At 59.8% G+C, this 57,671-nt stretch carries 49 protein-coding genes, 2 pseudogenes and 1 riboswitch (1 of these 52 running past the window's edge); of the genes and pseudogenes, 16 read left to right on the top strand and 35 right to left on the bottom strand.

The window, feature by feature from the left end:
- Together C934_RS0120150 and C934_RS0120145 are read left to right on the top strand one after the other, a co-directional pair.
- Positions 1-1,356, top strand: the 3' portion of a protein-coding gene (locus tag C934_RS0120150) for a M81 family metallopeptidase (RefSeq protein ID WP_018858431.1). Its footprint begins 105 nt before the window's first position; the window shows 1,356 of its 1,461 coding nt (coding positions 106-1,461); its start codon lies beyond the left edge, outside the window; its stop codon occupies positions 1,354-1,356.
- A 16-nt stretch (positions 1,357-1,372) separates the two neighbouring features.
- Positions 1,373-2,473, top strand: a complete 1,101-nt coding sequence (locus C934_RS0120145) for a D-TA family PLP-dependent enzyme (RefSeq protein WP_018858430.1) — start codon at positions 1,373-1,375, stop codon at positions 2,471-2,473.
- Positions 2,474-2,803: 330 nt separating this feature from the next.
- On the opposite strand, the gene C934_RS0120140 is transcribed toward C934_RS0120145, so the two are convergent.
- Positions 2,804-3,820 carry a hypothetical protein gene (locus tag C934_RS0120140; RefSeq protein ID WP_018858429.1) on the bottom strand — a complete coding sequence of 339 codons (1,017 nt, stop codon included), beginning with the start codon at positions 3,818-3,820 and terminating at the stop codon, positions 2,804-2,806.
- Positions 3,821-3,922: 102 nt separating this feature from the next.
- Positions 3,923-4,678: a hypothetical protein gene (locus C934_RS0120135; protein WP_018858428.1), complete on the bottom strand. Its 756-nt coding sequence runs from the start codon at positions 4,676-4,678 to the stop codon at positions 3,923-3,925.
- Positions 4,679-5,120: 442 nt separating this feature from the next.
- Between C934_RS0120135 and C934_RS0120130 the strand changes: the two genes are divergently transcribed.
- Positions 5,121-5,417 carry a hypothetical protein gene (locus C934_RS0120130; RefSeq protein WP_026371954.1) on the top strand — a complete coding sequence of 99 codons (297 nt, stop codon included), beginning with the start codon at positions 5,121-5,123 and terminating at the stop codon, positions 5,415-5,417.
- A gap of 27 nt (positions 5,418-5,444) precedes the next feature.
- Here C934_RS0120130 and C934_RS0120125 read toward each other — a convergent pair whose 3' ends face one another.
- The 8 genes from C934_RS0120125 to C934_RS0120090 all read right to left on the bottom strand — a co-directional run bounded on the left by C934_RS0120125 (position 5,445) and on the right by C934_RS0120090 (position 15,353).
- Positions 5,445-6,578 (bottom strand): ABC transporter ATP-binding protein, encoded by a 1,134-nt coding sequence (locus C934_RS0120125; RefSeq protein WP_018858426.1) that lies wholly within the window; start codon positions 6,576-6,578, stop codon positions 5,445-5,447.
- Positions 6,579-6,664: 86 nt separating this feature from the next.
- Positions 6,665-7,867, bottom strand: coding sequence for an extracellular solute-binding protein (locus C934_RS0120120; RefSeq protein WP_442965928.1), 1,203 nt, complete (start codon positions 7,865-7,867; stop codon positions 6,665-6,667).
- Between the two features lie 61 nt (positions 7,868-7,928).
- Positions 7,929-8,789, bottom strand: a complete 861-nt coding sequence (locus C934_RS0120115; protein WP_018858424.1) for a carbohydrate ABC transporter permease — start codon at positions 8,787-8,789, stop codon at positions 7,929-7,931.
- Positions 8,786-9,670, bottom strand: coding sequence for a carbohydrate ABC transporter permease (locus C934_RS0120110; RefSeq protein WP_018858423.1), 885 nt, complete (start codon positions 9,668-9,670; stop codon positions 8,786-8,788). Before C934_RS0120110 ends, C934_RS0120115 begins: the two co-directional genes overlap by 4 nt.
- Positions 9,671-9,683: 13 nt before the next feature.
- Positions 9,684-10,841, bottom strand: a complete 1,158-nt coding sequence (locus C934_RS0120105) for a Gfo/Idh/MocA family protein (RefSeq protein ID WP_018858422.1) — start codon at positions 10,839-10,841, stop codon at positions 9,684-9,686.
- A 250-nt stretch (positions 10,842-11,091) separates the two neighbouring features.
- Complete coding sequence (gene scpA / locus C934_RS0120100) at positions 11,092-13,230, bottom strand: methylmalonyl-CoA mutase (protein WP_018858421.1); 2,139 nt, start codon at positions 13,228-13,230, stop codon at positions 11,092-11,094.
- 115 nt (positions 13,231-13,345) lie between these two features.
- Positions 13,346-14,371, bottom strand: a complete 1,026-nt coding sequence (locus tag C934_RS0120095; RefSeq protein ID WP_018858420.1) for a hydroxyacid dehydrogenase — start codon at positions 14,369-14,371, stop codon at positions 13,346-13,348.
- A gap of 70 nt (positions 14,372-14,441) precedes the next feature.
- Positions 14,442-15,353: a LysR family transcriptional regulator gene (locus tag C934_RS0120090; RefSeq protein WP_018858419.1), complete on the bottom strand. Its 912-nt coding sequence runs from the start codon at positions 15,351-15,353 to the stop codon at positions 14,442-14,444.
- A 127-nt stretch (positions 15,354-15,480) separates the two neighbouring features.
- Between C934_RS0120090 and C934_RS0120085 the strand changes: the two genes are divergently transcribed.
- The 3 genes from C934_RS0120085 (at position 15,481) to C934_RS32225 (ending at position 17,536) form a co-directional block, all read left to right on the top strand.
- The gene (locus C934_RS0120085) at positions 15,481-15,960 is read left to right on the top strand and encodes a carboxymuconolactone decarboxylase family protein (protein ID WP_018858418.1); all 480 of its coding nucleotides are present in this window, start codon (positions 15,481-15,483) and stop codon (positions 15,958-15,960) included.
- 72 nt (positions 15,961-16,032) lie between these two features.
- Positions 16,033-16,452, top strand: coding sequence for a cupin domain-containing protein (locus C934_RS0120080; protein WP_018858417.1), 420 nt, complete (start codon positions 16,033-16,035; stop codon positions 16,450-16,452).
- Positions 16,453-16,525: 73 nt separating this feature from the next.
- The gene (locus tag C934_RS32225) at positions 16,526-17,536 is read left to right on the top strand and encodes a mechanosensitive ion channel family protein (protein WP_037090074.1); all 1,011 of its coding nucleotides are present in this window, start codon (positions 16,526-16,528) and stop codon (positions 17,534-17,536) included.
- Here C934_RS32225 and C934_RS0120070 read toward each other — a convergent pair.
- The 10 genes from C934_RS0120070 to C934_RS0120020 form a co-directional block, all read right to left on the bottom strand.
- Positions 17,519-18,007 carry an RrF2 family transcriptional regulator gene (locus tag C934_RS0120070; protein ID WP_018858415.1) on the bottom strand — a complete coding sequence of 163 codons (489 nt, stop codon included), beginning with the start codon at positions 18,005-18,007 and terminating at the stop codon, positions 17,519-17,521. The two genes, C934_RS32225 and C934_RS0120070, sit on opposite strands and share 18 nt — an antisense overlap.
- A gap of 177 nt (positions 18,008-18,184) precedes the next feature.
- The gene (locus C934_RS0120065) at positions 18,185-19,804 is read right to left on the bottom strand and encodes an FGGY-family carbohydrate kinase (RefSeq protein ID WP_018858414.1); all 1,620 of its coding nucleotides are present in this window, start codon (positions 19,802-19,804) and stop codon (positions 18,185-18,187) included.
- A gap of 2 nt (positions 19,805-19,806) precedes the next feature.
- Positions 19,807-20,535, bottom strand: coding sequence for an SDR family oxidoreductase (locus tag C934_RS0120060; protein WP_018858413.1), 729 nt, complete (start codon positions 20,533-20,535; stop codon positions 19,807-19,809).
- A 55-nt stretch (positions 20,536-20,590) separates the two neighbouring features.
- Entirely contained in the window at positions 20,591-21,850 is a 1,260-nt protein-coding gene (locus C934_RS0120055; protein WP_018858412.1) for a sugar ABC transporter permease, read from the bottom strand.
- On the bottom strand, positions 21,847-22,668 hold the full coding sequence (locus C934_RS0120050) for an ATP-binding cassette domain-containing protein (protein ID WP_018858411.1): 822 nt from the start codon (positions 22,666-22,668) through the stop codon (positions 21,847-21,849). Before C934_RS0120050 ends, C934_RS0120055 begins: the two co-directional genes overlap by 4 nt.
- 84 nt (positions 22,669-22,752) lie before the next feature.
- Entirely contained in the window at positions 22,753-23,838 is a 1,086-nt protein-coding gene (locus C934_RS0120045) for an ABC transporter substrate-binding protein (RefSeq protein WP_018858410.1), read from the bottom strand.
- Between the two features lie 240 nt (positions 23,839-24,078).
- Complete coding sequence (locus C934_RS0120040) at positions 24,079-24,975, bottom strand: helix-turn-helix domain-containing protein (protein WP_018858409.1); 897 nt, start codon at positions 24,973-24,975, stop codon at positions 24,079-24,081.
- Positions 24,976-25,335: 360 nt separating this feature from the next.
- Positions 25,336-26,586 (bottom strand): L-2-hydroxyglutarate oxidase, encoded by a 1,251-nt coding sequence (gene lhgO / locus C934_RS0120035; protein WP_018858408.1) that lies wholly within the window; start codon positions 26,584-26,586, stop codon positions 25,336-25,338.
- 804 nt (positions 26,587-27,390) lie between these two features.
- The gene (locus C934_RS0120025) at positions 27,391-27,843 is read right to left on the bottom strand and encodes an Lrp/AsnC family transcriptional regulator (protein WP_018858406.1); all 453 of its coding nucleotides are present in this window, start codon (positions 27,841-27,843) and stop codon (positions 27,391-27,393) included.
- Positions 27,844-27,880: 37 nt separating this feature from the next.
- Entirely contained in the window at positions 27,881-30,736 is a 2,856-nt protein-coding gene (locus tag C934_RS0120020) for an FAD-binding and (Fe-S)-binding domain-containing protein (protein ID WP_018858405.1), read from the bottom strand.
- Positions 30,737-31,006: 270 nt separating this feature from the next.
- On the opposite strand from C934_RS0120020, the gene C934_RS0120015 reads away from it, so the two are divergent.
- Positions 31,007-31,906 (top strand): LysR family transcriptional regulator, encoded by a 900-nt coding sequence (locus C934_RS0120015; protein ID WP_018858404.1) that lies wholly within the window; start codon positions 31,007-31,009, stop codon positions 31,904-31,906.
- 44 nt (positions 31,907-31,950) lie between these two features.
- On the opposite strand, the gene C934_RS0120010 is transcribed toward C934_RS0120015, so the two are convergent.
- A complete protein-coding gene (locus C934_RS0120010; protein ID WP_018858403.1) occupies positions 31,951-33,357 on the bottom strand; it encodes an adenylate/guanylate cyclase domain-containing protein in 1,407 nt (468 codons plus the stop codon).
- Positions 33,358-33,888: 531 nt separating this feature from the next.
- Between C934_RS0120010 and C934_RS0120005 the strand changes: the two genes are divergently transcribed.
- Entirely contained in the window at positions 33,889-35,142 is a 1,254-nt protein-coding gene (locus C934_RS0120005; protein ID WP_018858402.1) for a D-amino acid dehydrogenase, read from the top strand.
- 83 nt (positions 35,143-35,225) lie between these two features.
- Here C934_RS0120005 and C934_RS0120000 read toward each other — a convergent pair whose 3' ends face one another.
- Genes C934_RS0120000 through C934_RS0119990 form a run of 3 tightly spaced genes read right to left on the bottom strand, consistent with a single transcriptional unit; the run spans position 35,226 to position 38,219 of the window.
- Positions 35,226-35,867 carry a ThuA domain-containing protein gene (locus C934_RS0120000; RefSeq protein WP_018858401.1) on the bottom strand — a complete coding sequence of 214 codons (642 nt, stop codon included), beginning with the start codon at positions 35,865-35,867 and terminating at the stop codon, positions 35,226-35,228.
- A 17-nt stretch (positions 35,868-35,884) separates the two neighbouring features.
- On the bottom strand, positions 35,885-36,985 hold the full coding sequence (locus tag C934_RS0119995; RefSeq protein WP_018858400.1) for a Gfo/Idh/MocA family protein: 1,101 nt from the start codon (positions 36,983-36,985) through the stop codon (positions 35,885-35,887).
- A 34-nt stretch (positions 36,986-37,019) separates the two neighbouring features.
- The gene (locus C934_RS0119990; RefSeq protein WP_026371952.1) at positions 37,020-38,219 is read right to left on the bottom strand and encodes an ROK family transcriptional regulator; all 1,200 of its coding nucleotides are present in this window, start codon (positions 38,217-38,219) and stop codon (positions 37,020-37,022) included.
- 216 nt (positions 38,220-38,435) lie between these two features.
- Here C934_RS0119990 and C934_RS0119985 point away from each other — a divergent pair, with 216 nt between their 5' ends.
- The 3 genes from C934_RS0119985 (at position 38,436) to C934_RS0119975 (ending at position 41,593) form a co-directional block, all read left to right on the top strand.
- A complete protein-coding gene (locus C934_RS0119985; RefSeq protein ID WP_018858398.1) occupies positions 38,436-39,746 on the top strand; it encodes an ABC transporter substrate-binding protein in 1,311 nt (436 codons plus the stop codon).
- Positions 39,747-39,813: 67 nt separating this feature from the next.
- The gene (locus C934_RS0119980) at positions 39,814-40,752 is read left to right on the top strand and encodes a carbohydrate ABC transporter permease (RefSeq protein WP_018858397.1); all 939 of its coding nucleotides are present in this window, start codon (positions 39,814-39,816) and stop codon (positions 40,750-40,752) included.
- A complete protein-coding gene (locus tag C934_RS0119975; RefSeq protein ID WP_018858396.1) occupies positions 40,745-41,593 on the top strand; it encodes a carbohydrate ABC transporter permease in 849 nt (282 codons plus the stop codon). Before C934_RS0119980 ends, C934_RS0119975 begins: the two co-directional genes overlap by 8 nt.
- Positions 41,594-41,605: 12 nt before the next feature.
- Here the strand turns inward: C934_RS0119975 and C934_RS0119970 are convergent, their stop codons facing one another.
- The 4 genes from C934_RS0119970 to thiM are packed head-to-tail and all read right to left on the bottom strand — an operon-like array spanning position 41,606 to position 44,620.
- Positions 41,606-42,370, bottom strand: coding sequence for a 3-oxoacyl-ACP reductase (locus C934_RS0119970; protein WP_018858395.1), 765 nt, complete (start codon positions 42,368-42,370; stop codon positions 41,606-41,608).
- On the bottom strand, positions 42,367-43,188 hold the full coding sequence (gene thiD / locus C934_RS0119965; RefSeq protein WP_018858394.1) for a bifunctional hydroxymethylpyrimidine kinase/phosphomethylpyrimidine kinase: 822 nt from the start codon (positions 43,186-43,188) through the stop codon (positions 42,367-42,369). Before thiD ends, C934_RS0119970 begins: the two co-directional genes overlap by 4 nt.
- Positions 43,185-43,820 carry a thiamine phosphate synthase gene (gene thiE, locus C934_RS0119960; RefSeq protein WP_018858393.1) on the bottom strand — a complete coding sequence of 212 codons (636 nt, stop codon included), beginning with the start codon at positions 43,818-43,820 and terminating at the stop codon, positions 43,185-43,187. The genes thiD and thiE overlap by 4 nt, the downstream gene beginning before the upstream one ends.
- Positions 43,817-44,620, bottom strand: a complete 804-nt coding sequence (gene thiM / locus C934_RS0119955; RefSeq protein ID WP_018858392.1) for a hydroxyethylthiazole kinase — start codon at positions 44,618-44,620, stop codon at positions 43,817-43,819. The genes thiE and thiM overlap by 4 nt, the downstream gene beginning before the upstream one ends.
- A gap of 49 nt (positions 44,621-44,669) precedes the next feature.
- Positions 44,670-44,766, bottom strand: a riboswitch (TPP riboswitch).
- Positions 44,767-45,259: 493 nt separating this feature from the next.
- Between thiM and C934_RS36190 the strand changes: the two genes are divergently transcribed.
- Together C934_RS36190 and C934_RS35725 are read left to right on the top strand one after the other, a co-directional pair.
- Entirely contained in the window at positions 45,260-46,648 is a 1,389-nt protein-coding gene (locus tag C934_RS36190; RefSeq protein ID WP_083929879.1) for a YadA-like family protein, read from the top strand.
- A 50-nt stretch (positions 46,649-46,698) separates the two neighbouring features.
- A complete protein-coding gene (locus C934_RS35725) occupies positions 46,699-47,313 on the top strand; it encodes a hypothetical protein (protein WP_018858389.1) in 615 nt (204 codons plus the stop codon).
- A 319-nt stretch (positions 47,314-47,632) separates the two neighbouring features.
- Here C934_RS35725 and C934_RS0119935 read toward each other — a convergent pair whose 3' ends face one another.
- Positions 47,633-48,046, bottom strand: a complete 414-nt coding sequence (locus tag C934_RS0119935) for a hypothetical protein (RefSeq protein ID WP_156828772.1) — start codon at positions 48,044-48,046, stop codon at positions 47,633-47,635.
- 251 nt (positions 48,047-48,297) lie between these two features.
- Here C934_RS0119935 and C934_RS0119930 point away from each other — a divergent pair, with 251 nt between their 5' ends.
- Positions 48,298-49,437 (top strand): alpha/beta hydrolase, encoded by a 1,140-nt coding sequence (locus tag C934_RS0119930; protein WP_018858387.1) that lies wholly within the window; start codon positions 48,298-48,300, stop codon positions 49,435-49,437.
- A gap of 126 nt (positions 49,438-49,563) precedes the next feature.
- Here C934_RS0119930 and C934_RS32220 read toward each other — a convergent pair whose 3' ends face one another.
- The 6 genes from C934_RS32220 to C934_RS35220 all read right to left on the bottom strand — a co-directional run bounded on the left by C934_RS32220 (position 49,564) and on the right by C934_RS35220 (position 55,584).
- A complete protein-coding gene (locus tag C934_RS32220; protein WP_018858386.1) occupies positions 49,564-51,942 on the bottom strand; it encodes a putative bifunctional diguanylate cyclase/phosphodiesterase in 2,379 nt (792 codons plus the stop codon).
- A gap of 32 nt (positions 51,943-51,974) precedes the next feature.
- A complete protein-coding gene (locus C934_RS0119920; protein WP_018858385.1) occupies positions 51,975-52,232 on the bottom strand; it encodes a PepSY domain-containing protein in 258 nt (85 codons plus the stop codon).
- A 953-nt stretch (positions 52,233-53,185) separates the two neighbouring features.
- On the bottom strand, positions 53,186-53,317 hold the full coding sequence (locus C934_RS36185; protein ID WP_272481250.1) for a hypothetical protein: 132 nt from the start codon (positions 53,315-53,317) through the stop codon (positions 53,186-53,188).
- A 465-nt stretch (positions 53,318-53,782) separates the two neighbouring features.
- The gene (locus tag C934_RS0119910) at positions 53,783-55,078 is read right to left on the bottom strand and encodes a mechanosensitive ion channel family protein (protein ID WP_018858383.1); all 1,296 of its coding nucleotides are present in this window, start codon (positions 55,076-55,078) and stop codon (positions 53,783-53,785) included.
- Between the two features lie 123 nt (positions 55,079-55,201).
- Positions 55,202-55,417 (bottom strand): hypothetical protein, encoded by a 216-nt coding sequence (locus C934_RS0119905; RefSeq protein ID WP_018858382.1) that lies wholly within the window; start codon positions 55,415-55,417, stop codon positions 55,202-55,204.
- Entirely contained in the window at positions 55,417-55,584 is a 168-nt protein-coding gene (locus C934_RS35220) for a hypothetical protein (protein WP_018858381.1), read from the bottom strand. Before C934_RS35220 ends, C934_RS0119905 begins: the two co-directional genes overlap by 1 nt.
- A 118-nt stretch (positions 55,585-55,702) precedes the next feature.
- On the opposite strand from C934_RS35220, the pseudogene ligD reads away from it, so the two are divergent.
- Positions 55,703-56,757: pseudogene (ligD, locus tag C934_RS32210) on the top strand (non-homologous end-joining DNA ligase).
- Between the two features lie 720 nt (positions 56,758-57,477).
- Positions 57,478-57,671 (top strand): annotated as a pseudogene (locus C934_RS32205) (LysR family transcriptional regulator); the annotation flags it as partial.

The following is a 57,671-nucleotide window of genomic DNA, read 5'->3' as shown; positions in this document are numbered from 1 at the left end:
CACCCGGAAACCCCGACCCTCTGCACGGCGCCAATCACCGTAGGGCGGCGTGTTTGCGCCGAGAAGGGATGGGAGCTGATCGAGGGTACGGCGGCGTGGGCGGACCCGGCCGGACTGGTGAACCGCTCGACCTATGAGGGGCTTCGCGATGAGGTGCTGACCCAGCTTGAGGCCGCGATGCCGGTCGACGCCGTTATCCTCGGCCTGCACGGCGCCATGGTCGCAGCCGGCTACGAGGATACGGAGGGCGACATATTGGCGCGTGTACGCGCGATTGTCGGGCCTGATGTCCTTGTCTGCGCCGAACTCGATCCGCACAGTCATCTTACAGCCAAAAGGCTGCAGGCCGCCGACTTCTTTGTCTACTTCAAGGAGTTCCCGCACACCGATTTCGTCGATCGCGCGGAGGATTTATGGCGCATTGCCAGCCAGACGCTGGAGGGTCGATCAAAACCGGTCATGTCCGTCTTCGACTGCCGGATGATCGATGTCTTTCCCACCTCGCGCGATCCGATGCGCTCCTTTGTCGACAAGATCATGCGGCTCGAGAAGGAGGACGCTGATATCCTCTCGATCTCGGTCATTCACGGGTTCATGGCAGGCGACGTGCCGGAAATGGGTACGAAGCTGCTTGTCGTCACCGACGACAAGCCGGAGAAGGGTGAAGCCCTGGCGCGTGAACTCGGCCTCGAGCTGTTTTCGAAGCGTGGTACCTTCATCATGCCGCAGATCGACGAGATCGAGGCCGTAACGCAGGCAGTGGCAGCAACGTCCTGGCCGGTCGTCGTCGCCGACGTCTGGGACAATCCGGGCGGCGGCACCGCCGGCGATGCCACCGTCCTGTTGCAGGAACTCCTTGCAAGGGGTGTGAGAGATGTTGCGATCGGCACGATCTGGGACCCGATGGCAGTGCAGATCTGCATGGCGGCGGGCGAGGGGGCCGAAATTCCCCTGCGCTTTGGTGCCAAATCCGCACCCGGCACCGGCAACCCGGTCGATGGCGTCGTCAAGGTCGTGAGGCTCGTCACGAATGCTGAGATGCGCTTCGGCGAGAGCTTTGCGCCATTCGGCGATGCAGCGCACATCGTACTCGACGGCATCGATATCATTCTGAATTCGACGCGCGCCCAGAGCTTCGACCCAAGCCTTTTCTCGGTCATGGGCATCGATCCGACGTCCAGGAAGATCCTGGTCATCAAATCGACCAATCATTTCTACGCATCCTTCTCCAAAATCGCTGCGGAGATCATTTACTGCTCTGCCGGAACGCCTTATCCCAACAGTCCGGCCAAGACACCCTATCGTCGGGCGCCGAAGAACATCTGGCCGATGGTCGAAGATCCCCACGGCCGCTAGCGCGGAGAGCCGTCACATGCAGCAAAATTCGTTTGCCGTCGTCGCCAAGCCGGGCGACAGGGTCGCCGACCTTTCAACGCCGCGGCCGATCATCGATGAGGAGCGATTGGCGGCAAACATTGCCCGCACGCAGGCCTACATGGACAGGCACGGCCTGAACTTCCGTCCGCACATCAAGACGCACAAGATCCCCGCGCTTGCCACCGAGCAGATCGCGGCAGGTGCCAAGGGCATCAATTGTCAGAAGATCAGCGAGGCGGAAGTGTTCGCCGCGGCCGGCTTCGAAGACATCCTGATCACCTTCAATATCCTTGGCGCGCAAAAGCTCGAGCGCCTTGGCGCGCTCAACGACAGGATCTCGGGTCTGAAGGTCGTTGCCGATAGCGCCGTGACGGTCGACGGCCTGTCCTCTACCTTTCAATCCCGCAAGCCGCTGACCGTTCTTGTCGAATGCGACACTGGTGGCGGGCGCTGCGGTGTCCAGACGCCTGAAGAAGCGAAGAACCTTGCCAAGCGCATTCACGACGCGCCGGGCCTTTCCTTCGGCGGCCTCCTCAACTACCCGAAGCCCGGCTCCGCCGAGGCTGTGCAAGCCTTCCTCGGCAAAGCACTACTGCTCTTGAACGCTGACGGCATTGCCTGTCCGATTGTCAGCAACGGCGGCACGCCAAGCCTCTTTGAGGCTCATCTCGTGAGCGCTGCGACCGAGCACCGCGCGGGCACCTATATCTACAACGATCGCTCCATGGTCCGTGCCGGCCACTGCAGCGAGGCCGACTGCGCCATGCATGTACTGGCAACCGTCGTGTCGCGCCCGACCGCAGATCGCGCTGTCATTGACGCCGGATCGAAGGCCCTGACGTCCGATCTGCTTGGCTTCTCCGACTTCGGAACAGTCGTCGGCTATCCCGAGGCGGTGATTACTGGTCTCTCCGAGGAGCATGGCGTCATCGACCTTTCAAAATGCGGCGGCAAGCGTCCTGAGATCGGCGAGAAGATCCGCATCATTCCCAACCACACCTGCGTTATCTCCAATCTCTTCGACACGATGGTGTTTCATCGTGACGGCGTGGTCACACGTGTCGAAGACGTGGCTGCGCGCGGTCTTGTCTGGTAGGCCCCTGGGGTGCTTTCTTATCCGCCGCGGACGTGTGGAGGTTTGTGCTGGCAACCACCTTGGTGCGCGCAGACAAGTGAGCTCGCGGCCGCGGCAAAGGCTAGATCAATAGCTTTGCGGCTCCAGGTGTCAGATCCTCGGCGTGACCGGTGGTGTCCAGACCGCCAAAAAGCTCTGTGAAAGAGAAAGATGTATGAGGACTAGGGCCGGAGCGAGGAGGCGGCTTGCAGAGTGCATGGGTTACATCCAAGGCATGGCAGATAACATAGCTGTTTCGAGGGCGGATTTGCCGATTGCATGGATGCTAAAGTCGCCCGGCGAAAATCACGGTCAGCAGAACTCTTGAGAGATAGCCTGAATCTCCTTCGAGGGTGTCCCGTAGGTTACAAGCTTCACATCTAGGTCGAACGCCTTCATCAAATAAAGGGCTCGCCGTATCGCGGCGTGGATCCAATTGCTGGGATTGCCGAAGGCGCTGCCGCCGAGAAGCGTCAGGAAGACGACGTTCGAAACGCCGCGTTGCGCGTTCAAAACCGCAGCCCACATAGTGGCCTCATATGCAGCCTCCAGGACTAGCGATCCGAATAACTCCCAAAAAGGGGGCGCTACGCGACAATAAGCAACGGGGAGCGCCGAGCAGAGCGCCTGTGAGACACGCGGCCGTTTCGGCCCCTCCACTTCCGTGGCTTCCACATCTCTGTGCAACCCAATGCGAAGCTTCCCACGCAGAATGTCGATCTCGTCCGGAGCAAGCGATCTAAGATGCCGCGTGATTGCATCGAGTCCCTCCTTGTTGCACAGCGCGTAACCGTTTTTCATCCTCCAAAGATCGCTGATAGGCAGTTTAGTCCTACTGCTCAATGCCGCGCCAAGGTCTGCGAGCCCGTCGAGTTGCCTCCCGGCGGTCTGGCCTTCGCGGCCCTCGAAAGGAACGAAATAATTCCGGTAGATGGTCGCTGCACCCGCTGCAATGGCGCAAGCTGGCCCTTGAGTATGGTCGGTTTGATATCGGGTAACGCCCTGTTCCGGCGTCACCTCTGGCGACACCATCTCGAGCAAGTTGAACTGTGATGCCACTTGGAATAATGCGCCGGCATTTTCGAAGGACCGGTGCATGCTCCGCACGTCACCGGTCACCACATTTGTTCGGATCCGACCGGGCAAACCGACTCCAAGCTTTGCCTTCTCGCGGAGCTTCTCAAGGGAAATCAGTTCAAGGTCGCCTGTCGCATAGCTCGCGCCATTGACCCGCGAGTGCAGTCTCCCGTCAACGACCTTAAGTCGTGCACGGGTTTCCTCGTAGCCGGTCTCCCTGAATCCCGTGAGCTTTTCGAACCAGTCAATCATCCGTTCTATCCCTTGCCACATCCTGGAGTGATTACCCCCAGGGTCTGAACTCCGTGCTTGTTGCTTCCACTGCCTTCGACGGACGGCGGCACCAATCGCGGATCAGCTTGAAATTGTTGGATTGAAATGCTCTTTGAGCCTTTCGCGGTCTTGACGGCTAACGCGGGCACCGCTCAGGTGGACGATACCAGATGTGGGGATACCCCTGAATTCTCCGTTCACAGCAAGGCGATTGCCACGCTGCCCTAGCAAGGCGGTTTCGCCGTTTGTGTTTGTTAGCTGCTTGAAGGTTCGCAGGCCAATCACGACCAAGTGCTGGGGCTGCAACGCTTCAACAACCCTCTGCGCTCGTTCGAGACTAAATTGCTCCAGTTCGTGCTTTAGCTTCGACGGGATACAATCCCAAGCTTTCATATTGGGAGCGCGAAAAAAGACCATGTTGAGCCCAGTGTGCTCCATCGTCTCGATCCCGAATACGGCTCGAAGATGGTTCGCCAGGGGTGACGACGCATTTGCATGCCATGATTGATCCGGCCAACCGTCATGCTGACCTTCATGGCTCTCGTCTTGCCGCCCGCCGGGCTGAAAACCCAGGAACATGTACGGCGCGCGCACCATCGGCGGACCATAGAGAATTCGGAAGCCCAACGCTGCCGATCCGAGAGCCGGCTTGAGTTTGTCGTAACAGGAGCGGGTTTCTTCATAAATCTTTCGACAGACGATCTCGGCATCTGACATGTTGCTCGCCGTTCTTGGCGAGGTTCGCAAACCGTCGTGAACGTCGCGCTCCACCATGCCCTTGGCACCGGCCGCGTATTCGCGATCTATCTTTCCGACATGGCTGTAATGGCTTTTCATGTGATCTCCGTTCGTTGACTAGACGCCTTGGCCCGCCGACCTTGCCGTACCCGGCACTATGTGCTGGGAATTTGAAGAGGTACGTCGTTGTAATTGGAACTGACACGAGCTCTGCATCTCGATCCTCCCTTCATCAGCAGGCGACGACAATCGTGGTCGAAATCGGCAGACTGAGGCCAAGGGATAAGTGGGATGCCTTGCACGCAGCGACTTGCTCGCTGACGCCAATTGTTAGTGGTCAGGTGCCAAGAAGAGCTCGGTGTCCTGACGAATGCCCACCTCGGTCGAGGCACGCTCTCGATTGGCTGAAATTGATAAGCCCCCCGGAACATGACCCGTGATGTCGGACCCCGCGCCTTCCTTTGGTGTCGGACACTTGACCTTACGCGATTGAAAAGCATCTTCTTTTGTGTGGGCGTTAGGCACGCGGGAGGTCACGTCGATGAGAGTCTTAGTTGCATTGGGAATGGCAGCAAGTCTTTTGGCAATATCGGCGGCCGAGCCGCCCTGGCAATGGCAGACCTTTCACGGCGTACGGATGGATTCCGATCCCGTGCTGCTTTCGCGGTTTGAAAGGATCTATCGCTATTGCCTGCCCGAAGCCAACTATCGCGGCTCACCCTATCCGACAAATGCCTGGCACATTACAGCTCTGAGAAGCTGCATGTATCGATTCGGCGTAGTGGACCGGGGGGCTTATTCCTATCCGGCCAACAGGCTCTTCTATCCACTCTTCTGAGGTGGAGCGCCAGCACGGGGTTGGTGATCACGCAGCCGTGGGGTTGAGGAGGTTCATGTCGATACTCGTCAGCTCCACATGGCGCTCGAACGCGATGCCCGCCTCATCGAACAGATGGCAGTCGGCAACGTTGATCCCGGTGACGAGTGGCTGATCCGGGTGAACAGCGGCGCGCCCATGCAGCGTCGCGCAGAAATTCTCGCTTTCGCCGTCGAGCGACGCATAGGCGACCGTCTGGGCGCCAAGGCGCTCGATGACAGACGGCGTAACGGTGAAGGCGATGTCGCCAGACCCGATCTGGATATGCTCCGGACGCACGCCCAAGGTCAGCTGTTTGCCAATAGCGCCGCCTCTTGGCGTGACAGGGATCACCGCCTTCTGTCCTTTGTAGTCGATTTCGATGCCGGCATCGCTGATACCTGTGCAGGTGACGGGCAAGAAGTTCATCTTGGGATTGCCGATGAAGGCGGCAACAAAGATGTTGGCAGGCTTGTGGTAGAGTTCCAGCGGGGCGCCGGTCTGGGCGATCTCGCCGGCGTTCAAAACCACAATCCGGTCCGCCATGGTCATCGCCTCGATCTGGTCGTGCGTGACATAAATCATCGTCGCCTTCAGCTGGCGGTGCAGTTTGGCAAGCTCGATGCGCATGTCGGCGCGCAAGGCAGCGTCGAGGTTGGAGAGTGGTTCGTCAAACAGGAATATCTTCGGTTCACGCACGATCGCGCGGCCGATCGCGACGCGCTGGCGCTGTCCTCCTGAAAGCATCCCCGGCTTCTGTTGCAGGCGCTGATCCAGGTGGAGGATGCGCGCGGCATGCTCGACCTTGGCCTTCAGCTTCTGCTCTTCCATTTTTTCCACGCGCAGTGGGAAGGCAATGTTTTCGAAAACGCTCATGTGGGGGTAGAGCGCGTAGGACTGGAACACCATGGCGATGCCGCGCTTGACCGGCGGCAGGTCGTTGACCCTCAGCCCGTCGATGACGATGTCGCCGCCGGAGGTTGCGTCCAGGCCGGCAATCATGCGCAGCAAGGTGGATTTGCCGCAGCCTGATGGCCCGACGAAAACTACGAACTCGCCGTTCCTCACCTCAAGCTGAACACCCTTGAGAACCTCGAAGTCGCCGTAGAACTTCTGAACCTTGTTGAGAAGAAGCTGTCCCAAAACTTGTCTCCGGTCACCGCCGCTGCGGCACTGTATGCGATAGTCAAAGGGATCGCGGTTGTTGCGCCCGCGATCCCGACAAAGGCTTACTTGAACGCTTCGATCTCGCCAGCAGCCTTCTTGAGAGCATCGGCCGGCTCGGCCTTGCCCGTCACGACAGACTGTACCATTTCGATCATCGAATTCTGGAAGCCCTTGTAGTCGGTGAAGAGCGGCTCAGGACCGCCGAAAGTGATACCGTCGATGAACGGCTTCCACGACGGATCAGCCTTGACGAACTCATCGACCTTCGGCGACGGACGCAGCGGCGTCAGGCCGGCACCACCCTGAAGTTCGTATTCGCCTTGCGGGCCCGGCGAGGTGATGAACTTGGCGAATTCGATCGCCTTGTCTTCCACACCCGTACCCTTGAAGACCGCCAGGCTGTCGGTGATGAGCAGCGTGCCTTCACCCTTGGCCGACGGGCCGAGCGGCAGCGGTGCGACGCCCCAGTTGATCTTGGTGTCCTTCAGGCGGGCAGCAGCACCCGAACCTGCCTGGATCATGCCGACCTTGCCATCGAGGAAGATGGCGCGGATTTCGTTCTGCTCGTAGGCGGTTGCGCCTTCGACGGAGTAGGGCGTGATGTCCTTGTAGGCCTGCAGGGCGGCCAGGACTTCCGGGCTGTCCATGACGATCTTATCGCCGTCGATCACCTTGCCGTTGTTGGTGTAAACCCAATGCATGAACTGATGCATGGTGTTGTCGAAGGTCTTCGCCGGGAGGCCGTAGCCTGCAATGCCGGTCTTTTCCTTGATCTGCTTGGCGGCGGCTATTTCCTCAGCCCAAGTCTTCGGCGGGTTCTCCGGGTCGAGGCCGGCCTGCTTGAAGATGTCCTTGTTCCAGTAGAGTGCCTTGGTCGAGAAGGCGACCGGCACGCCCCACTGGTTGTTGTCGAAGGTGACGGTGTCGACGATGTTCGGGTAGTAGCTCTTCTTCTCGTCGTCGGTCATCGGCACCGGAACGATCAGATCGTTCTGGGCGAATTCCTTCAGCGTACGCGAACCGACATAGGCCATGCCGACCGGAGTGCCGGCAGCAGCCAGCGTCGTGGCCTTGTCCTGGCACTGTTCCCAGCCGACAACCTCAGGCGTGACCTTCCAGCCTGCGTTCTTGCCTTCCCATTCCTTGATGTATTTCTCGTGGATCGGATCGATCTTGTCGCCGCAATAGATCCAGCTGATCTCCTTGTCAGCGGCGTGCGCGGTCATTGCGCCGAGCGCGGTAGAGCCGAGCAGGGCAAGGGCCATCAGCCCGGTCTTGAATTGAATTGTCACGTTGTTAGCTCCCGTTTTTTCTCTGGTGGTTGACTTACTGTTTCACCGCGCCCGCGGTCAGACCGCTGACGAGATACCGTTGAAGGAAGAAAATCACGATCATGGCCGGCGCAATGCCGACGAAACTTGCAGCCATCAGTTCATTCCACACGACTTCCTGGCGGCCGAAATAGGCGAAGAGTCCGACCGGCAAGGGCGCAAATTCACTCTTGGAATTGAAGGTGAGCGCGAAGATGAACTGCTGGGCATAGGAGCCGATGAAGGTGGTGATCGCAACTACCATGATGCCCGGCATGGCGATTGGCAGGATGACCCGGCGCAGGGTATAGAAATGGCTGGCGCCGTCGACGAATGCGGCTTCGTCCAGCTCCCGCGGAATGCGCATCATGTAGGTTCTGAGCAGCCAGATCGCCGAAGGGATCAGGAAGGCAACTCCGGGAACCATGATGGCGAAATAGGTATTCAGCAGGCCGAGCGTTCGCATCAGCCGGAAGAGCGGGATGAGCAGCACCGCGCCCGAAAACATGTTGACGGCCAGGAACGCGCCGAGCAGCAGCCCGGCGCCTTTGAATTCAAACCGCGCGAACGCATAGGAGGCAGGGATGACGAGCACCAGGACAACGGCGGTGACGATGGTCGAGATAAAGAAGGAATTGAAGATGTAGCGCGCAAAGCCCGGCACGCTTACCCACATGGTCCGATAGGCCTCGAACGAACCGTTCTCGGGGATGAACCGGTAAGGCGATGAAAAGAGCTGGCTGAGCGGCTTCAGCGATACCAGGAAGCCCTCGACGAAGGGCGCAAGCACGAAGGTAAGGAACACCAGGATGCCGGCATAGATGCCGATGATCTCATACCATTTGTACCGATGGATCAGCAGATGCGGCTGTTTCATCGCTTGTCTCCGGAAGTAAGGCGGCTGGTCACGCGGAAGTAGCAGACGCAGAAAATCGACAGGAAGATGCAGATCAGCACGGCGCGCGCGGCGCCTTCCCCGTATTTGTTCGAGCCGATCGCGGTTTTATAGGTGTCGATGATCATCGTCGTCGTTTCGCCGCTCGGGCCGCCACGCGTCAGGATCCAGATGATGTCGAATGAGTTGAACGTAGCGATCAGCGACAGCATCGACATGGTGATCATCGACGGGACGATCAGTGGCAGGGTAATGCGCCGGAAGCGATAGAAACGGCCGGCCCCGTCGGTCCAGGCGGCCTCATAGAGATCCTGCGGAATCGCCTGCATGGCCGCGAGCATATAAAGCGTGACCAGCGGAACGCCGATCCAGACATCGGTGATGATCGTCGCCCAGAACGCCGTGGACCCCTGCGCGAGAAATGCGACCGGCGCGTCTACCAGCCCGAAGCGCTGCAGCATGCCGGAAATCATCCCGAACTGGCCGTTGTACATCCAGCCCCACATGAAGATGCCGATCGCCATTGGGACAATCCATGGCGGCATGGTCAGGACGCGGAAGAGCGCCCTGCCGGGAACTGCAGAATTCAGCATCGTTGCGCCGAACACACCGATGATCATCTTGATGGAGACGGAAAAGAACGTCCAGATGAAGGTGCGAATGATGACTTCGGCGAAGGTAGCATTGAAGATCTTGCTATAGTTCACCCAGCCGACCCAGTTCGTCGTCTTCTTCAGCGACGCATCGGTGAAGGAGAGGATGAATGTGTCGACCAGCGGATAGGCGACGATCACTGCGACATAGAGGACTGCCGGAAGGAGAAGTATCCAGGCAAAGATGACTGCGTTGCGTTGGACGCTCATCTTGCCGCCCTCCTCAAGCCGCTCTTGCGTGCAGGGCTTCGTCGAACCTCTCCCAAATCGGGCGCAGATCGATCACCGCCTTTTTCATCCTTGCCTCGTCCATCGATAGGGCAAGGATGCCGGCTTCCAGCGCGTTTAGGGTCGAGACGGGAAGCTCGGTGCCGGTGCGCACGCTGTCGAGGAGGTCGGCTGCCATCTGTTCGTCGGCACCGTAATGCTGCGAAAGCTCGGTCGCCACGTACTTGTTCTCAATCACCTTCTTGCCCGTCAACTGCTCATGGACGTCGAGATAGCCGCGGACGAAATCGCCCTCCGCCATGCCGCGCGATCCCATGATGGCAAAACGGCGGAACTGGTCGGGAACGTTGAGGTTGGTATGGAAATTCATGCCGACGCCATTGGCATATTCGACGATCGCCACCTGATAGTCGATGATGTCGCCGTCACTGTCGAAAACCTTGTCGGACCCCATCCAGCCGCTCGGCTTGCGGTGAAAAAGCTCCAGGTCGTTGATGCCTTCGCGTGCGGGATCGTTGGCCGGAATGAAGCTCTTGCGGCCGCCGAAGCTTGCAACGCGCTCCGGACGAGCGCCGACGACGCCGTTGTAGAGATCAAGGTCGTGGCAGCACTTTTCCAGCATGAAGCTGCCCGAATAACGCTCGTAGCGACGCCAATCGCGCATGAAGAAAGCGCCGTGGTAGGGCTCGATATGCTCCGAGGCCTCGATCGAAACGATCTGTCCAAGCTTGCCTGCGGCCTGAATGGCGCGAAGGTCCTTGTAGAGGGGCGAATAGCGAAGGACGAGACCAACCATCAGGCGCTCATGACCGAACTTCGCCATCAGACGGGCGAGCTCAATGCTCTCGGCGACCGTCGTGACGATCGGCTTTTCGCAGAAGACCTTCAGGCCACTTTCAAGACCCAGCCTGATATGATCGAGATGCATGTGGTTGGGCGAACCGATCATCAGGAGATCGAGCTTTTCCTTGGCGATCAGCTCCTCAGGGGAAGTATAGGCCGTGCCGGCAGAGATGCCTTTTTCGACAAGACCCGGAAGACCTGCCGGATCGGGGTCGACGTAACCCACGATCTCGAAGCTTTCATCAACGGACTTGAAGACGTAGCCAAGGTAGCCGAGCCTGAAACCTAGCCCGATAATTCCCACTTTCATGCTCTTCTCGTTCCCATTCACGTAATTTATTTTCGTCAAGTTGGGACAAAATTTCGAACTCGTCAACACGAATCCCGCGAAAAGTTGCAAGCATGAAATTAATTTTCATAACCGCCCATTTCCCAGCTTCAATCGCCTTCAATCGGGCATGAACGCCCGTTCTCGCCGCGCGCAAACGCCGAAGGATGGCCTGCGAGCTTGCGTGAAGGCCCGGCAACGGCGAAATACGCCGTCGTCGCGCTGCCTGGATCTAGCGGTTTCGCCGTTTGCCCTCGAGCAGATCGAGCACGGAATTTGCGGCATCGAGAACGTTCGTGCCCGGGCCGAAGACCGCCGCAACCCCGTGGTCCATCAGGTACTGGTAATCCTGCCGCGGAACGACCCCTCCCACCACGACGATGACATCGCCGGCGCCCTGTGCCTTGAGTTCGTCAATCAGTTGCGGTGCCAGTGTCTTGTGGCCAGCCGCCAGCGACGACATGCCAACCACGTGTACCTTGCTGGCGACCGCGAGGTCGGCGGCTTCCTTTGGCGTCTGAAAGAGGGGCCCTGCCAGCACATCAAAGCCAATATCGCCAAACGCCGAGGCGATCACCTTGGCGCCGCGGTCATGACCGTCCTGACCAAGCTTGGCAACCATGATTCTCGGCCTGTGACCGAGGACCTTGCCGACTTCGACCATGCGGTCCTTCAGTACTGCCAGCTCAGGCTCGTCGCGATAGGCTTGACCATAGACGTCCCTGATGACCTCTGGCTCGGCTGCATGGTCCCCGAAGGCCCGACGCATGGCATCGGAGATCTCGCCAACCGTTGCCCGCGCGCGCGCCGCTTCGATGGCTGCCGCAAGCAGGTTCCCATTGCCGCTGTTTGCGACCTCCTCGAGCGCCTTGAGGGCCGCTTGTACTGTAACGCCATCGCGGCGGCGTTTCGTGTCTTCGATCCGCGCAATCTGGGCGGTGCGCACGGCTGCATTGTCGATCGCCAGGATCTCGAGCTCTTCTTCCGTGTCGAGACGATATTTGTTGACGCCGACGATGACCTCTTCGCCCTTGTCGACCGCCGCCTGGCGTCGCGTCGCCGCTTCCTCGATGAGCCGCTTGGGCAATCCCTCGTTCACCGCCCTGGTCATGCCACCGAGCGCCTCGACCTCCTCGATCAAGGCCCAGGCCTTGTCGGCAAGCGCCTTTGTCAGGCTTTCGACATAGTAGGAGCCCGCAAGCGGATCAACGACATTGGTCACGCCCGTCTCATGCTGAAGAATGAGCTGCGTGTTGCGGGCAATGCGCGCAGAAAATTCCGTCGGCAAGGCGATTGCCTCGTCGAAGGAATTGGTGTGGAGCGACTGCGTGCCTCCCAGAACCGCCGACATTGCCTCGAAGGCGGTGCGGATGATGTTGTTGTAGGGATCCTGCTCCTGCAGCGAGACGCCGGATGTCTGGCAATGCGTGCGCAGCATGAGGGAGGACGGTTTCCTGGGCTCGAACTCCTCCATGATGCGCGTCCAGAGCAGGCGCGCAGCACGCAGCTTCGCCGCTTCCATGAAGAAGTTCATGCCGATGGCGAAGAAGAAGGAGAGGCGGCCGGCAAAATCATCGACGTTCAATCCCTTGGCGAGCGCGGCACGAACATATTCGCGCCCGTCGGCAAGCGTGAAGGCGAGCTCCTGAACCAGTGTGGCGCCGGCCTCCTGCATATGATAGCCGGAGATCGAAATGGAGTTGAACTTCGGCATCTCCCTTGCCGTGTATTCGATAATATCCGCAACGATCCGCATCGAGGGCTCCGGCGGATATATATAGGTGTTGCGAACCATGAACTCCTTGAGGATGTCGTTCTGTATCGTCCCCGAAAGCTCGGCCCGGGACACACCCTGTTCCTCGCCAGCCACAATGAAGCTCGCAAGTATCGGAATGACGGCGCCGTTCATCGTCATGGAGACCGAGATTTTCTCCAGCGGGATGCCATCGAACAGGATCTTCATGTCCTCGACGCTGTCGATCGCAACTCCTGCCTTGCCGACATCGCCGACGACGCGCGGATGATCGCTGTCATAGCCGCGGTGGGTTGCAAGATCGAAGGCCACGGAAACGCCCTGCTGGCCGGCAGCGAGCGCCTTGCGGTAGAAAGCGTTGGAGGCCTCTGCGGTGGAAAAACCGGCATATTGCCGGATCGTCCAGGGGCGGCCAGCATACATGGTGGCACGCGGCCCCCGGGTAAAGGGTGCAAAGCCCGGGAATGACCCGAGATGCTCGGCACCCTTTATGTCGCCTTCGGTATAGAGCGGCTTGACGTCTATCCCCTCGGGCGTGTGCCAGACGAGCGTCTCGGGCGAGGCCTTCAGCTCTTTTTCGGCAAGAGCCTGCCAGTCGCCAAGCGTTTTCTTCGTCATCCTGTCCTCCGGCATTCTTCTTTTGCCGCAGGCTAGCACTTTAACCGCCTGCGGCGCGATAGAGCCTTAGGATAATTTGTTCGCGAATGTCTTGCCCCTTCGACATCCGAGCTTGTCAGGAAACGCTGACCGGTTTGGAGCGCAACCGACTTGCAGTTGCCGGATCCGCCCTTCTGCAAAGCTGTGGCGGCAAGCCTTTCATGATGAGCTCTGCATCGGCGACAGCCATCGAGCCAAGCGCGTAGAAGGCGTCACGTGTGCCGCCGGTGCGATGTGCCGACAGCAACAGCCCTTCCACCTTGCGAACGGGATCGTCGGGGGCGACAGGCTCGTCGGGGAAGACATCGGTGGCGGCACGGATATGGCCAGAACCCACCGCTTCGAGCATTGCCGGAAAGTCGACGACTGCTGCGCGGCTCATCAGCAGGAAGGCGGAGCCGGGCTGCATGAGCGCAAACTCCCTCCGGCCGATGAACCCTTCGTTCTCGCTTGTCACACTGGCAAAGACGAAGACGACACGGCTTTGGCTGAGTACCTCATCCAGCGATGCCGGCATGCAGTCGAGCCGCTCGATGATCTCGGCCGGCAACCAAGGATCAAAGACGCGCACCGTATTGCGAAACGGCCGGACAAGCTCGCGCAATTGGCGACCGAGATCACCAAAGCCGACCAGGCCGACCGGTGCGCCGGCGAAGCGAAACGTCCCTTCGTTTCCCGCAAGGCCATAGTCTTCGACACCGGCTCGAAACTGCCGATCAGCCATGGTGATACCGCGGGCAAGATCGATCGCCATGCCGAGTGCAGCTTCGGCAACGGGTGAGGCGAAGGCCGATGCAGGGGTGATCACCCAGATGCCCCGCTCGACACAGGCCTGGTAGTCGATGTTCGGCAGGAAGTTCGACTCGACATTGATAATCGCCTTTAGCCTCGGCGCGCGATCCAGCCGCTCCTTCGGCATGTCGGTCTGACCGAAGATCAGCACCGTATCCGGCAACAGGGCTTCCACCTGGTCAGCCGGCATTTGCCGATCTTCGGAGACGACGACATCTCCGAGTTGCTCAAGACGGCGGCGAACATCCGGCGTCATGATGAGATCGAGCGTTCGCGGCAACGGATCGACAAGAATGATATTGCGACTCATGGTTCCTCCCCTTGCCTCCAGAATGAAAATGCGCGCGGCTTTCGCAAGTCCCTTGTGCGCCAGGAAACGCTCAAGGTCCGAGTGAGGATACCATCAAAGGGTCTTCCCTGACCGTCTGTACCAGGAAATCAAGAACTGTGCGGACCCGCAACGGCAGGTTCTTGCGCGATGGGTAGACGATGTTGATCGGCAGGCGTGCCGGAGGAAAATCGGGCATCACGTTTATCAGCCTGCCGGCCTCGATGTCGGGGCAGGCGAGGATGTGCGAGAGCACAGCAAGACCGCCCCCGGCCAGTACCGCGCGATGCACCGCGACCGCATTGTTGGCAATCAGGCGTGGCGCGATGCGCACCGAAGTCTCGTCGGAACCATTGGAAAATGTCCACGACCGCAAATCTCCGGCGCGGCTGTAGCAGATGCAGTCATGGCCGCCGACGTCGTCGGGCGTTTCGGGCATGCTTCGTCGTTCGACATAGCTCGGTGCTGCAACGAGAAAGGCGGTCGTCCATCCAATCCGCCGGCACATCAGATTGCAGTCAGAGACGGGACCGAGGCGCACTTCAAGGTCGATGCCATCGCCGATCAGGTCGGACGGCTCCTCGCGAAAAATCAACTCGACAGAAAGCCCGGCATGGCGGTCGAGCAGACCGGCAAGACGCTCGCTGACATAAAGACCAAGCGGCGCGGGCAGGGTGAGCCGCACCCGACCGGATACCGTGGTGGCCTCGGCACAGGTCGCTTCGTTGAGCGCGTCCACCGCTTCGACCACCTTCAGGGCCATCGCAATCATCTGCTCGCCCTCGACCGTCAGGGCAAGCGCATTCGTACTACGATGCAGCAGGCGAGTGTTGAGATGTCCTTCCAGAGCGGAGACCTGCCGGGAGACCGCCGGCTGTGTCAGGTCAAGGTCGATCGCCGCTGCAGAAAACGAGCCCGTCTCCGCAACCCTTAGAAAGGCTCTCAGCGCAGATACGATGTCCATTCGTCCCCCATACATTTTCGACATAAGCCTTATGCAGCAGTCTAGGTCGGAAGCGCTTTACTGTCCAGCAATTACGGATATCTTATGTCCATAAGGATACGTGATATCCTTAATTAAGGAGACAGACATGTCACAGCGCCTCAACTACGCACAGCATTCCCCCGAACTCTTCAAGAAGATCTCGGATCTCAGCATGAGCTTGAAGGACAGCACCATCGAGCAGAAAATCCGCGATCTCGTGAACATCCGGGCTTCCCAGATCAACGGTTGCGCCTTCTGCCTCGACATGCATGTCAAGGAAGCCAAGATCCACGGCGAAAGCGAACTGCGCCTCTATCATGTCGCGATCTGGCGTGAATCGAACCTCTTCGTTCCGCGCGAGCGGGCAGCTCTTGCCTGGACCGAGGCCGTCACCAAACTTCCGGAAGGCGGAATTCCCGACGAACTCTACGAGCGGGTCCGTGGCCAGCTCTCGGAAAAGGAAGTCTCCGACCTGACCTTCTCGATCATGGTCATCAATGCCTGGAACCGCGCGAGCATCGCCTTCAAGGCAGTACCCGGCTCCGCCGACAAGGCCTATGGCCTCGACAAGGCCGGCCTCAACTAGGCCGGCCTCAACTAGGCCCGCAACCTCAAAGCCATCCGCGCGGAAATAACCGCCCACAAAAGGAATCTTGAAATGATGAAGTCGCTTTTTGTCGCGGCTGCGCTCGCAGCCGCATCATTCAACACAGCCGTTGCCGCCGAGGCAGGCGGCAAGGCTGCCAAGGTCACGCTCGTCTATGAGCATGAACTGCCGAACGCCCCGGGCAAGAGCATCAAGGGTGTTCTGGTCGAGTATGGTCCGGGCGGCTCTTCCGAGGGGCACACGCATCCGAATTCCGCCTTCATCTATGCAACGGTCCTGGAAGGCTCGATCCGCAGCCAGGTCAATGATGGGCCGGTGAAAACCTACAAGGCCGGCGAGAGCTTCTCGGAGATGCCGGGCGACCGTCATGGCGTCAGCGCAAACGGCAGCAAGGCAAAGCCGGCCAAGCTCCTTGCAGTTTTCGTGGTTGACACCGACCAGAAAGAACTGACCTATCCCTTGAAGAAGTAGGCGAGGACGGGGCCGGGTGTCGACCGCGCACTCGGCCCCCTACAGCGCGGCAATTATCGCGATCGGAGCTGCCATGTTCAACGACCCGCTTTCGTTGCCGCTTGTTCTGATCAACCTTCTGGGCGTAGCCGGCATTGTTGTCTGGCATCTCCAGGGCCGTGACCGCCCGACTGCCCGGCTGATCGTCCAGATCCTTTTCTTTGCAGGCATGACCACCGTCCTCGTTTTGGCAGGCATCCTGCCTCATCGCGTTGAGGAGACGCAGCTTGCCGGCGCGATGGCATTCCTGTCCATCTCGGCAAGGGTATTGTGGTGGACACATCTGGCATGGACCCTCATCGGCTTCGTACGGATCTATATCGTTCTGGAAAAGAGGCCGCGTGAAGCGCGGCTGTTGCAGGATCTGATCGTTGCCGTCGTCTATCTCGGTGTCGCGCTGTCCATCCTGGGCTTTGTCTTCAAAGCGCCGATCGGCACCCTGGTGGCAACGTCGGGTGTGGTTGCCATCATCTTCGGCCTGGCGCTGCAAAATACCCTCGGCGACGTGTTCTCGGGGATCGCGCTGACATTGGGGCGGCCCTTTGCCATCGGTGACTGGATCTTGCTTGGCGACGGCACCGAGGGCCGCGTCATCGAGAACAACTGGCGCTCCACCTTTCTGCTCACCGGCGCTCACAATGTCGTCATTCTGCCCAATAGCGCCCTGGCGAAGGTGGGGCTTACCAACCTCAGCCGTCCCGATGAAACGCATCAGATCACGCTGCTTGTCCGGATCGCGGCAAACCATAGCCCGCAGCTGGTCGAGGAGGCGCTGCGAACCGCGTTGCAATCAAGCACGCGCATCGTCCAGGATCCACCGCCGATCGTCGCTCTCAAGGGGATTGATGCTGTCGCAATCGAGGCAGAATTGCAGTTTCGCGTGGCCAGTCCAGCAAACAGGACGCCGGCGCGCAACGAAGTGATCGATCTCGTCCACCGCCACTGCCGGGAAAGCGGGCTCTCGCTCGCAATGCCCCCTCAGAGCTATCTGTACGCATTGCCCGACGCAAGCGAGGTCAAGCTGCGATCAGCCAGCTCGCTCTAAAACCCACTCGGAGCTGTTCTTCCAAAGGTCCGGCGGAATATCCCTCGCCAGGGTCTCGATCAGATCGGAAAAGCTGACGCTGCGCAATTTCTGGCGCCACGCTTCGTCAGCGTCCCACATGACGCGCGCCACCGCGCATGGACTGCTTTCGCAATAACCGTGGGGCCGACAGGGATTGTTGGCTCTGATGTTGTTGCAGACAAAGGTCTGCGCCTTGCCTTCGACGGCCTCGACGATGTCGAGAAAGGTCAGATCGGCGGGTGCTCTTGCCAGTCTGTAGCCGCCAGATGGGCCGAGCGTCGTATGAACGAGACCTGCTTGAGAAAGGCTCTGCAGCGCCTTCGAAAGATATTCCTTGGGAAGTCCGTGGAACTCGGCCAACGCCTTCGTCGACAGGTAACGGCCTTCGGGCAGACCGGCAAGTATGGCGCAACAATGCAGCGCCCATTCGACTTGGCTTTTCAGGATCATCATTTCCGTCCGAAAGGGTACCGAGCGGCACCAATTAAGGACAGAAAATATCCCTATTTCGCGGCAATGTAAACGGGACAAGAAAGCAACAAGCGTCAGCAAGGTCGCCAGCAATCAGCCAGCGACCAGCCCCGGGCTGTAACATGGAAGCAAAGGATGTGGACGGCACCAGCCTTGTCAGACCATCTCTCGCAATCGACGACCCGTTTCCTGCAGCAGCTTGAACGCCTGATATCGCCGATCGTGCTTGTCTCTAAGCGCGCCTGAAACAGGGCGATAGACCTTTGCAATACGCGACATGACAGCCATTGCGCTGGAAAGGTCCGGGTAGTGCCCGCCGGCGACCGCCCCGAGCATCGCAGCCCCAAGCAGCACCGGCTCAGGGCTTGTCACGCTGGCCACCTCCGTTGCCGTGGAATCCGCGATCATCTGCAGGACGAGGGGGCTGTTTGCCGCGCCACCACTGGCCATGATCAAGTCGATACCGATCGCCTTGTCGGCCAATGCGTCAAGCAGTTGCCGCAGCCCGCAGCCGAGACCTGCAAGGCCCGCCACGTAAAGTGCGACAAGCGAATCCTCGCTTTCGTCAAGCGTCAATCCGGCGATCAGGGCTCGTGCATCAGGGTCGGCAAAGGGCGCCCGGTTGCCGAGAAATTCGGGCACGACGACGATGCCGTCGGCGAGGGCGGCAACACCATCGCCTGCGCGAGCGGCTGCTCGCTCCAGATAGCCGACGAGCGACAGTCCCTCCGCCTTGGCACGCGCCTCGATTGCACCGGCGGCCGGGTGCATGCGCACCAGATAGTCAATTGCGGCGCCTGCCGCTGACTGTCCGCCCTCGTTCAGCCAGAGGCCTGGAACCATCGCAGAAAAATACGGACCCCAGACCCCATCGACAAAGGTGGGTTGGCCTGTTGTCGCCATCGAGCAAGCCGAGGTCCCGAAAATATAGGCGAGCCGTCGGCCGATGTCCGCGCTTCGTTCTGTTTCGACTTCACCTGCGCCCAGCGTTCCAACGCCTCCAGCATGCGCATCGATGAGCGCGGCGCCAACAGGCGTGCCGACCGGCAGGGCGAGCTCGGCAGCCGCTTCGACGGAAAGCCCGGTGCCGAGCGCGACGCCCGGCGCGACAATATCCGTCCCGATCCGCCTGAATTCATCGGCGGCCAGATCCTCAAGGCCGATGGCCCGAAAATAGTCGGCGTCCCAGCGCCCTTCATGGGCGAGATAGGTCCATTTGCAGGTCACGGTGCAGACCGATCGTGCCAGGCTTCCCGTGGCACGCCACGTCAGATAGTCGGAAAGGTCGAAGAAGTGGGCGGCCGCCTGGTATTGCTCGGGGAGGTGCCGCTTCAGCCACAGCAGTTTCGGGGTCTCCATCTCGGGCGAGATGCGGCCACCGACATAACACAGCACCGCATGCCCACCGTCGTTGATTTCGTCGGCTTCCGCGACCGCCCGGTGATCCATCCACACGATGATGTTTCTGTCGGGGTCACCGGAACGGCTGAGGCTGATCGGGGCTCCACCCCTGCCGACAGCCACCAGCGAACAGGTGGCGTCGAAGCCGATGCCGGCGATCAAGGCCGGGTCGATGCCCGCATCTGCGACGGCCTGACGAACGGTGCCGGACACTGCCCGCCAGATATCCTCGCTGGACTGCTCCACGACGCCGCCAGCCTCATGCCAGATGGCAATCGGCTGCTTGGCTGATGAGAGTAGATCACCGCTCTCGTTGAATACCCCCGTGCGCGCGCTGCCGGTACCGACATCTATGCCGAGAAAATAGCGTGCCATGTCTAGAGATCCGTGCTGTGAGGCAAAATGACGAGGTCGCGAATTGTCACGTTGCGCGGTCTCGTCAGCATGAACATGACGGCGTCGGCCACTTCGCTGGCTTCCATCAGACCGCCTGCCGCGATGGTCTCCTCGAGCTTGGCCTCCGGCCAATCGCTGATCAGGGCGGTGACGACGGGGCCCGGCGCGACGGCGCCGACGCGGATGCCATGCTTCATCACCTGTCGCCGAACAGTGTGAACAAACGCCTGCACGGCGAACTTGGAGGCAGTGTAGATCGGCTCCCAAACCACGGGAACCAGGCCCGCGATCGAGCTTGTCATGATGATGTCGCCGGTCTGCCGTTCGACCATATGTGGCAAGACGGCCTGAACGGAGCGAAACGCAGCATTGACGTTCAAATTCAGCATGCGATCCCAGGCATCGGGATCCCCTTCGACGACATCGCCGCCGATATAGGCACCGGCATTGGCGTGGAAGATGTCAAGCTGGCCGAACTTTTCCAGGATTTGCGGCATCATCGTTGCGACGCTTTGCGGGTTCGTCAGATCGATGACCAGCGGAAATGCCTGCGGGCCCAGTTCAGAGCAGATATTCCTCAATGACTCCTCTGCCCGATCGATGAGAACGACACTGACGCCCTCGGCAAGCAGCGCCTTGGCGCATTCAAGGCCGATCCCCGAAGCCGCGCCGGTGACCGCTGCGACCTTTCCCGAAAGTTCCTGTCTCATAGCATTCCTTACCTTTTGTCTTGGACCTTTTATCTTGGGACCTTTTATCTTTTGTCTACGCGCGTCCGTGCGACACTCTTGAACGGCGTGCGAGTGAATCGACGATGACGGCAATGGCAAGAACGGCGCCCGTGATCATGTAGCGAAGCGACGATGACAGATCGAGCAGCGTCAGTCCGTTGGCGATCGACTGGATGACGATGATGCCGAGCAGGGCCGAATAGGCACTGCCTCGACCGCCAAACAGGCTGGTTCCGCCGATGACGGCAGCAGCGATGGCATTGAGGTTGACGTCGCCCGTCCCGGCCTGCTGGCTTGCCGATGCAAGACGAGCCGCAGACAGTACGCCACCCAGCGCAGCCAGTATCGAGCAGAGCATGAAGGCGCTCGTGTAGATCAGGCGGACATTGATGCCGGCACGGCGCGCAGCCTCGCGATTGCCGCCAACAGCGGTCATTGAGCGCCCCCACTTGGTCCGGGTCAGCGCGTAGCTCATGGCCACGACCAATCCCACGAAAAGGCCGAACATCCACGGAATGCCGCGGTCCTGGTTGAGATAGAAGACGATGAGCTCCAGCACAACGGTGATGAGGATTGCACGCAAGACGAGGCTGCCGAGCGAGCGTGAGGACAGGCTTGCCTCACGTCGGCGAACGACGGTCCGGTAGCCGGTCACGAACAGCACGATCCCTGGGATGGCGGCGAGCACGTAGGAAACAGGATCGGGCATGACGAGCAGCTGTCCGAAATTCACGACCGCCGAACCGTAAGGCAGGTTGATCGAGCCGGTCGCGCCGAGAAGATAGAGTTGCATGCCGAGAACCGCGAGCAACCCGGCCAGGGTCGAAACGAAGCTCGGCATTCCCAGGCGATTGAACAGCAATGCGTACAGAGCCCCGATGAGGCCACCTGCGACAAGAGCGGCAAGGATCGCCAGGGCAACCGGCCAGCCTTCGTTGACCCACAGCATACCGACAAGTGCCGAGGCAAAGCCGCTGATCGAGCCGACGGAAAGGTCGATCTCGCCGACCATCAGGATGCAGACTATGCCGAGCGAGATAACGCCAACCGTGGAAGCGTCGAACAGCAGGTTGACGAGATTATTGGCCGAAAGGAAGATCGGATTGAGCGAGGCGAACACTGTCCAGATGAGAACCAGCCCGACGACAACAGGCAACGATCCAAGGTCACCCGATCGCACGCGATCGGCGAAAGCCCGGACGGCGCCGCTGACGCCGGTTTCATGTTTGACGCGAACGTCGCTTCTATCCAGCAACGGCGCTGACGGCGCGTTCTGATTGGCGTTGCTGCTCATGGGCTGTCTCCATCAGTGATCTCCTGCGACAGCTGGCGTCGGCTTGCCCTGCGGGAGACGGAATTGTCGGCAGCTCCAGTGATGGCACTGACGAGTTCCTGGTTGGTTGCGTCGGGATAGAATATTCCATTGTTGCGACCGAGGCGCAGGACCACGATGCGGTCCGCCACGGCCCGGACGTCTTCCATGTTGTGGCTGATCATGATGACGCCGAGGCCACGGTCGCGGACCCGTTCGATGAGGTTCAGGACCTCCGCCGTCTGTGCCACGCCAAGTGCGGCCGTCGGTTCATCGAGCATGATGAGCTTCGGTTCCAGGAGCAGTGATCGGGCGATCGCCACCGTCTGGCGCTGACCACCGGAAAGCGAGGCGATCGGAATGCGAACGCTTGGGATGCGCGCAGAGAGTTCATTCAGAAGCTTCCAGGAGCGCACCTCCATCGACACTTCGTCGAGCTGCAGCGGACTGGTCTCCCGGCCAAGGAAGATGTTGGCGACAACATCCAGATTTTCGCAAAGGGCGAGATCCTGAAACACCGTCGCAATGCCCAGATCAAGTGCGGTGCTGGGGTCGGAGAGCGTCACCGGCTTGCCTGCGAAGGTGACCGTGCCCGATGTCGGCTGGTGCACGCCGGCAAGAATTTTGACGAGCGTCGACTTTCCAGCGCCATTGTCGCCGACCAGAGCCACGACCTCTCCCGCATGGACGTCGAGATCGATATCCGTCAGGGCCGACACGGCGCCGAAATTCTTGGAGACGCCACGCAGGCTGAGCACCAGCTCGCCGGTCGGAGGCGCGTCGTGTTGATTGTTCGTCATCGAGGCAAGCCTTTCCGTATTGTCGCATGATACCTGCAATGAGCCCCCCGACGACAAGCGCCGGAGGGCCCTCGGGAGGAGCTGCTAGCTGCCAATACCAAGCTTCTTGCAGCCTTCCGCGTAGCGGTCGCCGCAAAGCTGTTCGGGTGTCTGGATCGGCTTGCCGTTGACCGTCTTGTCGATGATCTCGGCCTTGAGGTTTTCGGCCGTCACGAGTGCCGGCGTGAACAACTGGGTCGGCGTTTCGAACAGCTTGGTATCGGCCTTCGGCGTTTCGCCGGCAAGCAGCTGCATCGCGACGTTGGCCGCAGCGGCAGCAACGATCTCGCTCGGCTTGGAGATGGTGTTGTACTGGTCGCCGGCGATGATCAGCTGCAAGCCGGCAATCGTCGCGTCATTGCCTGTCACTGGCGGGACCGGATCCACACCAGCCGCCTTGAAGGCGGCGACCGCTCCACCGCCGGTACCGTCATTTGCCGCCACGACGCCAATGATCTTCTTGCCGAAGCGGGTGATCTGGCCACTTGCCCACTGCTGAGCCTTCGGGGGCGCCCATTCCGGTGTGTCGTATTCGGCCAGAACCTGGTAGCCGCCCTCAGCGATGCCCGCATGGATGCCCTTCTTGATCAGGCCGGCGGCCGCGTCGGTCGGCGAGCCGTTGATTTCGAGCAGACCACCATCTTCCGGCTTGACGTTGTTCTTCTTCAGATGCTCCACGAGCGATGCGGCAATCATCTTGCCGATCTCTTCATTGTTGAAGGAAACATAGTAGTCGGCTGCTGCTGACGGGATCGGGCGGTCATAGGCGATGACCTTGACGCCCTGGCTCTGTGCCATCTTCACCAGCGAAGCAGCAGCGGTGGAATCGACCGGGTCAAGTATGATTGCCTTGGCACCCTGCGAAATCGCAGAGTTGAACTGCTGCTGCTGGCGCGATGCGTCGCCGTTGGCGTTCTGGTAGATTACCTTGCAGCCGGCGCAGAGCTTTGCCATTTCGGCCTGGAAGCCCGGGAAATCATGCTCTTCATAACGTGTCGAGCTCTGGTCGGGCATCAGGAAGGCGACGGTCGCGTCCGTGACTTTGGCCGATTGTGCAAAAACGGACGTTCCACTGAGAAGGCCCAGCGCCAGAACCGCGGCGCCTGCGAGTTTCGTCGAAAGTTCAGTCATTTTCGGTTTCTCCATTGAAGAGATCGATTGTTGCGGTTACTGACTCAGACCCGTGGCTGGCCCGAGTTCGAAAGCGTACAGAGCCCCGGTCCGAAGCTGACGGTCAAAGACGGCAGCCGGCCGCACTTCTGAGCTGCACCTGTTTCCAAATTTGAAGACAAGCGATCCCTTGCGGAGGCCGCCACGGTCTCCGTTCGCACTTGCCCTCAATGTGTCCTGTCTCCTCCCGTCCTCCTTGAGTTAGGCGGCCTCCACCGCTTTTTCGTTTTGTGCCCTCAGGGCTCGGAACCTTGAGGGCGGCATCCCTTTCTGCGCGAGAAAGTGCCTGTTGAAATTCGAAAGGTTGTTGAAACCCGATGCGTAGCAGATATCGATCACCGCCAACTCCTGGCTGCTCATCAGCAACTGACAGGCGAGGTTGATGCGCAGCCGGTTGACATATTGAACCACCGAGAAGCCGGTGTGCTTGCGAAACGACCTGGAAAATGCGCTCGGCGTCTGACCGGCAATCGCCGCCAGATCGGTCTCGGAAAACGGTTCGGTCAGGCGCTCGCGGATATACGCCAGCGCCTTGTTGGTGCCGATCGACATGTAACCGGAGGGATCGGGCTGGTAGTCGGATGTCGTGAGCGCGACGTGATTGCTGGCGCCGGTCAGGAGTTCGACGAGTTGCATGAAGAGCGCGATGCGACGGGCACCCACGGCCTCCAGCATTTCCTGCATGATCGGCTTTGCAAGTTGAGCCGTCTCGAGCGGGAAGAGCACGCCCCGACGGCTATCGGCAAGCACCGAGCGGAATCCCTTGAGCTCCGGAAGAATGGAAAGCAGGCCATCGATGAAGGCCTCGGAGAATTGCAGAACCAGGCATCGCTGCTCGATGCGCCTGTCGTCGATAACGTCGCTCACCCAGTTGTGGGGCAGGTTTGGGCCAGTCATGACAAAATTGCCCGGCTGGAAGTCACCGATGAAGTCGCCGACAAAATAGCAGCCGGACGTCTCGGTGATGAGGTGGATCTCGTATTCGGGATGAAAGTGCCACCGCACCGTATGATAGGGATATCCGTGCGACCACATCTTGAAGGACTCGCCGGATCGTATCTGGACGACTTCCAGATCGGGCTCTGATACATCCCGCATACGACAACCCCTCCCTGGGATACACTTTGCTGCCAGGCCTTGAACGGAGGAGCTCTCCCGGCTCCATCCCGCGACCATGGAAGAAGTTTAGCCGGATGCGACAGGAGGCTCCACCACATTTGACCCCGCCGGCCGATACTTTTTTGTCATCCGATTTAGCGTTACCTAGATGCCCCCTGGCATATTTCCAGCTGAATCTGCTTTTGCCGCCGGCGACCGCGGCCGCTGTGGCGGGAGAGAATGCTCAGGCACGGGAGACACGTTCTCGTCACCCTTTCCCTCGGGCGAAGAGGACCACATGGTCACCGGCATATTGCTCGCCGTTGATCGGGGCTTGCGATCCCATGACGAACACGAACGTCAAACCGGCCCTGCCAGAACGCTAGGCTCGACTTGCTCCGGGGCGGCGGGCGCCTTGGTTGCCTCGCCCTCAAGCAACCGGTCCACGATCATCCGGCCGATCGGGATGGCCGAGGTTGCCGCGGGTGAGGGGGCATTGCAGACATGCAGCATTCGTTCGGTCTGCTTGAAGAGAAAATCATGGACCAGGCTTCCGTCGTCCATGACCGCCTGGGCGCGAATGCCAGCCTGTGGGCTCTGCAGGTCATCAATTTTCAGGGACGGGCAATATTTCCGGCATTCGGCAAGATAGCGGGCGCGCGATGCGGAATTGGCGAATTCTGAGATTGCCGAGCGCCAGTTCCTCCGGGCCATTTTCCAGAAGCCGGGAAATGTCGTCATACTGGCGACATCAGCGATCGCAAAGCTGCCCTTGGGGTAGCCCTCGCGCGAAAAGCCAAGCACTGCGTTCGGGCCGACGGTCATGCCACCGCCGATCGTTCGCGTCAGGTGAATTCCGAGGAACGGCAGATCCGGATCGGGGATTGGATAGATCAGGCGCTGCGTGACCTTCGCCTTCGATGCCGGCAGTGCGTAGTATTCCCCCCGGAAGGGCACAATCCGGTGGCTGATCTTCACGCCGGCCATCAATGCGACGCGGTCCGATTGGAGACCGGCGCATGCTATCAGTCTCCTCGCTTCGACAGGACCGGACGCGCTTTCGATGCGAACGCCCTTCTCGTGTTCGTGAATGGCTATGACTTCCGTTCCGCGCCTGATTTCGCCGCCTCCGGTCTCGATCGCCCGTGCCATGGCACGGCAGACAACCGCATAGTCGACGATCCCCGTGGAGTGGACGAGAAGGGCACCGAGACCCGCGATATTGGGCTCATCGGTTCTCAGTTGCGCCGTCGACAGTCGCGCATAGTCGATGCCGTTTTGCCGCGCCCTGTCCTCAAGCGCCTCCATGCGTTGCATCTCCGCATGATCAGTCGCGACCAAGAGCTTTCCGCAGGTTTCGAAGGGGATGCGATTTTCCGTGCAGAAGCGCTTTGTCGCCTCGGCGCCCTCGCGGCAAAGCTTTGCCTTCAGCGAACCGGGAGCATAGTAAATTCCGGCATGGATGACGCCACTGTTGTGGCCTGTCTGGTGTCTCGCAAGCTCGGGCTCCTTTTCCAGGATTACGATGCTGGTGCCTGGCATCCTTTCCTGCAACGCCATGGCGACCGCCAAACCGACGATGCCACCGCCAATGATACAATAATCATACATCTTGCCGCCCGACTCCGACTGTTGCCTGTCGCAAGGCTAGCACTCGCTCGCCACGCCGTCTTGAAGTTCTTATGACGTAACTTGCTCGTCAGGCGCGGGCATAGAGCGCGCGGTTCTTGTTGCTGGGGGGCGCATGTCGACGCCATCGTCGCGGGAAATTGGCAAAGGGCGGCCGGGTTCTCACCGTCAGAACGAAAAGAACCCCGCTGAAGGAAGCGGGGTTGGAGTTTTGAACCCCGGAAGTCGCGGTTTCAGGGGCAATAGAGCGTTGAGGCCTCGCGGGGAAGAAGATACGCAAAGCCCAACCCCAAACGGATAGGGCGCGCCCGTTGGTTCCCATCTCTTTTAGAACCTCACCCGAGGCGGGCTTATGACAGGAGGCCTCCCCGGCGGGGGTTGGCGCAAGGGGGGCCTCCTGTTACGGCGCACCTTCGGGACGCCGGTCCCGAAAGCGCCCCACACTAAACTTTATTTACAGTCCTGCTAATATAATTTCTCGGCAGACCTGGACGAAAACGAACCCTCTCCCCCATGTTGCGACCTCTTGTTTGTCAAGGAGAGCGCACTCAGTATTCCGATTGAATCTCTTGAGGTCGAAATAGATGAATGGCATCTCCGCCTCGCCATGCGTTCGGGGCAAATCAGGTTCCGTTTGAAGTTACGGGCTACATCGGCACCGTCCGACGAGAACGGCCAGTGGTCGCCGCACAAATCCAACCCGCGCAGCATAGGGACAAAGGGGCCAAGCCCGCGCCGTTCCAGCTCGTTGAACGCTTCGTCGGCGCGGCGCCCCCTGCCAGAAGTCTATTTCTCGCGTGTCGACAGGACGTTGCGGATGGAAAAGCTGGAATTGATCCGCAGCACCCCAGGCAGGGCAGAAAGGATTTCCTTGTGGATTCGTTCGAAAGCGCCGGCACTCTCGACGTCAACGCGAAGCAGATAGTCGGACCCGCCCGTCATCAGGAAGCACTCGCGGATCTCCGGATACTTGCGCACGGCGGCTTCGAAGCGATTGAGGTATTCCTCCGTCTGACGCTCCAGTGTGATCTGGATGATGACCGCAATTGCTTCCTCACCCACCACATCAACTATGGCTGTATAACCTCTGATGATACCTGCCTTTTCCATCAGGCCTATACGACGCAGGCAGGCAGAGGCGGACAGGCCGACTTCCTTGCCGAGGTCGACATTGGATATCCGGGAGTTCAGGCGCAATTGCCGAATGATTTTCCTGTCGAGAGCATCAATCTCATACATTGTCGCCTCATCTATTCGCGCCGCGGATGTACCGCCTTCATCCAGCATCGATTGCGTCGGCAATCCATCGCATGGGATGTTCACCCCGAATAGAAGAGAATCGCTTCGTTTGGCAACGGCATGAAAAGCCGGAGACCATCGCCTCGTCTTCGTCCTGCAGCTGGCCCGCCCAGGAAAGATCAAAAGTCTGCCTGCTGAGGGCTTGGTGCCGCTCCTGATGGCCAAACATGCCGGCCATGCCGCAACATCCGGTTGCCGCAATTTCGACCGGCGCGCCGAGAGCAACAAGAACCCTCTTCCAGTCCATCAGGCTGCCGCCAGCGCTTTCGCTGCAATGGACGAACAGCTTGCGTGGCAATCGCGCCGCGGTCAGCTTCGGCAGGGCGCGTCCCCGGGCGATTTCCTCGCTCAGGAATTCCTGGACAAGAAGAATAGGTTCCCCGGCCAGGCCGGCCTTTTTGTATTCCTGGCGGATCATCATGACGAAAGCCGGATCGACCCCCACCATCGCCCTGCCGGATCCGGCAACCTTGTCGATCGCCGACCTCAGCTTCCTGGCCTGCCTGATGAACCGGGTTCTGTCACCGAGCACGTGGGCCGCCTTTCCCCCCGCCGACATCGCAACAAAAACAGGCCGGTAGCCAAACCGGCTAAGACCATCTGCGAGCGCCAGGGCTGCCTGTGTGTCGAAAAGCGCCGTGAACGGATCCTGCCAGATGAAGACCGTTTCCTCGTGCCATTGCCGGTTTGCGATCACTTCGGCGGAAAAGGTCTGATATCCGCCTCTGCCCACATCGTGAAATGCCAATAAAGGAAGGTCGCGCAGACCGGACAGTGTCTCCATCAGCGGGTTGAACAGTCTTGCAAAAATCGCCGCGAATTTTCTGTGACGAACCAGAACCGGTGAATATTCCTCCAGCAACAGCGCGGCCTTGTCCGCCAGTGATCGCCGACGCTTCCGATAGAGCCGGTCGAGGAAATGCGATTTCATCTCGGGTATGTCGACCTGAACCGGGCAACTCGTCGCACAGGCCTTGCAGCCAAGGCATCCGTCGAGCGCGGCCAGGACATCATTCTCCAGTTCCTCGGTCGCATGGCCGCTCTGATGCATCTGGTGCCAATGTCTCAGCGCGTCGGCGCGGCCTTTCGGGGAATGGCGAAGGTCACGGGTCGCCTTGAACGAGGGGCACATGACGGTGCTGCGCTGATAGCTCAGACACTGTGCATTGCCGTTGCACTTGAACGCCAGGCTGAGAGGATCGCCGTCTTCGGTGTTGACGCTGCGGAACGGGGTCGTCTCGATACCCATCAGGGCCTCGGGGTCCGCGACGAGCTTTCCCGGGTTGAAGCGCTGCCCCGGATCGAATGCCCGTTTGATGCGGCCAAACGCGTTGTAGGCCGTGGCACCAACGAACTCCGCCAGATAGGCGCCGCGCACGCCCTTGCCGTGCTCCCCCCAGAAGATGCCGCCATGCCGGCGCGTCAATTCGAACACGCCGTCCGAGACCGCCTTCATGATTGCCCTGTCTTCGTCGCGATCGATATTGAGGGCAGGGCGGATGTGCAGGCAGCCAACGTCGACATGCCCATACATGCCAAAGTTCAAGCCGTTGGTGCTCAGCAGCCCCGTAAAATCCCTGACGAAGGCGGCAAGGTTTTCGACAGGCACCACGCAGTCCTCGACGAAAGCGATTGGCCGGCGCGTGCCACCGACCTTGCCGAGCAACCCGACACTTGCCGCCCTGACCTGCCAGAGCGCAGCCATTTCGATATCATCAACAGCCACGTGGCTTGCGATTGCGCCGGTAAGCGTCAGCGCGCTCTTGCGCAGGACTTCAACCTGCCGTGCGAGATCGGCTTCGTCGTCTCCGACGAACTCCACGAAATTATAGGCGATCGGCTGCCCGTCGCGAGCGCGAAGCCCGGCAGGCAGCGCCTGCAGAATTCCGGCCGTTTCGGCCAGGCCCTGGACCCATTCGTCCATGACTTCGATCGCCAGCGGATCATGCGCCAGGAGGGCACCGCCCGCATCAAGTGCCGCGGCAAATGTCTCGAAGCCGATGACGACCAGTCGCTTGAATTTCGGCTTCGGCAGCAGACGCAATCTTACCCGCGTGACGAGACCGAGGGTGCCTTCCGCGCCGATCGGTAGCCGCCACCATTCGAGATCGCCTCCAGGCGGTTTGGCCCGCTCGAGATCGTAACCCGTAAAACGCCGTGAAAGCGCCGGCACCTTTTTCAGCAGTGCTTCTTGACCCGACTGACAGGCCCCCTCGATCTCCAAGAGCATTGCATGAGCCCAATCGGGGGGCGGCGCGGCACTGTCCAATGTCCGTCCGCCGTCGAGAACGAGCTCCATTCCAAGGATATTGTCGCTGGTCTTGCCGTAACGCCGCGACCCCTTGCCTGATGCATCCGTGCTCACCATGCCACCAATGGTGCAGCGGCTCGCCGTTGATGTCGTCGGCGCAAAAAAGAGGCCGGTCGACGTAAGCTGCGAATTCAGTTCATCAAGAACGATGCCGGGCTCCACCTCTACCCACTGCTCTTCCACGTTCACCGCCAGTAGACGGTTCATGTACTTCTGAAAGTCTACGATGATGCCGGCATTCAGGCTCTGACCGTTGGTGCCCGTGCCGCCACCGCGCGCGGTGACGGGAACGCCGCTGAGATCATCAGTATCGAGGACACGCATCAGCCGTCGCACGTCCTCGGCATCGCGTGGGGCAACGACGATATCCGGCGCGATCGCATAGACGCTGTTGTCGGTGGACATGGCTGCGAGAAGTGCAGCATCACTTGCGACGTCGCCACGAAAACCCGTTTCCTTCAGAAGAGCAGGAAGTCGTTCAAGAGCAGGATGATAAAGGGGCTTCTTTATGTTCTGGTGCATTATCACTGTAACCCAAGGGCATCACGGAAGGGCATTGAACCACAAAGACGACGTTCGTATAATTAGAAAGATATGAAACTATTTTCGGAAAATACGAATTTTGGCCTGCGCCGTCCTTGGGCCCCCCTAACGGTGGTATCCGATCCGGTAAGCAATGATCTCAAACTCGCAGAACAATCATTCTGATCCGGGGTAAAAGATGATTCCAGTATCAAGGTGTCCCTGCGTCCCGCCTCGACCAACCCCCGCTGAACTGGAGCTATTTCTTCCATGAAGATATTTCCAGAAAACACGAACATCGGTTTGCGCCACCTGAGGGCAGCGCTGACAGTAATGGATGAGGGGTCCTTTACCCGAGCTGCGCTGTTGCTTGGGGTCGTTCCCTCAGCCTTGACCGAAACAATTCGGACACTCGAAGCAGAGTGCCGGACGGCAATTTTTGACCGGAAATCTCGTCCGATACGAGCGACTGAAGCGGGTCAGGAATTCCTGGAGGGCGCACGCGATATTCTCGCTCGTTTTGAGCTTTCGCTTGCAAATGTGCGACAGGTAGGCGGTCTCAAGCGGGGGCGGGTGCTCATAGGCGCTGCGCCATCCGCCGTCCTTGCTCCGCTTTCTGAAGCGATCATTAAATTCCGCTCAGATCATCCTGGGATCGACGTCATTGTTCACGACGACGTTGCCGAACGCCTAGCCAGTCTGGTTGTGGACGAAACGCTTGATTTCGCATTGGCCGGGCCGGGTTTCAAGTCGGCCGAACTGCATGAAGAAAAGATCAGCGAAGATACATTTGGTCTCGTTTGCCATAAAAGCCATCGCCTGGCCCAGTCTTCAGCTTCGGTCCTTCTGTCCGACATCGATCCAGATGACCTGATAGTCCTCGACGGGCAGGCCGGTATTGCGAGGATGCTCGCGGACTGCCCTGACCTGCCGCAGCAGCTGACCGTCGGTCGCATTCAAACATTCAGCACCATCGCCCAGTTGACCTTGATCAGTCGAAACGCTGGCGTAGCCCTGCTGCCACAGCAGGCTGCCGATGTCATCCAAAGTGACGAGATCGTCTTTCGCGAGATCGCTGACCTACACTTGGTGCGCTCGCTCTATCTCTTAACCCGCACTCGCTCGACTTTGCCGCCCGCGGCAAAGCGCTTTATCGCCTACCTCACTTAGCACCCTCTCACAGGACAAGTAGGATCTTGCCTAGAACAGTGGGCTCAGGACAGCGCGAAGATTCTCACCTCCCTCGCTATGCCCTGAAGTTCCTCCATTCTGGAAACCGAGGTGATGCCGCTGTCATGCAGGATTTCTGAAACGTGGGTATCCCCGACAATCGCTTCCGTCGTCATGATCACATTGGGATCAGCAAGGCCCTGTACGCGGGAGGCAATATTGACGGTCTGACCGAAGTAGTCCTGCCTGTCGTTGAGATTGACTGCGAGACATGGTCCCTCGTGGATGCCGATCTTCAGGAGAAGATCGTCGCTGCCGTGCTCGGCATTCAACCGAAGCATCGCCTCGCGCATCCGGAGCGCGGCGGCCACTGCGCGGTCCGGGCTCGGGAAGGTCGCCATGACGGCGTCGCCGATTGTCTTGACGACCGCTCCGGTCTCCGCGGCAACGATCTCGTGAAGGACCCTGAAGTGCGCTCGTACCAGATCGAATGCGGCAAGGTCACCGACGCGCTCGTAGAGCGCGGTCGAGCCTCTCAAGTCAGTAAAGAGGAAGGTGAGGCTGGTAATCTTGAGGCGCTGGTCGACGTCAAGTGTGTCGGTCCGATAGATGTCCCGGAAACTCTGGTTCGACAGGAGACGTTTCGCCGTGAGAAAAGCTCGCCTGCGGCTCAGCAGGTCGTGTAGCTCGTCTCCTGCAACACAGACGTTCGGTATCACCCTGCGTTCGGTGTGGTTTTCAAGCATGAGCCGCAGTGGGCCAGGACGAAGCGGGACCGTTTCATTTAGCGCATGCGCCTTGCTGATGACCATGGACAGGTTTTGCCGTTCGTCGGTGGGCTCCCCCTTCACGTCGATGAACTGCGCCGCGTGTGTTGCCGGATCGAAGATGATCACGAATTGCGCCGGCAGGTGCAGTGAGAGGAAAGCCTTCTCCCCCGGAGCCAACTCGATCATCTCCAGTTGGATGCGTGCAAACCTTGCTTCGAAGTCCTCTGGCAGGTCGACTCCGGAACTGAAGAAGATCTGTCGGTAGTATTCAAGCGGTGAAAGCCGATCGGGCTCGTGGGCAGAAATCCTGCGAACCCTTGGACTGACCGTGAACGTCACCTCGACCATTTCGTCGAGGGTTGGTTCATATCCGGCCGCGCAGAGCGCGCACTGGTACGTTTCCTGATCGACTGTTTTCAAAGTTGCACCGGTGTCCAGGACGCCGCCGCAACCTGGGCAAAGGACATTCCAGGTCATGTCGAACGCGCCAATGCGCGCTGCATGCAGAAATGCTGCGATCGTCTTCTCTTCGTCGAGATGGTGCTTGTCAGCAAAGGCGAGGACATTGATGCGATTAAGATCGCGATCGGACCCATGCGTGACTACGCGCTCGATACGGTCAACCGTCTGCGGGTCAGCAGCCTGTCGCAGGGTGGCAAAAAGCGCGTCCACTTCATTCATAAGACACGGTCTCCGTGTGCGTAACCACAAGGGATAACGCCAACACCCGAATTGTACCACGGAATTTTCTGATCGAAATCTCGCCACCAATGAGATTGAATCGAGGTCATTCAAAAGCCGGGACATTGTCTTTCGAGAGATCGCCGATTTTCGGCTTGTCCGCTCGCTCTACCTGTTGACACGAAGCCGCGCGAGCCTGTCTCCTGCAGCAAAGCGGTTCATCAGTTGCCTTTTCCAGCGGGTGCCGCACGAAACGCTCAATGATCTGATGAAAATTGCGAAAATACGACCGCAATTGCTTGTTTCCATAACGGATTGAGCGAAACTTCCGTTTGACGAACGATATCCTCACCCAAGGTAAATCGGGACCGATCATGGACAGCACTACCTTCAACCTGACGCTTGCAACGGACGGATGCGGCGTCCTTTCCATTGACGTTGGCGCCCCTGCCGTAAACTGCCGACGGTCTGGAGCGCTTTTGCCAACGCCGTTACATCTGAGCTGACGTCTTTCATTTTCTGGGGTGCACAATGAAGATCACCGTTTTGGGCGCCGGCGTCATCGGCGTCACCACAGCCTACTATCTGGCAAGATCGGGACACGATGTAACGGTGCTGGAACGCCAGAGCGGACCAGCGCTGGAGACGAGCTATGCCAATGCCGGTGAGATCTCGCCGGGTTACGCGTCGCCATGGGCCGCCCCCGGAATACCTCAGAAGGCCATCAAATGGCTCTTCATGAAGCATGCGCCGTTGATCATCAGCCCGACTGTCGATCCGGCCACCTGGGCCTGGGTGATGGCAATGCTGCGCAATTGCACCTCCGCGCGCTATGCCATCAACAAAAGCCGAATGGTGCGCATTGCCGAATATAGCCGCGACTGCCTGATTGAACTGCGCGCTGAGACCGGCATTCCGTATGACGAGCGAACCCAAGGAACCCTGCAGCTCTTTCGCACGCAAAAGCAGCTGGACTCGATCACAAAGGATATCGAGGTTCTTGCAAAGGACGGCGTCCCGTTCGAGGTGCTCGATCCGGCCCAGTGTGTTGCCGCCGAGCCCGGGCTTTCGCCGGTGAAGCACAAGATCGTCGGCGGACTGCGTCTTCCCAATGATGAGACCGGTGACTGTTTCAAGTTTACCAATGAACTTGCCAAGCGTGCCGAGGCACTGGGCGTCCATTTCGTCTACGGAACCGATGTCCACAAGCTGCGGATCGAGAACAACAGGGTCAGCGCGGTGGAAACATCGCGGGGCGTGTTCGATGGCGATGCGGTCGTGGCCGCATTCGGCAGCTTCACGCCAAGCCTGCTGAAGCCGCTCGGACTGAAGATCCCGATCTACCCGGTGAAGGGATACTCGATCACGGTTCCGATCATCGACGAAAGCCGCGCACCGGTCTCGACGATCATGGACGAGACCTTCAAGATTGCCATCACCCGCCTTGGCGACCGGATCCGCGTTGGTGGCATGGCCGAAATCTCGCGCTTCAACAAGGACTTGCCGACGTCCCGCAAGGCAACGCTCGTGCATTCCGTCGAGGATCTGTTTGGTGGGGCAGGGGATCAGAGCCAGGCGCAGTTCTGGTGCGGCCTGCGCCCGATGACGCCCGATGGCACGCCGATCATCGGCAAGACCGTCTACGACAACCTTTACCTCAATTCTGGCCACGGCACGCTTGGCTGGACGATGGCGTGCGGCTCCGGCCGCGTGCTGACAGATATCATCAACAGGGCAAGACCGCAGATATCGATTGAGGGTCTCGATCTCGGCCGCTACGGCTGAGGAGACGAAAGGCAGAATTCGTACGCTATCCTGATAAAATACCGGCGCCGCGATGGCAGCGCCGGGGTTTCACGATCGGGTGGTCAGCGTGCCGCCCAGTTGGCACCACGCCTGAAGATGGTCTTCATCTGAGGCACCGAGAATTCCTTGGCCTGGTGGCCAAGCGAGGAATAGAAAACGCGGCCCTTGCCGTATTTGCGTTTCCAGGCGACGGGCATGACGACACCATCGATCCAGTAGGCGTGATCACCGGTGAACCTCGTCGTGGCCAGCACCTCATTCGAGGGGTCGACGTGCATGTAGTATTGCTCGGACGTATAGGGGAAGTCGGCAATGCCTTCCATGATCGGGTCGTCCGGGCGAGTGACATTGACGGTGTAGTCGATGATGTTGCCGGGGTGTGCGACCCACTGGCCGCCGATGATGAACTGGTATTCGACGCATTCGCGGAAGCTGTCACCGGCGCCGCCGTGGTAGCCGGCAATGCCGACGCCACCCTCGATCGCGGCTGCGAGGTTCTTGATCTCTTCCTTTTCGATCTTCGACATCGTCACGATCGGCACGACGAGGCTGAGATCATGGACGGACGGATCCGCAAAAGCCTCGGTCGTGTGCTCGACGTAGACCTTGAACCCGTCCTCCTCCAGCATGTCCTTGATGATTGCGGCGCATTCCTGCGGCTCGTGGCCACTCCATCCGCCCCAGACGATCAGTGCTTCACGCATAGTCTTCCTCCTGATGATTACTTGGCCAGTCGCCCGTCGACGAGCGACTGTGACAGCGGCATTGGCCGCTCTGTTTGAGTGGTGATGGCAACCGTGCGCCCGCTCTCGGAGGCAGCGTGGAAGGCCTGCATGACCTCGAGGACATGCAGAGCCAGGTCGCCGTTGGCACGATGCGGCCGGTTCGAGCGGATGGCATGGGCGAGATCCGCAACACCGATCGAGCGATAATTGCCATCGCCATAGGGCGCCGTCAGCGGCTGCTGTTCGAAGGCGCCACCTTTCTTCAAGACTTCAACATCGCCTCCGAAGTGATTGGGATCGGGAACGATCAGTGTGCCCTCGGTGCCGTAGATCTCCAGTGGCACATGCTTGTGTCCGGCAACGTCGAAGCTCATGCCGATCTGTACGACCGCACCATTGGCGAACGCCATGAGACCGGCGACATGGGTGGGTACGTGTACCGGGATGTGCTCGCCGTTTCTCGATTCGCTGGTGATCACGCGCTCCTTTCGCGGCGTGATGGCGAAGCCTGCCACCTGCGCGACCGGTCCGAAAAGGTTGACGAGATCGGTGATGTAGTAAGGGCCCATATCGAGCATCGGTCCGCCGCCGACCTCGTAGTAGAAGGCCGGATTTGGATGCCACCGCTCGTGGCCGGGGCACATGAAAGTTGCCGTGCCGCCGACCGGCTGGCCGATGACACCCTGATCGATGAGGGCACGCGCCGTCTGATGTCCGCCGCCGAGAAATGTGTCGGGAGCCGCACCGATGCGCAGCCCCCTGGCCTTGGCGGCTTCGGCGAGCTTCTTGCCCTCCGCGAAATTGATGCCCAGCGGCTTTTCCGAATAGGCATGCTTGCCGGCCGCAAGCGCCTGCAGGCCGACGGCAACGTGAGCCTTCGGGACCGTCAGATTGACGATGATTTCCACTTTCGGATCGGCAAGAAGCTCATCAATCCTCTTTGCCGGCACGTTGAATTCGCTGGCCTTGGCTTCTGCCAATGCGTGGTTGAGATCGGCCACGCCGCGAACCTCAAGGATGGGGAAGGATGCCATCGCTTTCAGATAGGCGCCGGAGATATTGCCGCACCCGATGATGCCGATACCGACTCGTTCCATGATTTCCTCCCGTTGGATGTCGTGATTTTGCTGCTCAGAGCGCCGGACCAGTGGTGTTCCAGGGCGACTCGTAGAGTTCGTAAAGGGCCACCGCAGCAGCTCCTTGCGCCCAGAAGTCGTCCGTCGAATCGTCGAAGACGAGTTCGGCAACGCCCCTCAGCGACGGCGGAACGGCGAGCGCATAGGCGTTGCGCAGGCTGTCGAGAAATGGCTCACCAAGCGCAAGGCTGGAGCCGACGAGAATGACGCGGGGCGGTGCAAACAAGGTGACGATGTTGGCAATCGCAACGCCAACGGCTTCCCCGGCCCGGATGGCAGCACCAATCAACGTACTGTCCTCGGCCTTGATGAGCGCCTGGGCATGCGTCATGCCGCGTCCAAGCTTGATGGCCTCGGCAAAGCGGCCACTGGCCGGCTGCTCGCCGAGGATTTCGGTTTCGCCAGCCTGGCTCGACAGCCGCACGACCCCGTTGGGCCCCATGCCAAGCACCAGGTCGCCGAGATTGTGGCTGAGGCCGCCAGCACCACGAAACAGCTGATTGTCATGAAGCACGCCGAGACCGAGTGTCTGCTCGAGCGAAATCAATACCATGTCTTCCAGGTCACGGGCCTTGCCGAACCAGTGATGGGCAAGCGTGATCGCATGCGCATCACTTTCAACGATGGTCGGGGTATCGAGCCTGGTCGTCATCTCGCTTGCGAAATCGACATTCGTGTCGCGAAAGATCGGGCTGCTGCGGATATGGCCGGTTCGGTGCTCGATCACGCCGGGAAGGCCAAGGCAGACGCTATCGACATCCTCGAGCGAAAGGCCGGCATCGACGACGCAGCGGCGCACCCCGTCTTCGACGAGGTCCGCGATCACGCCGATCGGCTGGCGGTCAATGCGGATCGGCAGGGTGATTTTCGACAGCACGTCGCCACGGAAATCAGTCACCACGAACACCAGCCGGTTGGCCGCGATCTTCGCTCCGACGACGCGCGCTGCATCGGGATTGAGCTCCAGCATGACGCGCGGTCTTCCGCGTGCCGCCTCGTTGCGAATATCGCCCTCGTGGCGCGGCAGGATCAGCCCATCGTCGAGCAAGGAAGCAGTGATCGCCGAAACGGTCGTGGTCGACAACTGCGTGCGTTCGCTGATCTCGACACGCGATATGGGCCCGTGACGCCGGATCGTGTCCAGCACGTTCAAGCGATTGATCGCGCGCATCAATTCGGGATCTGCGGTCTTCATCAGGTCGGCCAGGCTCTTCAATGTTAGCGCGGCGTGCGGCGCTCATATTTTCAACGGTATGCGAATTAAATAGCGCGCCAGCAGCCCCGTCTGTCAAGGCAAATCTACCCGATTTCAACGAGGGGAGTTGACATTCGCCAAAACCTCCCGATGATTTAATCCGCATAAGGGAAAAATTGAAGAGGACGATTTTTGCCCTTGCTGGAGGAGAAAATCATGTTTGACCAAATGAAGGCGAAAGCCTTGCTTCGCAGCCGTTTCATCGCCCGCTCGGCGGCCACGGGACTGGCACTGCTGATTGCTGCGGGAAGTGCCGCGGCAGACACCACCGTCAAGTGGCTGCACCTTGAGCTCGATCCGAACTATGTCGCGATCTGGCGCAAGATTGCAGACAAATACCAGGCCGAACATCCCGGCGTGAAAATCGAAATGCAGTTCCTGGAAAACGAGGCTTTCAAGGCCAAGCTTCCGACCCTCTTGCAGTCGAGCGATGCGCCGGATTTCTTCTACAGCTGGGGCGGCGGCGTGCTGAAGCAGCAGCTTGCGACCGGAACGCTCATGGACCTGACGGCGGCGATGAACGCAAAGGACGGCGCCTGGGTGAAGAGCTACAACCCGGCCGCGATCAAGGGCCTGTCCTACGACGGCAAGATCGGCGCCGTGCCTTTCAAGATGGGCACCGTTTCCTTCTTCTACAACAAGGCCCTTTTCGCCAAGGCCGGTGTGGATGCCGCCAGCATCAAGTCTTGGGATGACTATCTCAATGCCGTGAAGAAGATCAAGGATGCCGGCATCGTCCCGATAGCCGGCGGCGGTGGCGAGAAATGGCCTCTCCATTTCTACTGGAGCTATCTGGTGATGCGCAACGGTGGCCAGACGGTCTTCGACGCGGCCAAGACCGGTGAAGGGGAAGGTTTCAACGATCCGGCGATCATCAAGGCCGGAGAGCAGCTTGCCGAACTCGGCAAACTGGAGCCGTTCCAGCCGGGCTATCTCGGCGCCACCTGGCCGCAGACGCTCGGCGTCTTCGGCGATGGCAAGGCAGCAATGATCCTGGCGTTTGAAAACACCGCGGCCAACCAGCGCACGAATGCCGGTGACGGCAAGGGGCTCGATCCGGACAATATCGGCCGCTTTGCGTTTCCGGCCGTGACGGGCGGCGCAGGCGCCGTCACCGACACGCTTGGTGGATTGAACGGCTGGGCCGTGACGAAGAAGGCGCCGCCTGAAACGCTCGACTTCCTCGCCTATCTGACGAACGCCGAAAACGAGCGCGAGATGGCCAAGGCCGGCATGCTCATCCCGGTCGCCGTCGGTGCCGAGGACGGTGTGACCAATCCGCTGTTGCACCAGTCTGCCGAACAGCTGGCGCACTCGACCTGGCATCAGAACTTCTTCGATCAGGATCTCGGCCCGTCGGTCGGCCGTGTCGTCAACGATGTCTCCGTTGCCATAGTCTCCGGGCAGATGAGCCCTGCCGATGGAGCACAGCAGATCCAGGAAGCCTTCGAGCAGGATCAGCTCTGATCAAGACTATCGCGGCGCGGAGAAGCATCCGCGCCGCCCTCAATCTGAATGAGGAGGATCGGCTTTAATGACCACCATCAGCGCGACGAGCGTCATCCGTCCGCGCCCGACTTTAAGATCGTCGGCGCGCAGCAAGGATCCCAGCCTGGCGCGGCGCCTGCCTGTCCTGCTTCTGTTTCTGCCGCCAGCACTGCTGCTGTTCACGATCTTCGTCATCCTGCCGATGGGCGAGGCGGCCTGGTACAGTCTCTACAAGTGGGATGGCTACGGTCTGCCGACACAGTTTGTCGGCATGCGGAATTTCGAGGTCCTGTTCAAGAACAGCGCCTTCATAACAGCATTGAAAAACAATGGCCTGATCATCGTTGTTTCCATTCTGGTTCAGATTCCGCTGGCGATCTGGCTGGCGATGATGCTGGCGCACCGGATCGCCGGTGTGGTCCTCTTCCGCTTGATCTTCTTTCTGCCCTATGTCCTGGCCGAGGTGGCGGCAGGCCTCATCTGGCGCTTCGTCTATGACGGCGACTATGGCTTGTTTGCCTCGGCTGCCCACCTCATTGGCGTCGAGACGCCCTATGTTCTGGCAGACAAGGACCTGGCAATCTATGCGGTGCTGGCCGTCGTCGTCTGGAAGTATTTCGGCTTCCACATGATGCTGTTCATCGCCGGGCTGCAGTCGCTCGACAAGAGCGTGCTGGAGGCTGCCGAAATCGATGGCGCGAGCGGCTGGCAGCGGTTCCGCTACATCACGCTGCCGCTTCTCGGTTCGACGGTCCGCCTGTCCGTCTTCTTCGCCGTCGTCGGCTCGCTGCAGCTCTTCGACCTCATCATGCCGCTGACCGGTGGCGGGCCGTTCAATGCGACGCAGACCATGGTCACCTTCCTGTTCAACTTCGGCGTCACGCGCATGCAGGTCGGCCTCGGCAGCGCCGTCGGCGTCGTCCTTTTCGTCATCTGCGTGACGCTGGCCTTCGGCTACAAACGGATATTCATGCGCAATGACTGACATGGCCTCATCTGCCCGGACCGCGACCCGCACGAAGATCTATCTCTATGTCTCGCTGACGCTCATCGCGGCGATCGTGCTGGTTCCCCTGATGACGACGGCACTTGGCGGCTTCAAGGACCTCGGCGACCTCAGAACCAACCCCTTCGGGTTGCCTGCCGCATGGCATCCGGAGAACTATACCGACATTCTCTTCGGAGACCGCTACTGGCGACAGATGATGAATTCGCTGATCATCGCCACCTTGACTGTCTGCCTGACGGTTTCGGTTTCCGCCATGGCTGCCTTCACCTTCGCGCATGTAAAGTTCTTCGGCGCCGGCTTCCTGCTCAACTACTTCCTGATCGGCCTGATGTTTCCGGCCGCGACCGCCATCCTTCCCTTGTTCATCCGGATCCGGGACCTCGGCCTGTTGAATTCCTACTGGGGTGTTGTCCTGCCGCAGGTCGCCTTTGGCCTCGGCATGAGCATTCTCTTGTTCAGGAACTATTTTCGCAACCTTCCGGAAGAATTGTTCCAGGCTGCCATCGTCGACGGCTGTGGCTACATCCGGTTTTTCTGGCACATCTCGCTGCCGCTCTCGCGGCCGATCATTGCAACGGTCAGCATCATCTCCTTTGTCGGCAGCTGGAACAGCTACATCCTGCCGCTGATCATGCTGAATTCGGAGACGATGTATCCCTGGCCGCTCGGCATCATGGTTTATCGCGGCGAGTTCGGCACTGCCTGGCAGCTGGTGCTCGCTTTCATCACGCTGACAATCATGCCAACCATCATTGTCTTCTTCCTGGCGCAGAAGCACATCATCGCCGGCTTGACCGCGGGTGCGGTCAAGTCCTGAGGAGGCGTTGCCTCAGCCGAAGACGAGTCCGCCGTCGACGATGAGGTTCTGCCCGGTAACGGCGCGTGCCCAGGGGCTTGCGAAAAACAGGACCGCGTCAGCCATTTCCTCGGGCGTCGTCACTTGCCGGAGGGGCGTGTTTGCCGCAATCAGATCGAAGACCGCATCCGGTGTGGCGCTGCTCGCTTCGGTGGTGCGGAGCAACCCGCCCGAGACCATGTTGACGGTAATGCCTGATGGGCCCAGCTCTGCGGCGGCCGTGCGGGTCAAGGACAGAAGCGCACCCTTGGCAGCCGTGTAGTCATGGTAAGGCACCACCGGGTTCTGAAAGAGATTGGTGCCGATCGTGATGATCCGCCCAAAACCGGCAGTGGCCATGTCCGGGCGGGCGGCCTGGATAAGGTTCAAAGCCCCCTTCACGGCCGTATCGAGCTGTGATGTCATTTCACCCCAGGTCATTTGGTCGAGCTTCGATCGAGCGTCTCCGTTGAAGCTGAAGTCGGTCAAGGCGTTGTGCACGACTGTCGTCGGCGCACCGAGTGTATCCTTGACCTCGACCACCATGCGCTTGACGGCCTCGCTGTCGCGGACATCCGCCTGGAAGGCTCGGGCACGATCACCCAACGACGCGGCAAGCGCCTCGGCCTCGATGCGGCTGTTGCGGTAGTTGATTGCGACCTTCGCGCCTTCGCGGGCAAAGGCAGCAGCGATGGCGGCGCCCAGGCCACGCCCGGCCCCGGTGATGATGACGGTCTGTTCGCTGATTGCCAATGTCATCTCGAATGTCCTTCTCTCAACGTCCAAAGCTCGTGAAAATGCTGAACCGGCCCGTGCCCGGAACCGACAGAAAGCGTATCCGCCTGCGCGACGGCATGGGCGAGGTAGCTTTTCGCATCCGCCACTGCCTCGGGCAGCGTCGCCCCCTTCGCGAGCTCGGCGGCAAGCGCGCTCGATAGCGTACAGCCGGTGCCATGCGTGTTCGCCGTCGGTATCCGGAGCCCCTCGAACCAGCTCAGTCCCGCGGCTGTCGCCAGGACATCAGGGCTCTCCTGGCTTGGCAGATGACCGCCCTTGACCAGCACCGCCTCCGGGCCAAGAGCACGCAGGCTTTGCGCCTGCTCAGCCATGTCCGCGCGGGTATCGGCCGAAGGCCCATGCAGGAGTGCTGCGGCTTCCGGAAGATTGGGAGTAAGCAGCGTCGCAAGCGGCAGCAGCCGCCGGGTGAGGACGTCGACCGCAGACAGATCGAGGAGGCTAGCCCCGCCCTTGGCGACCATGACAGGATCAAGAACGATCGGAATGCCCTTGTGGGGTTCGATCGCATCGGCGACAGCGTCGGCGATTTCGGCATTGGCAATCATGCCGATCTTGATTGCATCAACGCGGACATCGGCAAACACTGCCTTGATCTGGTCGGCGACGAAGGCAGCCGGAACCAGATGGACCCCGCAAACGCCCTGTGTGTTTTGCGCGGTCAGCGCGGTCAGCGCCGCCATGCCGTAGACACCGCGGGCGGAGAAGGCCTTCAGGTCCGCCTGGATTCCGGCGCCGCCAGAAGGATCGGACCCGGCAATGGAGAGAACGTTCCGGATCATCGGTGAACCTTTCTGATGTTTTCCGCGATCTCGCGAGCCGCCGCCTCAGGGTCACGCGTGCCGCAGATTGCAGAGACGACGGCAAGACCGTCAGCCCCGGCAGCAAAAACATCCTCGACATGAGCCGCCTTCAGCCCGCCGATTGCGACTGCGGGAACGGGGCAGATGCGCACGAGGCGAGCAAGGCCAGCGAAACCGATCGGCTCCTTGTGATCCGCCTTCGTTGATGTCGCAAAGACCGGGCCGATACCCGCGTAGTCGACGATTGCCGGATCGATCCCCGCAGCCAGTGCCTCGGTCTCAACGGAGAGGCCAAGGATCATATCGTCTCCAATCCGCGCGCGGGCAGTTGGCGCATCCATGTCCTCTTGCCCGATGTGCAGACCGTCAGCACCAATTGCGACGGCAGCCTCGACGTCATCGTTGACGATGAGCAAGGCACCCGTGCCAGACAAAGCCGCCTTGAGCGCCCGACCTGTTTCGATCATCAGGGGTGTATCGGCATGCTTGTCGCGCAGCTGGACAACGCTCGCTCCGCCGGCAACAGCCGCCCGCGCGGTCTCCACCAACCCGAAGCCGGCACAAAGACCGGGATCGAGGACGAGATAAAGTGAAAGGTCGATGGTCCTCATGCGGAACGCACCCTCGCATGGCGATCGAGGAGCGGGGCGTCAAGCGCTGCAAGCGCATCGAGAAACGCCGGAGAAAACGAACCGGGGCCGTCCGCCCTGCTGGCTGCCATCTCGCCGGCAACAGCAAAGGTCGTAAGCGCGGCAACCGTTGCCTCGAACGGCGCGGCAGGCCGGATCGCCGTGAATGCTCCGACGAGGCAGGTCAGTGCGCAACCGAGTGCGGTCACCTTAGGCATCAAGGCCGACCCGCCTTCAATCCAGGCAGCTCGTTCACCGTCGGTGACGAAATCGACGACGCCGGTTACCGCGACCGTTGCACCGTGTGTCCTTGCAAGCAGCCGGGCGGATTCCTCGGCCTGTTCGACCCCGTCACGACTGTCCACCCCCTGGCCCTGACTTTCGCCACCGGAAAGGGCGATGATCTCGGAGGCGTTGCCGCGAATGACCGTCGGACCGAGTTCCAGGAGCCGATCAACGGCCGCCCGGCGGAATAAGGTGGCATAGTGGGCGACCGGATCGAGAACCCATGGCTTGCCGGACTGGCTGGCGGCGAGGGCTGCCGCCTCCATCCCGCGCAACCAGGATGACGACAGTGTGCCGATGTTGATTGTCAGTGCGCCCGCGATCGCCGCAAACTCGCCAGCCTCTTCTTCGGCATGCACCATGGCGGGAGACGCACCAGCGGCCAGAAGCACATTGGCTGCGATGTTCATGGCAACGAAGTTGGTGATGCAGTGCACGAGCGGCGGTTGCGCGCGCAACTCGCTCAGCAGGTTTCCCGGCAAAGTCTGATCTGTCATGGTGCGCCTTTCGATCGGGGAGAAAGGCGCGGGGACTGACGCAGGAGGCGAAACGTCCCGAGCGACTCCCTCCGCCGGCATTATCCGGTTCAGGTTCAAAGGGTCCTTCTCAGCCCATCTTTCGAGGGGCGCCCCTGTCTCTCATTGCCTTCTTCTCGCAGAGAAGCACGCGCCTGTCATCCAAAAAATGGGCATCGCCGGGTGAGCCCGGCGATGCCGGGAAACGCCCAGCAGGAGGCGCGCGGCGCCTGCCGGCCTTCTGGCGGTTGCATCACTCATCCGATAGCGCGCCATAATACAGCTGCCGGAAGGACTTGGATTTCCTCCTGCAAACTGCTCACTTCTGGATTTCGGTGAGCAACCTGTTACGGATTCCGGCGCCGGTTTTCGTTTGTCCGAACCATGGCACTTTCCAAAATTTCGGCGGTTATTCCAAAGTCGGCAGCTGTAAGCATTGTTGGACGGCAGCCGAAACAGCGATCGTGTTGCATTTACTTATTTTTGTTTACTTTCCTGGAATTGTGTCAAATGGCATACTCCCGCTCGCTGGGTAAATCCGGGGTCCATGGGCGGCCGACGATTTTCGTTTCTGACCCACCAGACTGCTTGATTACACGCGGCCAATAGGCCGGCAAGACAATGCCGATGCAATCGTCCAACTCGGTTGGCGACCGAAGGGAGGTCTTGATGCGAACACCTCATGCTGCAGTATCTGTATCGCTTCCTGCCGTGTGTGTTCTCCTATCTGCTACCATAACAACATTCTCGCCCGCTCCTGCTCGGGCCCAGTTCGTCTGTGAAAACACGACAGGCTCGGGAGACGGGGCGACTGCCGGTGGTGCCAATGACGTCGCCTGCGGAACCAATGCGACAGCGGGGGGCGCCGCGGGAGAAAACTCCGCTTTCGGTTTCCGAAGCAGCGCGACAGGCGGAGCCGCCACTGCCCTCGGCACAACGACGAATGCTTCCGGTGCATCATCGGTGGCAGTTGGGCAAAATTCTCAGGCGACAGACAGGGGCGCGGTCGCGGTTGGTTTGGGCAGCAACGCCTCGGGATTCAACAGCTCAGCCATCGGGGAAAATAGCAGAGCTGCCGGCGCTGGCGCGACTGCCCTGGGGGTCGACAGCAATGCGCAGAGTGTGGACAGCACGGCCGTTGGTGTTCGAAGCCTGACGACGGGTGCCGGTGCGACTGCCATTGGGGTCGGCAGTCAAGGCACCAGTGTTGATACCTTGGCTGCTGGCGTTAGAAGCGTTGCCAGTGCTGGCGGCGCAGTCGCGCTCGGAGGTGACAGCAGTGCAAGTGGTGGCAATAGCACTGCGGTTGGTAATAGAAGTTCGTCCTCTGGCAATCAGGCAACAGCGATTGGATTTAACAGCAGTGCCCAGGGCCCCAATAGTCTTGCCCTCGGTACCGGCTCAGTGTCATCAGGGCAGAATTCGGTGGCGCTCGGAGCTGGTTCGACGGATGGTGGTATCGCCAATGTCGTCTCCGTCGGGGCGCCGGCTGCCGAGCGAAAGATCGTCAACGTCGCGCCCGGCACGATTTCGGCGACCTCGACGGATGCGATCAACGGCTCCCAGCTGTACGCCACCAATCAGAATGTCGCCCAGAACACGAACGAACTTGCCGATCACGAGACGCGCATCACGAACAATACCAACGTTCTCAACCTCCATACGACTGAGATCGCCGGCCTCGATACGCGTGTAACCGCAAATACAAACGCCATCGATTCCCTCGACAATCGCGTCAGCAGCCTCGAATCCGGCATGTCGCCGATGAATGGACGCATCGACAAGGCCTACGAGGGCACGGCGATGGCGCTGGCGATGGGTGGGGGAACCCTTCCGAATGACAAGAACTTTGCGGTGTCCATCAATTGGGGCACGTTCGAAGGCGAGAACGCTTTCGCTGGCAGCGCTTATGCGCGAATTACAGAGAATCTGCTGATCCATGGCGGCGTCGGCGTAGGGGCGAGCGAAGGTACCTTCGGTGGGACTGCGGGGTTGACATTCACGTGGTGATCGTCCGAGCGCTACAGCCGCTCGGTTCACGCGAGCCGAGATCCCAAACGATGCATTTGCCGTTCAAATTTATCCTCGCGGCGCTGGCAGTCCTTTGCATAGAGGCCGGCCTTGAAAGCCCCGTTCGCGCCGAAATCAAGAAATCCCCAAAGGAAGATGTGTCAAAAGCACCGCGTCCGGCAGATATCGATCGAAATGGCGTCCTTATCCTTGTGCGAAACACGCTTCTTGCCCTCGACCAGGCGAACAAGACTGGCAACTACACCGTTCTGCGGGAACTCGGCTCGCCAGGCTTTCAGGCCAATAATTCCGCGCAACTTGCAGAGATCTTTGCCTCGCAACGAAAACAGGGATACGACCTGAGTGGCCTTGCGGTTATCGAGCCGCAACTAACCTTGCTTCCGCAGATCGAGCCAGACGGCAAGTTGCATATGGCGGGGTTCTTTCCGTCGGTGCCAATCCAGGTGCATTTCGAGCTACTCTATGCGCCTGTCGATCGTCAGTGGAAGCTCTTCGGGATATCAGTGAACTTTGATGAAAGCGGCCCGGCCGCACCCGCAACAATCGACAATCGGGCCCAAAAGCCGGACGTTCCGGTGAAGCTTCCTGACCCGCCGACGCCTGCGGTCCGACCGAAAGCACCTTCTTCAGATTCGGGCCTTTGAGACGTCGACCTCGACGTCATCGGGTTCCGGCTCCTTCACGGAAATGAGGACTGATCGATACGCCGGGCCATCAGATCTGCTCCCAGCTGCTGGTCAAGCGAACTCCCGTGCAGGTCCAGGGGCGCGCCTGTGACAAGCTGGACAGATGATATGTCGGGGCCTAGTGTTCTGAAATGTTGGGATGTCGTCTTCTTCTCTTCGGTTTGATCGTGCTGTTCGCATGGACAGCAGGCGCGCAGCAGATGCCCTGTCCCTTCGAATATCCAGACACGCCGGTCAACCGGTCTCGCGGGGTGGTCGGCTGCTCGCTGCAGTGCGATCAAAAGCTCACTTGTCCCGGCCAGCAGGCGATCGAGCCACAAAAGCTCCCTTCGGCGCAGGCTCCCGGCAATGCGGTCAATGCGAGCGGAACTTGTCCGGAGGGGAAAAACTGGGATTCGAGAAGGAAAACTTGCGTCGCGTGCGCCGCGGGGGCGTCGTGGGATGCCAAGCGCTCGACCTGTTCCTGTGGGACCGGCCGGTTCGTTGATCCGAAGACAAAGCGCTGCGTCAGTTGTCCCGAGAATTGGGGTTGGGAAAAGGGGAGGTGCCTGTGCACTCGCAGCTTGAAATCCACCTTGGCGGGAAAGTCCTGCTCGCCCAAGCAGCCGGTCTGCAGGACCGACAGCGTTTGGGATGCCGAAAACAAGCATTGTGTGGCAGTGAAGCTGCGGAAGCCGAAGGCGTAGTTCAAGATGGATAGACGGCTCCAGACCCCGAATTGAGCTTGTCGTAGATCGTTCGTCCTGCGCGAGGGCATGGGGCGCGAATTGCACGTAACATCCGCGTCGTTGCTGTAAGAGTACTTCACCAAAGCCCGGCCACCGTAAGGTGCTTGCGTTTCAATGAGGGAACCGGAACGTGATTGCAGCCCGTATTGTTCGGACACTTGCACCTTTGCTCGTCGCGGCAGTTCTTGCCAGCTGCGGTCATCCAAGCGGAGTCATGGCCCCTGTTGCGCTATCGGCGGCAACGCAGAATACCTCAAAGGTCAGTATGCTGGTCGCAACCACGCGCGAACCTTCCGGCGACCCGGCGACGCTCTTCACCGGCGAACGCAGCCCAAAGCCCTATCTGACGGCGATTGACGTCTCCATTCCGCCGAAACGGGCCTCAGGCACAGTCCAATGGCCGAAACATCTGCCGCCCAATCCCGCGACCGATTTTGCGGTGACCAGCGTCAAGGAGATCGACACCGTTCCGGAGGGGCGCGTCTGGTTCCACCAGAACATCCAGGGCGGGCATGCGCTGGTCTTTGTCCACGGCTTCAACAACAAGTATGAGGATTCCGTCTTCCGTCTGGCCCAGATCGTCCACGACTCCGGGATGCAGGCGACCCCTATCCTGTTCACATGGCCGTCACGCGCGCAGCTTACCGCCTATCAATACGACAAGGAGAGCACCAACTATTCACGCACGGCGCTCGAGCAGGCGCTGCGGACGCTAGCCGCCGACCCCGACGTCAAGGACATCACGATCCTCGCTCATTCGATGGGCACCTGGCTGACCATGGAATCCCTGCGGCAAATGGGTATCCGCGACGGTCACGTGAACAGCAAGATTCACAACGTCATTCTCGCGTCCCCGGATATCGATATTCAGGTCTTTGCCAAGCAGTTCGCGGAGATGGGCACGCCGGCGCCGAAATTCACGATCTTCGTGTCTCAGGACGACAAGGCGCTTGCGGTTTCAAGTTTCATCACTGGAAAGGTCTCGCGTTTGGGCGCGATCGATCCGACCGTTGAGCCCTATCGCTCGAAACTCGAAGCCGCCGGCATTACCGCCATCGATCTCACCAAGGTCAAAGGCGAAGGCTTGAACCACGGCAAGTTCGCCGAAAGTCCTGAAATCGTTCAGCTGATTGGCCAGCGGATCGTCACCGGTCAGACGCTGACGGATTCCAACGTCACGCTCGGCCAAGGACTTACCGCTGTTGTTGGCGGAACAGTGACGACCATCGGTAACGTCGCAGCCACGGCTGTTGCCGCGCCGGTCACGGTGCTTGAACAGCCGAGGCGGGCCAAGAAGCGCCCTGTCGACGAAACCCTGCAAGGTGATCTCAAACCACAGCAGTTGACCCAGTAGGCGCTCCCGCGCATCGCCAACTGCTCCAGATACCGCCCGGTCCAGCTCATGGCCACTCTGGCGCGACTGTGCGACTGTTTTTATGGCGAGGAATACGAGACGATGGTCGCTGAATTGGAAGCTGAGTTATGCCACAGCCACCCTTGCAAACTCGTCGAATATTTTCTGAATATCCCTTGCCGGTCGTGGTTTGCTGAACAGATAGCCCTGCACCTCGGTACAGCCCTCCACCTTCAGCATGTTGAATTGGTAGACGGTTTCGACACCTTCAACCGTGGTGTCCATTCCAAGGCTGCTACTCAGCATCGCCACAGCCTTGACGATCGCCAAAGAATCCGGCCGATCGGTGACATCGCGTACGAAGGACTGGTCGATCTTGATCTTGTCGAACGGAAATTTTCTCAAATAGCTCAGCGATGAATAACCGGTGCCGAAGTCGTCCATCGAGATACGCACGCCGAGTGCGCGAAGTTGATGCAGTGTCGAGAGCACCTCGTCCGTATGCTGAAGCATGACCGATTCGGTGATCTCCAATTCCAGCCTCCGGGCCGATAGCCCGGATGCGGCGAGTGCCGAAGTCACATCGAGAACAAGACCGGGGCTCTTGAACTGCACTGGTGACAGGTTGACCGCCACCCGCGTCATTTCAGGCCATGCCATGGCGTCAGAACATGCCTGCTTCAATACCCAGGCGCCTATGCGCCCTATGATTCCGATCTCCTCAGCGACCGGGATGAACACGTCAGGCGAGACCATGCCGCGCTCAGGGTGATGCCAGCGCAACAGTGCCTCGAAACCGGAAATGCGGTTATCCTTCAGGTTGACCAGTGGCTGGTAGTATACTTCCAGTTCGCCATTGCCGAGCGCCTTGCGCAGGTCAAGTCCCAGAGCTCGCCGCTCCTGCATCCTGGCGTCCATCTCCTGTTCGAAGTACTGATAGTTGCCGCGCCCTTCATTCTTGGCCCGGTACAGTGCCATATCTGCAGCCTTGAGCAGCACGTCCGGATCATCGCCATCTTCGGGCGCCGCTGCGATACCGATGCTGGTGCCGACGACCACCTGGTGGCCGTCAATCTCGAATGGGGCACTGATCTCGGTCACGATGCGCTGCGCAAGCAAGCTGTTTTCACCAAGAGTCGCATGGCGCTGTATGATTGCGAATTCGTCGCCGCCGAGCCGAGCCACGGTATCATGAGGGCCAACCGCGTTCCTGAGACGCTTGGCGACGGCCTTCAGAAGCTGGTCGCCAATCGGGTGACCAAGCGTGTCATTGACATCCTTGAAGTGGTCGAGATCCAGGAACAGGACATGGGCCGCCTGGTCTTCGCCCACTGCCAGCAGCGTGGCGTCCAGAACGTCGCGGAAAAGCACACGGTTCGGCAAATCGGTGAGAGCATCGTGATGCGCCATATGCGCGATCCGAGCCTCGGCACGCGTCCGCTCGGTGATATCCTCATGCGTCGATACCCAGCCGCCGCCGGCCAGCGGACGACTGACGATCTTTACGATCCGTCCATCCACCGCGTTCACGGTCGACGAGAACTCACCGGCTGCGAGACCACGCTGCATCATTTGCAGAACATAGCCCTTGTCGCCCTCCATATGGGCACCATGCGCAACCTGGTAGCTGATAACGTCGTCGAAGGAAGTGCCCACGCGCATCAACTCGTCAGGCAACTGGTAGATGTCGCCGAAGCGCTGGTTGCAGACGATCTGCCGACCGTCCTTGCCATACATTGTGAGGCCCTGCGACATGTTTTCCAGCGCAGCGTTGAAACGGTCGTTCTGCTCCTGTAGGTCACGGTCACGACGCTTGAGGCTTTCTAGCGCATGCTTGAGTTCGTCGTGGCTTTCCTTAAGGGAAGCGGCGAAGCGATAGTTGCCGATCAGTGCGAGCGCGCTGACAAGGCCGCTGACCACGAAAAGAACCGTCAGCATCCAGAATACATTGGTCGTCCCAGCGCTGGAAGCTGCGGCGGTCTGCTGGGCCTTGCCGGTGGCACTGGCTTCCAGCCGCTTCAGAATGTCGCCCGCCGTGCCGGCTTGCTGGAAGACGTTAAGGAAATGATATGCCTTCTCCCCCTCGGTCATGCCTTCCTCGAGGCCGTCCTTGACCTCGTCCCAGCTATGGCTGAACGCCTGCACCGCCTCCGTCAGCGCCTGCTCCTCCTGGGGGCTGAGAAATACGCTCGTCAGGCTTTTGGCGGACGTCACCTCACGCTGCAGAGACACAAGGTTCCTGTCGGTCTTGCTGTAGATCTCCCTGCGTTCCTCCTCGGACAGGTCCAGGGGAGCCGCGGCAAGGTTGAACATGCTTTCGCTGACGCGCGAGTGCAGATCTCGGGCTTGGGTCGCAAGCTCCGCTGCCTCGCGGTTCGCGTCGAGGTAGCCACGGATACCGGCAAGTTGCGATAGGCACAGTGCGCCCGGAACCACCGCTGCGAGGAGGCTCACCGACAGGACAAGACGCAAGCTTCCCTTATTGGCGAAGATCATCTCGAACATGGACCATTCCCTGAGAAAGGTTCTACCGCCGGTCAATGCTCTTCAACGATTTCGCCGGTGACGGGATGGTAGTAGATCTCCACCCGTTTTCCCTTCGCATTGCGACCGTAGACCTCATAACAATTGCCCTTGGTCTTCTTGAAGACTTCGACAGAATTGCCCGTGGCAACGGCCCTTTCGCGTACGACAGCCTCCGAAAGCCAGGCGCTTTCCGGCTCCTTTGTGCAATACGGCGACGCCCAGGCCGAAAATGCCAGGCTTGCAAACGCGGCGGTAAAAAGAATGCGCACTACCCCGTCCCCCGTTGGTCGGACGACTATGGGCGTTATGAGTAAAACCAACGTTAGATTATAGTATTGCCGAGAATAACGATCGGTGGCCGAGTTGCTCCCACGGCTCACCTCGCTGTCGGAGCCGGCGCTGAACAGACCACGTCCGCCTGGGTGAAGTTGACGACTAAAGTTCAGCTACTAGTGCAGGGCGGATAGAGAGCCGAACACTAACGGCGATACGGTGCTCGAAGTCTCACGGCCCGCCTCCGGTACAACCTAGGTTCAAATATCAAAGCAGCTGATACTTGAGGAATGGCGCCGTTGGTTTCCAGCTTGACGTCTGTTCTTGATGCCGTGGACGGCTCCTCCGCCGGCATCGCGATGTGCCATATCTGCCGCCCATAGGAACCGCATGGGAGGAGCCATCCATGGAAGTACCACGAATGGAAGGAGCCGCTATGTTGTCCAGTTCTTCGTTTGAATTCCAACGGAAGGGCGGGCCACTTTAGTTGAAAGCAACGCGGCACGACATGGTCTGTTAGGGGGTATTCCGCTGCCTGATAGGCGGTCTGACCGAGGACAGAACCTCTTGAATCGGGTGCCGCAGTAAGTGTGACGAGAACCGAGATGACCGCCACAAACGTGATGCCGGCGAAATACGGATCCTAGCCGAAGCCTGAAACAGCCCCAGAGATGGCCGAGGCTGCAGCAAGCACGATGGCGCGAGCGATCTGAAAGGATAGCCCCGATGCAGTGCTGCAACCTGGACCGAAGGATAGGTCATTGCATACCCAACGAAGAGCGGGACATCGTGTCCACCTTTACCGCGCCGTCGGCGTTCCCTACGAACGACGACACAAGGCTGGCGGATCGATCCTTCGGTTCCGCTTCATATAGATCCTGGATGTCGGTGTTCAGCCAATTCACGCCATTGAAGGAGGCCGCATTGGCTATGGTGACGGTCTGCTGGACTAGTTGCGGACGCTGTCTTCGGTTGCAGCAGCCAGTTTCGCCTTAATCTGGCTCAATACGGTGCTCGTTTGCTCTATCGCCTCGTAGGCAGTATCGACGTTGGCCGCTGCCAGTGCGAACGCATCTGACACGGCCGCAACCGCCATCCGGTCCGGCCGCATCGTCGTTGCAATCGATCAGTACGCGGCATTGTCCGCAACTTTCTCCGCCCGCAATCCGGTCGAAACGTTTGTTTGAGTATCTCGCAACTGAGAGCTAAGCGATCTCAGCGTTTTGAGTGCGACAAACGCAGTAGTGTTAGTAACAAGCGAAGTCATGAAACGCCTACTTGAAACGTTAGGGCACGAAAGGAATCGGTGCCGCGTTTTGCATCTTGTGGATGTGAAGTTTGGTGCGCCAGGGTTAAAAAGGGTGATCGTCAAGCGCGAAATGTGATGAGTGCTCGCAACTTAGAGGTCGCGTCGCCACGTAGATCCTGCCAATGCTGCCCAGAATGATATCGTTGTGCCGGAGTACAGCCATTAGTGCGTGTTGGGAACGGAGCCGGGGCAAATGTGATGCGCCGAGGGCTGTGTTTCGAGCTGATTCGAATAGAACTAGCGGCGCCGTCTTTGGTCGTCGTTATGCGGGCTCTCTGAGATCTTTTGTAAAAAACTGCGAAGCTTTGACAGAAACATCTCAGGTGGGTCAACGTGGTCACTCTGGCGCGCAACCACGTCCCTGCGGTTCAGTTCCTGCCCTCTGCGAGCCAATACTTCCAGGCTCTTGACGAGATCCGGGCGCGCCGCAATAGCGTCCCCTACGCCCTTTCTGTCGAGGCGGTAAGCGGTCACGGGCGTTAATGCGGTAGCCGTTGCTGCGTAGGGTGTACCTGTGATCATGCCGATTGCCCCGAGGCTGCCGCCAGGACCCAGTCGGAAGATTACTTCGGTCGAACCGGGCAGACCATCGGTGATCTCGACGGTGCCCGATGCCACGATGAACAGCACTTTCGGATCGTCACCCCGCCTCATAAGCTGGTCCCCAGCGGCGAACCACACTTCGACGAGTTGATCCGCTAATAGGCTTCGATCTGCTTCGGCGAGTACACCGAACCAATCCGACTCCTCGCGGAGGGTTGCTGCGGTTGGAACTTGTAAGCGCCCCTGGATCGGGACGCCCGGAACGGCGAGCGCAATGCCTGCGTGGCGAAGATGGGATTGGATGTGGCCTAGCAGTTCGGTGCGGGCATCGACGAACACTTCGATGCTGGGAATCGTAAAGCTGATGTCGTAGGTAACGCCGTCGCCCTGAAGCTCGCTGCGGGCGACGCTTGGAGGCGGCGTGGCCGATAGCAACACGCAGGTTTTGACTGCCGCGTCCAGAACCGCCATGCAACGGTCGGGCCGTTCGTTTGCTGCGACCTTCACTGTGATCGACACGCGGCGAACTTTCGTCGGCAAACTGTGGTTTACCAGACGGGCCTTCGCCATCACGCTGTTAGGGACGATCGCTACGTCCCCGTTCAGCGTGGCAATATGTGTGGAACGCCAGTTTACCTGCACGACGCGGCCTTCGATCCCGCCTTCCACCCAGACCAGATCGCCTGGACTATACGGGCGCTCTATCCCAACGGCGACCCCGGAAAATACGTCCGACAAGCTGCTCTGAAGTGCCAGGCCCAAGACGATCGCAATGACGCCGGAGGTGGCAAGAAGGCCACCGACCGGCACGGCGAAGACGAAATTGATAACGGCGAACAGCGTCAGAAGGTGGATGAGCCCAGCCATCAGGTCGGAAACGATCCTGGTTTCTCGCGGCTTAGTCTCGAAGACCACCAACAACCGGACAATGCCGATTGCGCATTGGGCGGCAACGAGCCACCATCCGATCTCGATGAGTTGCTGCCACACTCGCTCGCCAGGCTCCGCGGGGCTTTACCGTGTCGGGGAGCGCACCTAATCCACCCAGGCAACCTAGCGGTGATCGATCGTTATCGCCGGTTCCAGTTTCCAGATGGAAAGTTGGTGGATGGCTCAAACCCCAGATCCGGTATCGCGTATTCTGTCGAACGCCGGCGCCCAACCGCGCGTCATGCCGCGGCTCATAGCGCCCTCAGTTAGTGCGAGCTGTTGGCGCAGGTGCCTGATGTCCTCGAGCAACGTTGCGATTGTGGCTTTCACGTCGTCGTCGTGCCAGGCGAGGGCGGCCTCCACTTCGAAATCGACGTCTTCTTTCGTCATCGGTTCCATCAGTGCAAATCCAAGCTCAGTTGCTGGCCTTTGATCGCAGGCAGCGGACGACCAATCTGGATCTTTCCAAAGACGCGCTTGCGGCGTTCCTCGTCCCGCTCGCGTTCGGCCCTGCTGGCGGCAACGGCTGCTAAGGCATTCGCGATGACTAGCTCTGTATGGGTCATGAGAACCTCCTAGTAATGTTCTTATTTTGTTCTCATTTGAGAGGAGGTCAAGTGGGCGGTATTTCCTTGTCACATCGGGTTAATTTTCTTTTTAAGTTTTCCCTTGTTTAATTACGTGATGGCAAAGTCTCCGCGTTCGAAGCCCCTCCTGGCAGACGAAAAGCCGCTTCGTTCGCGCGCACGAAAGCCGCGCGACCCATCGCAACCGCGACTTCCTTTCGATCCGATGCCTGACCGGGTCGAGCCTTGTCTCGCGCTCCTGAAGCCGCGTCCACCGGTCGGGCCGGATTGGCTTTATGAGCTCAAGTGGGACGGGTATCGGATCGCCGTCCACCTGAACAATGGTCATGTCCGTATTCTCACCCGAGGCGGGCATGACTGGACGCATCGGTTCCCTGGCATCGAGGATGCCGCCAAACGCCTCGGTGTCGGGACCGCCATCCTGGACGGCGAGGCAGTCGTTCTCGACGAGGAGGGGCGCCCTCACTTCGGCAAGCTGTAAAATTCGCTTGGCGGTCGGGGTGGGAAGCTGCCGGCTAGCGACGCCATCATGTTCGCCTTCGATCTCTTGTACTTCGATGGCCACGACATCCGCAGCCTCGAACTGACGTCGCGGCGCTATTTCCTCCAATCCCTTTTGAAGAACGAACAAGGCGCCATTCGTCTGTCAGAAACCATCGACGGTGACGGCTGCGATATCTTCGACGCGGCGTGCGAGCATGGCCTCGAGGGGATCATAGCCAAATATAAAGACGCCCCTTATCGCTCTGGCCGGTATGGCGAGTGGGTCAAGGTCAAATGCACCCAATCAGACAGCTTCATGGTCGTCGGCTACGAGCACTCGATCGTGGCGCGATCTGGTATCGGCAGCCTTCTGCTGGCGGCGCGGAAGGGCGAGGACTGGGTCTATGTCGGCTCGGTCGGCACGGGCTTCAATGAGCGGAGCGCGGAGTATCTGCGCAAGACGCTCGACCGGATCAAAAGGAAGACACCACCCGTCAAATATGGAGGGAGGCGCAAAAACCTCGTGTGGGTTCAACCAACGCTGATTGCCGGGATCGATTATCGCGCCTGGACGCATGACGTAAGCTTCGACACGCGTCCTACAAGGGGCTGCGGGAGGTGCAGGATAATGCGGCGGTGTTTGAGATGGTGACCGTTCCCGCAGGCTAGCGCACGCAATCCATATTCTTGTTGACCTTACCACCTCTTTCGGTCCTGACGTCCTTCTGCTGTCTGCAGTCGAGTTTGCGGGTAGAGTCGGTACGATTCAGGTCGATTGCCTGCATGTTAGATGATTTTCCGAAACCACCTGGGTTTGTGATGCTCTCCTGCTGAGATGTAGAGCGGCCGAGCGACGGACCTGCCTCGTCAGGTAGTGACTGTGTCAATGCGGGCGTGACGAGAGTCACTGCGATAACAACTGCTATGGGGATGCGAGCACGCATGACGAACCTCCGCGATTTGCTTTGTAGAAACCGCGGCGCTGGCAAGTAGTTCCGCGCGAGCGCGGATAGCTTTGATCAAAACCGCGTGCTGCACGGCGGGAATTATCCCGTCATGAAGTCGGCTATACCTTTGAAAAGCCAGCTCGTTTTTTGCGGAATTACGGAGCAAATGCCACCCACCGATAACGATGCGGCGTTGCCAGCTTCCGCCTCCGATTGGTGGACTGCGTCGGCACGGGAAACGGGCGACTGGTCGGGACACCGGAACAGGAGGATGATCCGACCGGTGCCCCAAGCTCACTTACTTCTGGCCCCAGCCGTTGTTACCAGAGGCTGCGCCGCCGACGCCCAGTGAATTCACCGCTTGAGCGCGAGACCCTTGGGTAGTCGTCAGGTCACAGCCAACGCCGTCGTAGGCCGTGCCGTTGCCACCAACGACGCCGCCATTTCCTGCCCGCTGTTCATCCGCTCGACGAGAAGGGTGGAACTGACCAGGGCAGGAGAGACCTTCTATGATCGCTGTGTGCGGATCCTGAGCGACATCGACCTGACCACCGAACTGACCCGGGCAGCCGGCGGCAGTCGCATCCGCCAGATCAGGATCGGCAGCATCTACCCGGCCACCATGGGCATGCTGCC

The organism is Rhizobium sp. 42MFCr.1, from assembly GCF_000377185.1.
Classification (GTDB): domain Bacteria; phylum Pseudomonadota; class Alphaproteobacteria; order Rhizobiales; family Rhizobiaceae; genus Rhizobium; species Rhizobium altiplani.
Note: the sequence above shows the minus strand (reverse complement) of the source record. Positions and strands in the feature narration are given on the sequence as shown.

What these genes read in the sequence shown, in the direction of transcription:
- C934_RS0120145 (WP_018858430.1), top strand. Translation starts at nt 1,373, where the DNA reads ATGCAGCAAAATTCGTTTGCCGTCGTCGCCAAGCCGGGCGACAGGGTC.
- C934_RS0120140 (WP_018858429.1), bottom strand. Translation starts at nt 3,820, where the DNA reads ATGATTGACTGGTTCGAAAAGCTCACGGGATTCAGGGAGACCGGCTAC.
- C934_RS0120135 (WP_018858428.1), bottom strand. Translation starts at nt 4,678, where the DNA reads ATGAAAAGCCATTACAGCCATGTCGGAAAGATAGATCGCGAATACGCG.
- C934_RS0120130 (WP_026371954.1), top strand. Translation starts at nt 5,121, where the DNA reads ATGAGAGTCTTAGTTGCATTGGGAATGGCAGCAAGTCTTTTGGCAATA.
- C934_RS0120120 (WP_442965928.1), bottom strand. Translation starts at nt 7,867, where the DNA reads ATGGCCCTTGCCCTGCTCGGCTCTACCGCGCTCGGCGCAATGACCGCG.
- C934_RS0120115 (WP_018858424.1), bottom strand. Translation starts at nt 8,789, where the DNA reads ATGAAACAGCCGCATCTGCTGATCCATCGGTACAAATGGTATGAGATC.
- C934_RS0120110 (WP_018858423.1), bottom strand. Translation starts at nt 9,670, where the DNA reads ATGAGCGTCCAACGCAACGCAGTCATCTTTGCCTGGATACTTCTCCTT.
- C934_RS0120105 (WP_018858422.1), bottom strand. Translation starts at nt 10,841, where the DNA reads ATGAAAGTGGGAATTATCGGGCTAGGTTTCAGGCTCGGCTACCTTGGC.
- scpA (WP_018858421.1), bottom strand. Translation starts at nt 13,230, where the DNA reads ATGACGAAGAAAACGCTTGGCGACTGGCAGGCTCTTGCCGAAAAAGAG.
- C934_RS0120095 (WP_018858420.1), bottom strand. Translation starts at nt 14,371, where the DNA reads ATGAGTCGCAATATCATTCTTGTCGATCCGTTGCCGCGAACGCTCGAT.
- C934_RS0120090 (WP_018858419.1), bottom strand. Translation starts at nt 15,353, where the DNA reads ATGGACATCGTATCTGCGCTGAGAGCCTTTCTAAGGGTTGCGGAGACG.
- C934_RS0120085 (WP_018858418.1), top strand. Translation starts at nt 15,481, where the DNA reads ATGTCACAGCGCCTCAACTACGCACAGCATTCCCCCGAACTCTTCAAG.
- C934_RS0120080 (WP_018858417.1), top strand. Translation starts at nt 16,033, where the DNA reads ATGATGAAGTCGCTTTTTGTCGCGGCTGCGCTCGCAGCCGCATCATTC.
- C934_RS32225 (WP_037090074.1), top strand. Translation starts at nt 16,526, where the DNA reads ATGTTCAACGACCCGCTTTCGTTGCCGCTTGTTCTGATCAACCTTCTG.
- C934_RS0120070 (WP_018858415.1), bottom strand. Translation starts at nt 18,007, where the DNA reads ATGATCCTGAAAAGCCAAGTCGAATGGGCGCTGCATTGTTGCGCCATA.
- C934_RS0120065 (WP_018858414.1), bottom strand. Translation starts at nt 19,804, where the DNA reads ATGGCACGCTATTTTCTCGGCATAGATGTCGGTACCGGCAGCGCGCGC.
- C934_RS0120060 (WP_018858413.1), bottom strand. Translation starts at nt 20,535, where the DNA reads ATGAGACAGGAACTTTCGGGAAAGGTCGCAGCGGTCACCGGCGCGGCT.
- C934_RS0120055 (WP_018858412.1), bottom strand. Translation starts at nt 21,850, where the DNA reads ATGAGCAGCAACGCCAATCAGAACGCGCCGTCAGCGCCGTTGCTGGAT.
- C934_RS0120050 (WP_018858411.1), bottom strand. Translation starts at nt 22,668, where the DNA reads ATGACGAACAATCAACACGACGCGCCTCCGACCGGCGAGCTGGTGCTC.
- C934_RS0120045 (WP_018858410.1), bottom strand. Translation starts at nt 23,838, where the DNA reads ATGACTGAACTTTCGACGAAACTCGCAGGCGCCGCGGTTCTGGCGCTG.
- C934_RS0120040 (WP_018858409.1), bottom strand. Translation starts at nt 24,975, where the DNA reads ATGCGGGATGTATCAGAGCCCGATCTGGAAGTCGTCCAGATACGATCC.
- lhgO (WP_018858408.1), bottom strand. Translation starts at nt 26,586, where the DNA reads ATGTATGATTATTGTATCATTGGCGGTGGCATCGTCGGTTTGGCGGTC.
- C934_RS0120025 (WP_018858406.1), bottom strand. Translation starts at nt 27,843, where the DNA reads ATGTATGAGATTGATGCTCTCGACAGGAAAATCATTCGGCAATTGCGC.
- C934_RS0120020 (WP_018858405.1), bottom strand. Translation starts at nt 30,736, where the DNA reads ATGCACCAGAACATAAAGAAGCCCCTTTATCATCCTGCTCTTGAACGA.
- C934_RS0120015 (WP_018858404.1), top strand. Translation starts at nt 31,007, where the DNA reads ATGAAGATATTTCCAGAAAACACGAACATCGGTTTGCGCCACCTGAGG.
- C934_RS0120010 (WP_018858403.1), bottom strand. Translation starts at nt 33,357, where the DNA reads ATGAATGAAGTGGACGCGCTTTTTGCCACCCTGCGACAGGCTGCTGAC.
- C934_RS0120005 (WP_018858402.1), top strand. Translation starts at nt 33,889, where the DNA reads ATGAAGATCACCGTTTTGGGCGCCGGCGTCATCGGCGTCACCACAGCC.
- C934_RS0120000 (WP_018858401.1), bottom strand. Translation starts at nt 35,867, where the DNA reads ATGCGTGAAGCACTGATCGTCTGGGGCGGATGGAGTGGCCACGAGCCG.
- C934_RS0119995 (WP_018858400.1), bottom strand. Translation starts at nt 36,985, where the DNA reads ATGGAACGAGTCGGTATCGGCATCATCGGGTGCGGCAATATCTCCGGC.
- C934_RS0119990 (WP_026371952.1), bottom strand. Translation starts at nt 38,219, where the DNA reads ATGAAGACCGCAGATCCCGAATTGATGCGCGCGATCAATCGCTTGAAC.
- C934_RS0119985 (WP_018858398.1), top strand. Translation starts at nt 38,436, where the DNA reads ATGTTTGACCAAATGAAGGCGAAAGCCTTGCTTCGCAGCCGTTTCATC.
- C934_RS0119980 (WP_018858397.1), top strand. Translation starts at nt 39,814, where the DNA reads ATGACCACCATCAGCGCGACGAGCGTCATCCGTCCGCGCCCGACTTTA.
- C934_RS0119975 (WP_018858396.1), top strand. Translation starts at nt 40,745, where the DNA reads ATGACTGACATGGCCTCATCTGCCCGGACCGCGACCCGCACGAAGATC.
- C934_RS0119970 (WP_018858395.1), bottom strand. Translation starts at nt 42,370, where the DNA reads ATGACATTGGCAATCAGCGAACAGACCGTCATCATCACCGGGGCCGGG.
- thiD (WP_018858394.1), bottom strand. Translation starts at nt 43,188, where the DNA reads ATGATCCGGAACGTTCTCTCCATTGCCGGGTCCGATCCTTCTGGCGGC.
- thiE (WP_018858393.1), bottom strand. Translation starts at nt 43,820, where the DNA reads ATGAGGACCATCGACCTTTCACTTTATCTCGTCCTCGATCCCGGTCTT.
- thiM (WP_018858392.1), bottom strand. Translation starts at nt 44,620, where the DNA reads ATGACAGATCAGACTTTGCCGGGAAACCTGCTGAGCGAGTTGCGCGCG.
- C934_RS36190 (WP_083929879.1), top strand. Translation starts at nt 45,260, where the DNA reads ATGCCGATGCAATCGTCCAACTCGGTTGGCGACCGAAGGGAGGTCTTG.
- C934_RS35725 (WP_018858389.1), top strand. Translation starts at nt 46,699, where the DNA reads ATGCATTTGCCGTTCAAATTTATCCTCGCGGCGCTGGCAGTCCTTTGC.
- C934_RS0119930 (WP_018858387.1), top strand. Translation starts at nt 48,298, where the DNA reads ATGGCCCCTGTTGCGCTATCGGCGGCAACGCAGAATACCTCAAAGGTC.
- C934_RS32220 (WP_018858386.1), bottom strand. Translation starts at nt 51,942, where the DNA reads ATGTTCGAGATGATCTTCGCCAATAAGGGAAGCTTGCGTCTTGTCCTG.
- C934_RS0119905 (WP_018858382.1), bottom strand. Translation starts at nt 55,417, where the DNA reads ATGGAACCGATGACGAAAGAAGACGTCGATTTCGAAGTGGAGGCCGCC.
- C934_RS35220 (WP_018858381.1), bottom strand. Translation starts at nt 55,584, where the DNA reads ATGACCCATACAGAGCTAGTCATCGCGAATGCCTTAGCAGCCGTTGCC.